This is a genomic window from Microbulbifer sp. CnH-101-G (genome assembly GCF_052466775.1).
This window is the reverse complement of record NZ_CP174292.1, coordinates 463,873-521,543: the sequence shown is the minus strand read 5'-3', so window position 1 is coordinate 521,543 and position 57,671 is coordinate 463,873. Positions and strand designations below refer to the sequence as shown.

The 57,671-nt window shown below is 45.9% G+C and carries 48 protein-coding genes (1 of these 48 running past the window's edge); 26 read left to right on the top strand and 22 right to left on the bottom strand.

The genetic code is table 11. The features are described from left to right. Positions 1 to 21 precede the first annotated feature (21 nt). From ACJJID_RS02450 to ACJJID_RS02415, 8 genes are all read left to right on the top strand, one after another. Entirely contained in the window at positions 22 to 1,734 is a 1,713-nt protein-coding gene (locus ACJJID_RS02450) for a hypothetical protein (protein ID WP_444921339.1), read from the top strand. Positions 1,735 to 1,835: 101 nt separating this feature from the next. Next, positions 1,836 to 2,531, top strand: a complete 696-nt coding sequence (locus tag ACJJID_RS02445; RefSeq protein WP_444921338.1) for a hypothetical protein — start codon at positions 1,836 to 1,838, stop codon at positions 2,529 to 2,531. 181 nt (positions 2,532 to 2,712) lie between these two features. After that, positions 2,713 to 6,255, top strand: a complete 3,543-nt coding sequence (locus ACJJID_RS02440; protein WP_444921337.1) for a hypothetical protein — start codon at positions 2,713 to 2,715, stop codon at positions 6,253 to 6,255. Between the two features lie 963 nt (positions 6,256 to 7,218). Beyond that, positions 7,219 to 7,464, top strand: coding sequence for a hypothetical protein (locus tag ACJJID_RS02435; RefSeq protein ID WP_444921336.1), 246 nt, complete (start codon positions 7,219 to 7,221; stop codon positions 7,462 to 7,464). A 281-nt stretch (positions 7,465 to 7,745) separates the two neighbouring features. Then, the gene (locus tag ACJJID_RS02430) at positions 7,746 to 8,567 is read left to right on the top strand and encodes a TIGR04255 family protein (RefSeq protein WP_444921335.1); all 822 of its coding nucleotides are present in this window, start codon (positions 7,746 to 7,748) and stop codon (positions 8,565 to 8,567) included. Next, positions 8,567 to 9,142, top strand: a complete 576-nt coding sequence (locus tag ACJJID_RS02425; RefSeq protein ID WP_444921334.1) for a hypothetical protein — start codon at positions 8,567 to 8,569, stop codon at positions 9,140 to 9,142. The genes ACJJID_RS02430 and ACJJID_RS02425 overlap by 1 nt, the downstream gene beginning before the upstream one ends. Positions 9,143 to 9,157: 15 nt before the next feature. Next, positions 9,158 to 10,000, top strand: coding sequence for a hypothetical protein (locus ACJJID_RS02420; protein ID WP_444921333.1), 843 nt, complete (start codon positions 9,158 to 9,160; stop codon positions 9,998 to 10,000). A gap of 2,212 nt (positions 10,001 to 12,212) precedes the next feature. Continuing rightward, positions 12,213 to 13,100 carry a hypothetical protein gene (locus ACJJID_RS02415; RefSeq protein ID WP_444921332.1) on the top strand — a complete coding sequence of 296 codons (888 nt, stop codon included), beginning with the start codon at positions 12,213 to 12,215 and terminating at the stop codon, positions 13,098 to 13,100. Positions 13,101 to 13,178: 78 nt separating this feature from the next. Here the strand turns inward: ACJJID_RS02415 and ACJJID_RS02410 are convergent, their stop codons facing one another. After that, entirely contained in the window at positions 13,179 to 13,403 is a 225-nt protein-coding gene (locus tag ACJJID_RS02410; protein ID WP_444921331.1) for a hypothetical protein, read from the bottom strand. Positions 13,404 to 13,703: 300 nt separating this feature from the next. Continuing rightward, entirely contained in the window at positions 13,704 to 13,979 is a 276-nt protein-coding gene (locus tag ACJJID_RS02405) for a hypothetical protein (RefSeq protein WP_444921330.1), read from the bottom strand. A 353-nt stretch (positions 13,980 to 14,332) separates the two neighbouring features. Here ACJJID_RS02405 and ACJJID_RS02400 point away from each other — a divergent pair, with 353 nt between their 5' ends. Continuing rightward, positions 14,333 to 14,764 (top strand): GFA family protein, encoded by a 432-nt coding sequence (locus ACJJID_RS02400; protein WP_444921329.1) that lies wholly within the window; start codon positions 14,333 to 14,335, stop codon positions 14,762 to 14,764. Positions 14,765 to 15,112: 348 nt separating this feature from the next. On the opposite strand, the gene ACJJID_RS02395 is transcribed toward ACJJID_RS02400, so the two are convergent. Together ACJJID_RS02395 and ACJJID_RS02390 are read right to left on the bottom strand one after the other, a co-directional pair. Then, positions 15,113 to 15,370: a hypothetical protein gene (locus tag ACJJID_RS02395; protein ID WP_444921328.1), complete on the bottom strand. Its 258-nt coding sequence runs from the start codon at positions 15,368 to 15,370 to the stop codon at positions 15,113 to 15,115. A 43-nt stretch (positions 15,371 to 15,413) separates the two neighbouring features. Then, positions 15,414 to 15,548, bottom strand: a complete 135-nt coding sequence (locus ACJJID_RS02390) for a hypothetical protein (RefSeq protein WP_444908956.1) — start codon at positions 15,546 to 15,548, stop codon at positions 15,414 to 15,416. Between the two features lie 759 nt (positions 15,549 to 16,307). Between ACJJID_RS02390 and ACJJID_RS02385 the strand changes: the two genes are divergently transcribed. Further along, positions 16,308 to 16,784: an NYN domain-containing protein gene (locus tag ACJJID_RS02385; protein ID WP_444921327.1), complete on the top strand. Its 477-nt coding sequence runs from the start codon at positions 16,308 to 16,310 to the stop codon at positions 16,782 to 16,784. A 198-nt stretch (positions 16,785 to 16,982) separates the two neighbouring features. On the opposite strand, the gene ACJJID_RS02380 is transcribed toward ACJJID_RS02385, so the two are convergent. Next, positions 16,983 to 17,702 (bottom strand): helix-turn-helix transcriptional regulator, encoded by a 720-nt coding sequence (locus tag ACJJID_RS02380; RefSeq protein WP_444921326.1) that lies wholly within the window; start codon positions 17,700 to 17,702, stop codon positions 16,983 to 16,985. Positions 17,703 to 17,877: 175 nt separating this feature from the next. On the opposite strand from ACJJID_RS02380, the gene ACJJID_RS02375 reads away from it, so the two are divergent. Beyond that, positions 17,878 to 18,822, top strand: coding sequence for an alpha/beta fold hydrolase (locus ACJJID_RS02375; protein ID WP_444921325.1), 945 nt, complete (start codon positions 17,878 to 17,880; stop codon positions 18,820 to 18,822). A gap of 71 nt (positions 18,823 to 18,893) precedes the next feature. Here the strand turns inward: ACJJID_RS02375 and ACJJID_RS02370 are convergent, their stop codons facing one another. Continuing rightward, positions 18,894 to 20,840, bottom strand: a complete 1,947-nt coding sequence (locus ACJJID_RS02370; protein ID WP_444921324.1) for an aconitate hydratase — start codon at positions 20,838 to 20,840, stop codon at positions 18,894 to 18,896. 638 nt (positions 20,841 to 21,478) lie between these two features. Between ACJJID_RS02370 and ACJJID_RS02365 the strand changes: the two genes are divergently transcribed. Beyond that, positions 21,479 to 22,501 (top strand): patatin-like phospholipase family protein, encoded by a 1,023-nt coding sequence (locus ACJJID_RS02365; RefSeq protein ID WP_444921323.1) that lies wholly within the window; start codon positions 21,479 to 21,481, stop codon positions 22,499 to 22,501. A 224-nt stretch (positions 22,502 to 22,725) separates the two neighbouring features. Here ACJJID_RS02365 and ACJJID_RS02360 read toward each other — a convergent pair whose 3' ends face one another. Then, entirely contained in the window at positions 22,726 to 23,376 is a 651-nt protein-coding gene (locus ACJJID_RS02360) for a class I SAM-dependent methyltransferase (protein WP_444921322.1), read from the bottom strand. A 517-nt stretch (positions 23,377 to 23,893) separates the two neighbouring features. On the opposite strand from ACJJID_RS02360, the gene ACJJID_RS02355 reads away from it, so the two are divergent. Beyond that, on the top strand, positions 23,894 to 24,778 hold the full coding sequence (locus tag ACJJID_RS02355; RefSeq protein WP_444921321.1) for a DUF4396 domain-containing protein: 885 nt from the start codon (positions 23,894 to 23,896) through the stop codon (positions 24,776 to 24,778). Between the two features lie 318 nt (positions 24,779 to 25,096). Beyond that, the gene (locus ACJJID_RS02350; protein WP_444921320.1) at positions 25,097 to 26,188 is read left to right on the top strand and encodes an acyltransferase family protein; all 1,092 of its coding nucleotides are present in this window, start codon (positions 25,097 to 25,099) and stop codon (positions 26,186 to 26,188) included. A 128-nt stretch (positions 26,189 to 26,316) separates the two neighbouring features. On the opposite strand, the gene ACJJID_RS02345 is transcribed toward ACJJID_RS02350, so the two are convergent. After that, complete coding sequence (locus tag ACJJID_RS02345; RefSeq protein ID WP_253868862.1) at positions 26,317 to 26,955, bottom strand: LysE/ArgO family amino acid transporter; 639 nt, start codon at positions 26,953 to 26,955, stop codon at positions 26,317 to 26,319. Positions 26,956 to 27,057: 102 nt separating this feature from the next. On the opposite strand from ACJJID_RS02345, the gene ACJJID_RS02340 reads away from it, so the two are divergent. Next, positions 27,058 to 27,960, top strand: a complete 903-nt coding sequence (locus ACJJID_RS02340; protein WP_152452101.1) for a LysR family transcriptional regulator ArgP — start codon at positions 27,058 to 27,060, stop codon at positions 27,958 to 27,960. Between the two features lie 40 nt (positions 27,961 to 28,000). On the opposite strand, the gene ACJJID_RS02335 is transcribed toward ACJJID_RS02340, so the two are convergent. Together ACJJID_RS02335 and ACJJID_RS02330 are read right to left on the bottom strand one after the other, a co-directional pair. Continuing rightward, the gene (locus ACJJID_RS02335; RefSeq protein ID WP_444921319.1) at positions 28,001 to 28,897 is read right to left on the bottom strand and encodes a fatty acid desaturase family protein; all 897 of its coding nucleotides are present in this window, start codon (positions 28,895 to 28,897) and stop codon (positions 28,001 to 28,003) included. Between the two features lie 20 nt (positions 28,898 to 28,917). Beyond that, positions 28,918 to 29,724, bottom strand: coding sequence for a hypothetical protein (locus tag ACJJID_RS02330; protein WP_444921318.1), 807 nt, complete (start codon positions 29,722 to 29,724; stop codon positions 28,918 to 28,920). A gap of 897 nt (positions 29,725 to 30,621) precedes the next feature. Between ACJJID_RS02330 and ACJJID_RS02325 the strand changes: the two genes are divergently transcribed. Beyond that, the gene (locus ACJJID_RS02325) at positions 30,622 to 31,953 is read left to right on the top strand and encodes a CAP domain-containing protein (RefSeq protein ID WP_444921317.1); all 1,332 of its coding nucleotides are present in this window, start codon (positions 30,622 to 30,624) and stop codon (positions 31,951 to 31,953) included. 549 nt (positions 31,954 to 32,502) lie between these two features. Here ACJJID_RS02325 and ACJJID_RS02320 read toward each other — a convergent pair. Both ACJJID_RS02320 and ACJJID_RS02315 read right to left on the bottom strand, forming a co-directional pair. Beyond that, positions 32,503 to 33,507 (bottom strand): hypothetical protein, encoded by a 1,005-nt coding sequence (locus ACJJID_RS02320; RefSeq protein ID WP_444921316.1) that lies wholly within the window; start codon positions 33,505 to 33,507, stop codon positions 32,503 to 32,505. 153 nt (positions 33,508 to 33,660) lie between these two features. After that, complete coding sequence (locus tag ACJJID_RS02315; protein ID WP_444921315.1) at positions 33,661 to 36,969, bottom strand: DUF5060 domain-containing protein; 3,309 nt, start codon at positions 36,967 to 36,969, stop codon at positions 33,661 to 33,663. An 860-nt stretch (positions 36,970 to 37,829) separates the two neighbouring features. Here ACJJID_RS02315 and ACJJID_RS02310 point away from each other — a divergent pair. Then, positions 37,830 to 38,831 (top strand): AraC family transcriptional regulator ligand-binding domain-containing protein, encoded by a 1,002-nt coding sequence (locus ACJJID_RS02310; RefSeq protein WP_444921314.1) that lies wholly within the window; start codon positions 37,830 to 37,832, stop codon positions 38,829 to 38,831. A gap of 419 nt (positions 38,832 to 39,250) precedes the next feature. On the opposite strand, the gene ACJJID_RS02305 is transcribed toward ACJJID_RS02310, so the two are convergent. Beyond that, positions 39,251 to 40,090 carry a nucleoside deaminase gene (locus tag ACJJID_RS02305; RefSeq protein ID WP_444921313.1) on the bottom strand — a complete coding sequence of 280 codons (840 nt, stop codon included), beginning with the start codon at positions 40,088 to 40,090 and terminating at the stop codon, positions 39,251 to 39,253. Between the two features lie 25 nt (positions 40,091 to 40,115). Continuing rightward, positions 40,116 to 40,985, bottom strand: a complete 870-nt coding sequence (locus ACJJID_RS02300) for a LysR family transcriptional regulator (protein ID WP_444921312.1) — start codon at positions 40,983 to 40,985, stop codon at positions 40,116 to 40,118. Between the two features lie 94 nt (positions 40,986 to 41,079). Here ACJJID_RS02300 and ACJJID_RS02295 point away from each other — a divergent pair, with 94 nt between their 5' ends. Next, on the top strand, positions 41,080 to 41,583 hold the full coding sequence (locus tag ACJJID_RS02295) for a lactoylglutathione lyase family protein (RefSeq protein ID WP_444921311.1): 504 nt from the start codon (positions 41,080 to 41,082) through the stop codon (positions 41,581 to 41,583). Between the two features lie 77 nt (positions 41,584 to 41,660). On the opposite strand, the gene ACJJID_RS02290 is transcribed toward ACJJID_RS02295, so the two are convergent. Together ACJJID_RS02290 and ACJJID_RS02285 are read right to left on the bottom strand one after the other, a co-directional pair. Next, positions 41,661 to 42,311: an SGNH/GDSL hydrolase family protein gene (locus ACJJID_RS02290; RefSeq protein ID WP_444921310.1), complete on the bottom strand. Its 651-nt coding sequence runs from the start codon at positions 42,309 to 42,311 to the stop codon at positions 41,661 to 41,663. Between the two features lie 113 nt (positions 42,312 to 42,424). Next, a complete protein-coding gene (locus ACJJID_RS02285; protein WP_444921309.1) occupies positions 42,425 to 43,624 on the bottom strand; it encodes a multidrug effflux MFS transporter in 1,200 nt (399 codons plus the stop codon). Positions 43,625 to 44,306: 682 nt separating this feature from the next. Here ACJJID_RS02285 and ACJJID_RS02280 point away from each other — a divergent pair. Next, positions 44,307 to 45,083 carry a glycosyltransferase family 25 protein gene (locus tag ACJJID_RS02280; RefSeq protein ID WP_444921308.1) on the top strand — a complete coding sequence of 259 codons (777 nt, stop codon included), beginning with the start codon at positions 44,307 to 44,309 and terminating at the stop codon, positions 45,081 to 45,083. A gap of 12 nt (positions 45,084 to 45,095) precedes the next feature. Here ACJJID_RS02280 and ACJJID_RS02275 read toward each other — a convergent pair whose 3' ends face one another. From ACJJID_RS02275 to ACJJID_RS02260, 4 genes are all read right to left on the bottom strand, one after another. Continuing rightward, a complete protein-coding gene (locus tag ACJJID_RS02275) occupies positions 45,096 to 45,533 on the bottom strand; it encodes a potassium channel family protein (protein WP_152452083.1) in 438 nt (145 codons plus the stop codon). Next, positions 45,520 to 45,975, bottom strand: a complete 456-nt coding sequence (gene tadA / locus ACJJID_RS02270) for a tRNA adenosine(34) deaminase TadA (protein WP_152452081.1) — start codon at positions 45,973 to 45,975, stop codon at positions 45,520 to 45,522. The genes ACJJID_RS02275 and tadA overlap by 14 nt, the downstream gene beginning before the upstream one ends. A gap of 73 nt (positions 45,976 to 46,048) precedes the next feature. Further along, complete coding sequence (locus ACJJID_RS02265) at positions 46,049 to 46,852, bottom strand: putative RNA methyltransferase (RefSeq protein WP_444921307.1); 804 nt, start codon at positions 46,850 to 46,852, stop codon at positions 46,049 to 46,051. Then, the gene (locus ACJJID_RS02260) at positions 46,849 to 48,483 is read right to left on the bottom strand and encodes a GMC family oxidoreductase (protein WP_444921306.1); all 1,635 of its coding nucleotides are present in this window, start codon (positions 48,481 to 48,483) and stop codon (positions 46,849 to 46,851) included. Before ACJJID_RS02260 ends, ACJJID_RS02265 begins: the two co-directional genes overlap by 4 nt. A gap of 83 nt (positions 48,484 to 48,566) precedes the next feature. Here ACJJID_RS02260 and ACJJID_RS02255 point away from each other — a divergent pair, with 83 nt between their 5' ends. The 3 genes from ACJJID_RS02255 (at position 48,567) to ACJJID_RS02245 (ending at position 50,767) form a co-directional block, all read left to right on the top strand. Continuing rightward, positions 48,567 to 49,262, top strand: a complete 696-nt coding sequence (locus ACJJID_RS02255) for a class I SAM-dependent methyltransferase (protein WP_444921305.1) — start codon at positions 48,567 to 48,569, stop codon at positions 49,260 to 49,262. A gap of 508 nt (positions 49,263 to 49,770) precedes the next feature. Beyond that, a complete protein-coding gene (locus tag ACJJID_RS02250; protein WP_444921304.1) occupies positions 49,771 to 50,193 on the top strand; it encodes a hypothetical protein in 423 nt (140 codons plus the stop codon). A 76-nt stretch (positions 50,194 to 50,269) separates the two neighbouring features. After that, entirely contained in the window at positions 50,270 to 50,767 is a 498-nt protein-coding gene (locus ACJJID_RS02245) for an RDD family protein (protein ID WP_152452071.1), read from the top strand. A 5-nt stretch (positions 50,768 to 50,772) separates the two neighbouring features. Here ACJJID_RS02245 and lptG read toward each other — a convergent pair whose 3' ends face one another. Both lptG and lptF read right to left on the bottom strand, forming a co-directional pair. Next, on the bottom strand, positions 50,773 to 51,834 hold the full coding sequence (gene lptG / locus ACJJID_RS02240; RefSeq protein ID WP_444921303.1) for an LPS export ABC transporter permease LptG: 1,062 nt from the start codon (positions 51,832 to 51,834) through the stop codon (positions 50,773 to 50,775). Beyond that, positions 51,827 to 52,957 (bottom strand): LPS export ABC transporter permease LptF, encoded by a 1,131-nt coding sequence (lptF, locus tag ACJJID_RS02235; RefSeq protein WP_152452067.1) that lies wholly within the window; start codon positions 52,955 to 52,957, stop codon positions 51,827 to 51,829. The genes lptG and lptF overlap by 8 nt, the downstream gene beginning before the upstream one ends. Positions 52,958 to 53,145: 188 nt before the next feature. Between lptF and ACJJID_RS02230 the strand changes: the two genes are divergently transcribed. From ACJJID_RS02230 to ACJJID_RS02215, 4 genes are all read left to right on the top strand, one after another. Then, positions 53,146 to 54,612: a leucyl aminopeptidase gene (locus tag ACJJID_RS02230; protein WP_444921302.1), complete on the top strand. Its 1,467-nt coding sequence runs from the start codon at positions 53,146 to 53,148 to the stop codon at positions 54,610 to 54,612. After that, on the top strand, positions 54,548 to 55,132 hold the full coding sequence (locus ACJJID_RS02225) for a DNA polymerase III subunit chi (RefSeq protein WP_444921301.1): 585 nt from the start codon (positions 54,548 to 54,550) through the stop codon (positions 55,130 to 55,132). Before ACJJID_RS02230 ends, ACJJID_RS02225 begins: the two co-directional genes overlap by 65 nt. 15 nt (positions 55,133 to 55,147) lie before the next feature. Beyond that, a complete protein-coding gene (locus ACJJID_RS02220) occupies positions 55,148 to 56,029 on the top strand; it encodes a hypothetical protein (RefSeq protein ID WP_444921300.1) in 882 nt (293 codons plus the stop codon). A gap of 147 nt (positions 56,030 to 56,176) precedes the next feature. Then, on the top strand, positions 56,177 to 57,671 hold the 5' portion of the coding sequence (locus ACJJID_RS02215) for a valine--tRNA ligase (protein ID WP_444921299.1). It continues 1,280 nt past the right edge of the window; the window shows 1,495 of its 2,775 coding nt (coding positions 1-1,495); it begins with the start codon at positions 56,177 to 56,179; its stop codon lies beyond the right edge, outside the window.

The window sequence follows — 57,671 nt, the reverse complement described above, 5'->3', positions numbered from 1 at the left end:
TAAGGACATAGCGAGAGTAATATGCCGAGCTTCGAACATAAAAAAATTGCAGAGAAACTGGTTAAGCTTGATGAGCTTCCTTCAGAAAAAGAAGCTATGATGGAGTGGGTTCAAGCCGAAGCACATCTTAGGTTTCTTGAAAATAATACAAAATCTCAAGAGATTGTGGTTTATGGATCACCTGAATACAGCTTTGTGTATAGCATGCTGGTTCCTGAAGAATTTATGGAGCCACTGGACAGAGATGATTTATTGGGATGGAGCGTGAATCCTTATGTTTCCGCCGCAAGCTATGTATGGGGTGGTGGAAGAGATGATGTATGGGTCGAACGTGGAGCAAGTGAAGTTGGTTCAAAAATTTTAGCTAAAGGTTCTCATCTCATTTATGGGAGAACTTTTGAAGGTTGGAGTGGTGAAGATCGAGATTACTTTGAGCTTTCTCAGGAGTATGCTCACCTCGAAGGTTTACACTGGCGACCTGAGCAGCGGAGTTATTGTAAGTTTGATGAGCAAGGAGACCTAAAGCCAGTTGTATCAATCACTAAACGAAATTCAATAAATGAAATTTCACTAGTTACATTTGATCGCTTGTCTCTTGATTCATATCTTGCTGCCTCAAGCCAAGTCTTGGTAAGGCTTTTTGATTTTACATTGCTTGATAGATCTAACTTTTCGAGCTGGGGGGGGGGTGGTGATGAAGCTGTTGTCGATATTAGTGATACGCTGTTTTACAAACAAAAAATACTTGGTTCTGCTGCCTATACTAGAGGGGTTCAAATTGTTAGGCCAAGAAGGTCTAAATCTCTCATCTTCTCAGACATGAAGGGCGGCTTTTATGGAGAGAAAGTCAAGAACCATCATGAGTTTATTGCTTATGACTGGAGAAATCATCGGGTAAGGAAAATATCAACAGATCGTAAAGAAACAGTGAGTTATTTTGAAGCAGAAAATAACAACCTTCCGTTTGAGCTGTCACCTGCATTTTTTAAGCCAGAAGTATTGCTTAAATATAAAGCTGATAAGGATAAATATACCGTAGGAGAGAGGGATATCCATTGCAGGACTGCATGGCATCTTAAAGCATTTGATGTGAATGAGGCAGGTCAAGTATTCGCATATATTTGTTATTTACGTAGGCTACCTGAGTCTGAGTTATTGCACTGGCTCTCATATAATGAGGAGCCAAAAGCTTCTATCTCAAGAAGAGCATTTATAAATGACTTCGAGGGGAGGTTTGTATCTTTTATAGACCCTCTAAAAAAAATTAAGAATATTTCTCGTGATTGGAATGAAAACAAACACTCTTGGTGGAAGCTTAAAGATGACCGCCTAATTGATAATGTTACAGTTCCGCTAACCTCAAGCAAAGATGAGTGGGCGGAATCATTTCTAGCACTTACACAACTTATTCATGAGGGCTTTGTAGTAAAGAATATACGTGGATGGTTAAGAGAAAAGGATATTACTTTTGAAAAGCAGGTAGGTAGCTTGTCTCTTCTTGAGAAAGTAATTAATTCGAATGAGAAAATAGAAGAGCCATTGAAGTTAGTTGGACTGCGCAAAGCTCAACTTATTCGAACTAAAGCGAAAGGACATAGCGCAAAAAGTGATGCCGAAAAATTGTCAATGGATGCATTGAGTGAGCATGAAACATATGCTTCTCACTTTCGACACATCTGCGAAATTATATGCGATGAATTAGAGATTATTCAGAGCCAGTTTGAGGGTTGCTAATGGATTGCTGGAACCCAGATACCTTTGACAATGAGCTTCGTGGTTTATTCGTTAGATGTTCTGATCTTATTGCTGACTATTTTTATGAAGGGAGGCGTTTGATGGATGAGCACTTAAATAGTGATCCATATGAAAGCCTAAAACCAAATAAATACAGCGCAGCCTACTACAGAGCGCTGGAAGATATGATAACCCCTATATTTTTGGATCGTTCGATACGTGTTTGGCACTATACAAGGCTTTTGGATGAAGAGGTATTGTCAATGAAAAAACGTATAACACCATCCACACTTACTAGCTTGCAACAGCGGCTAGAAGCCTTGAGGAATAAGCAGCTTTTGACACAAAATGAAACAGACATTATTTTTCAAGAAAGTCCTTTTCAGAACCAAAAAGATATAAGATCAAATCGATTTTGGGCAGTTACAATTCCAATATCATCTGAAGACTGTCGTGTTAAGCCTCTGTTAAAAAGCTGGGGTGGAGAGTCCGCATATTTTTGGTTGTCAGATGAGGCCATTGCAGGTAAATTGAAAAGTATTGGACAACCCCGTATCGTAGAGGTAGAAACTCAGCTTCGAGATTGCTTGGATGCTTATTCTGTGGCTAGTACCGCTTCCCAAGCATGGGCTGCAAGTATGGAATTGACAGTAAGTATTGAGGGCTCTGACTTAGCTATTACAAATTGCTTGGAAACGGCTAGTGTACTTAAAGTCCATTCTGTAGAGGAACCAATATTTAGGAAGGTAGGCAAAACCTATCCCGATGGATGCGATAATCTACAAAAAAATTCTTAAGGCTGAACGTCCGCTTTTGATCAGATATTGACATCGCGATGATGGTGCAGATTATGTATAACACGCACATGAATTTCGTTCTGCCCCTACGGAGTTCCACTGGACATGCTGCGCTGTACTTCGCATGCCAATTATATGGGCGTTAAGTATCCAAGTTAGTCACGAAGAGTCGCGGCCATTGATGGTGAAGAAGAAAAATTTAAGCAACCCCTTTTCTACAGGCGGTGGCGGTGTTCATTTTGAAGCGCATGTCCAGGCGTCTTTTGTTGCTCTGATGCTCACTGGCGGTCATGCCCCGTGTCTTCCCTGCTGGCCAATTGCTGAGGTCAAACTTCAGGGCAAGATCGACGGCTTTGATACAGACGACCTCATTATTGTTGTAGAAAACATGAGCAGCAATGAAAGGCGGAAACTTCTCGGGCAGATTAAGCATTCCATTACCATCACGCAAGGCAGTACCCTGTTTGGGGAGGTGATTCAAGCCGCCTGGAATGATTTCAACAATCCTGTGGTGTTCTCTAGGGATAAGGATGTTATTGCACTGATCACAGGCCCCCTCAGCGTGACCGATGCACACAATGTGCAATGGTTGCTGAACCAGGCGAGGCACACCAAAGACGTTGATGAGTTTTTCAGAAACGTCCAGCAGGCAAATTTCAGCCCACCCAAGAGTACCGAGAAACTGGAGGTCATTCAGCATCACCTGAAGGGAGCAAATGGCGGCAGCGATGTTTCAAGAGACGAACTCTATGACTTCCTGAACCACTTTCATCTACTCGGCTACGATCTTGGTAACGAGTTTGGTGTTGTCCTGTCTCTACTGCATTCCCACATTTCCCAATTCCAGCAGCAGTCTCCGCAGTGGGTTTGGTCAAGGGTTGTCGATATCGTACAAACATGGAATCAGGATGCCGGCACCATCACACCCAGCAAGATCCCGGACGATCTTTTGGACGCCTTTAAACAAAGGGTTGTGGCGGAGATGCCCGAGGAGTTTAAGGCGGCACAGGAGAAACCTAAAACCGATTGGACTCAACACCCGGACGCCACCTATTTGGCCCTAGCAGTCCTGCTTGGGAGTTGGGACGAAAAAAATGAATGTGACATTGAGGCGATAAATCAACTGCTTGGCCTCAGTTATGGCGAATGGTTAAAGAAGGCACGGGAAATATTACACTGCCCTGATAGCCCGTTGTCTCTCAGAAACGGAATCTGGAAAGTTGTTAATCGAGCCGAGCTTTGGAGTCTGCTGGGATCGCGTATCCTTGATCAGAACCTCGATACCTTCAAGTCTCTTGCTGTTTACGCACTAAAGGAGCCAGACCCGGCATTTGAACTGCCCGCTGAAAAGCGATACGCGGCCAGCATTCATGGCAAGGTGCTGAGATGTTCACACGTGTTGCGAAAAGGCATTGCCGAGGGTTTGGCTATTCTGGGCAGTCAGCAAGAGGCGTGCGCAAATTGCTCGCAAGGGCAAGCTGAAACAACCTGCGTATTGGTGATACGTGACCTTCTGATCGATGCTGACTGGGTTTTATGGGGCAGCCTAAACGGTTTACTGCCCACTCTGGCCGAAGCTGCCCCGAACGAATTTCTTGATGTGGTCGAGAAGGCGATGCGTCTGACGCCCTGTCCTTTTGATGAGCTTTTTTCCCAGGAAGGCAACGGCATCACCGGCGATAATTATTTAACCGGCCTACTCTGGGCGTTGGAAGGACTGGCCTGGGATGAACAATATCTGGTTCGCGCCTGTGTTGCGCTTGGTGAACTTGCCAGTCATGACCCCGGCGGCCAGTGGGCTAATCGCCCAGCCAATTCGCTGGTAACCATTTTGCTACCCTGGCTTCCGCAAACACTGGCATCTGTTGACAAGCGCAAAGTGGCGGTGCGTACGATCCTACAGGAATGGCCGGATATCGCCTGGAATCTCATCATTCAGCTTCTGCCCGGCCAGCACCAGACCTCTTCTGAATCTCACAAACCAACTTGGCGAAAGATCATCCCCGATGATTGGGCAAAAGGCGTTACGCGTAAAGAATACTGGCAACAGGCATCTTTTTATGCAGAACTTGCAGTGACTGCTGCTGGTCAAGATACCGCTCGGCTTTCCGCATTAATTGATCATTTTGATAACCTGCCTAAACCTGCTTTTGATCAACTTCTCCAAGTTCTTGTCTCCAAACCCATTTCAAATCTCCCCGAAGATCAACGACTTTCGATTTGGGACCATCTTACGAAATTTACAAACAAACACCGACGGTTCTCCGATGCGAAGTGGGCACTGCCAGACGAGCTGATTACCAGTATTGAACACGCTGCCGAGCAACTCGCCCCCACTAACCCGTCGAATTTACATCAGTACCTTTTTACAGATCGTGACTTTGATCTCTACGAAGAGAGCGGCGATTGGGAGGAGCAGCAAAAGAAACTCGACACCCGACGCGAAACGGCCATTTTAGAAATCTTCCATCAAGGTGGTGTCGATGGCGTTATCCGATTTGCTGAATCAGTTTACTCAGCCGGTAAGGTAGGACAAGCGCTAGGGGCTATTTCCGATTCAGTCATTGAGCACACTCTTTTGCCTCCCTTCCTGGATTCAGCAGACAATAACCACAAGGCCTTGGTGAGCGGCTTTATCTGGAGGCGTTACCATCTCGAAGACTGGGAGTGGTGCGACGACCTCGATAAATCTGATTGGACGCCCGAGCAAGTAGGACAATTTCTGGCTTATTTGCCATTTACCAAAGAAACATGGGATCGTGCTTCTGAATGGCTTCAGGCGCAAGAGTGTGAATACTGGGTCCGCACCGGCACGAATGCCTATCAGGCCGATGGTGATCTTGCTTATGGGGTTGAGAAACTGATTGAACATGGCAGACCACATGCGGCAATCCACTGTCTGGATAGGATGCTCCATGCCAAGCAGCCAATCGATATAAACCAATGTGTTCGAGCGTTACTTGCAGCGCCTTCCTCCAGTGAGCCCAGCTACGCCATGGACGAGTACCACATCGTCGAACTGATCAAGTTTCTCCAGGCGCAGCCTTCGGTGAACCAGGACGATCTCTTTAGGGTTGAGTGGGCATATATTCCTTTGCTCGACAGTGATAGAGATGCCGCGCCCCAACACCTTGAAAGCAGATTGGTCAATGACCCCGAGTTCTTTTGCGAGGTAATTCGACTTATATACCGCTCCAAGAATGAGGGCCAGCCGCCGCGAGAACCAACCGAGGAATCAAAGGCAATTGCAACAAATGCCTGGCAGCTCCTTCATGAATGGAGGACTCCGCCTGGAACAAAACAAGATGGAACGTTCAGCGAAGGGCGCTTTACTGAATGGCTCCAAAGGGTAAAGGAAGCCTGTACGGAATCCGGCCACCTGGAAGTTGCACTCATTCATATTGGCGAAGTATTGATTCATACCCCATCCGATCCAGACGACTTATGGATACGCCGTGCGGTCGCTGCCGCACTAAATGACCGTGAAGCAGATGACATGCGACGCGGTTACAGTATGGGGACATGCAACTCACGCGGTTTTCATTGGGTTGACCCAACCGGAAAACCGGAGCGAGAACTAGCTAACCAGTTCCGGAGCAAGGCCGAGGATGTAGAGAACGCAGGGTTTCAGCGATTTGCCGTTACCTTGAGAAATTTGGCGGACAGCTATGACCGAGACGCAGAGCGAATAATTGACGATCATACAGACCCGGAGGATGACTAATTGCAAAGCCTAACAAGGCCGTAAACCCGGACTTATTTTGCGTTCGCTGAGTTCACCAAAAATACGTCGGTTACGGCTGGCGTTAAGTTTACGGAAATACTATGGAATTAAGCTGGAACCCATTTCCTGAGTATCGAGACTTCTCTTTTAATGCGATCCATGACGACTCGGAAGGTTTTCGAATACTTTTAGAGGCTAACTGTGACAGGTTCTCTAATAAGCAAGCATTATGTATAAGGTTTCCGCTGGCTGGCCCTATGTACTACCACAGAGCAGATGATAGCTTTTATTATCACCTAAAAATACGATAGGTAATTCAAGCGCTACATCTCAGCAAACAAGAGCATCAGATTTAATTGAGCGATTTCACACGTTTAGTTCCAATATTTATCGAGAAGACTCTATTGTTCATTATTGTATTTATACTGTTAATGAGTGTATTGAGGTTCTATCAGTAGCTGAACCCATCTGTGAAAATTTGTGGCACCAGAAAACTTAACACCTAGGCGGTATCTGCTGGTAATTCAATTTTGATAATTGGCTCATTTTCCTGTTTGATGTCTCCCATTAGCCTTCCTGTACACATCTTCCTCTTAGTATTGAGTTAGGGTGATTCATTTTCCTGTAGAGAGCGCTTAAGTGGAAAGAGTAACCCTGGGAGGATGGCTTTTTCCTCTTCCGTGATAGCCTTGAGGGCTGCTTCACGGGGTCCTGGTTGGGGCCACTCCATGATTAACTCTCGGGCAAGGCAGAGTGCCTCCAACTCTTGTAATTGAGATAGAAAAACTTGAGTAGGTACTGTTGAATAATCCGCTAGAAGATTTCCCATAGCTCCCCCTGAATCCATCGAAAGTAATAATTTTTGTTAACTTTCTAACAGTATTGGTTGTTTATATTATAATGTCAACAAAAACTATTAACTTGTTAACTTTTATTGTTACCATCTTGGAATCATGAGACAGGATGAATAAACAAGTGATTACGGGAATACAGGTACGGATGGCTAGAAGTGGCCTGAAATGGAGCGCCCAAGATCTGGCAGAAAAAAGTGGAGTGGGCCTTTCGACAGTTAACAAGATTGATCGAGAGGATGGAATCCCTTCTGTGCGTATTCAGAATCTTGTAGCTATTGAGCAGGCTCTACTTGCAACTGGTCGTGTTCGCTTTGAAGGGGATACTGGCGTATTCGTGGACCCTATCACAAAGTGAATGCCTTCTATTTACTGGGAAAAGGCATTTACAGTTAAGTATTATCTTTTTATAAAGCCTTTAAAATCAATATGTTAGAGGGGGATTGGGACTTCGCTTTCTGCGCGCTGTTCACGTGAGACCCTTGTTACCTATTCCTTTTTAGTAATTAGACCTCCCTTGCTTATTACATTTTTTTATAGCTTTAGACTATCGAACCTGTGATCGCGAGTTAAGCTAAAAGAGGTGTAATATGATTACTTTACATGTAAAGTTAACCCTTATGAGAGGAGGGAAGAAAAGTGCAATATGAGTCACTAGGCTACATGCCACGCGCGCCATTGGTTTATTCTCTAGCGATGATCGAATATGGGTCCGCTCCGGGAATTGCTAATTATGCTGATGCGATTATGGAAGAGTTGAGAGGACCTTATCCAGATATAAAGGAATTAAAGTTAAACTCTCTAAAAGTTAATATTGATGCAGCAACGGGAGAAAGTAGAGCCCAACATGAAACGTTGCCTCATTGGAGAATGAATAACCCAGACTCAGATTTTGGATTTGTATTTGGTGCTAATAGGCTAGTAATTCATACTACGGCTTATAAGCATTTTAATGAATTTGCAGATAAGATTAGAGATATTGCGTCAGTCATATCTAATATTGCCAGGATTCAATACTCAAGCAATATTGGGGTCAGGCATATTGATAATATTTGTAATATTGATGGACTGGAGTTAAATCAGTTATTAAAAGGTAACTACCTTTGCCCTCAACTTGGTGAAGGATTAAATCCATTAAACTCAAGAGTGGAATTTGTATATAAATCAGATATTGGGCGTTTATTTACTAGGGCTTTTGAGTTATCGAATCACCCTAAAGTACCGCAGGACCTATTTCCAATGGCGAGTGAGTTATCTTCTGCGCCAAACCTAATGGTGCCAGTTACAGAAAAATTTGTTTTAGTTGATACAGATCACATATACTCACCAGGAAAACTTGAAGCTTTTGATTTAAATGAAATAATTTCAAAACTTGACTCACTACACGAGCAGTGTTCTGTAGGCTTCAGGAATATGGTAAGTGAGGATGCTCTTGGAGCATGGAAGAAAGGAATTGAGTGATGGATTCAGCGGCGAGACAAGCTAAACTTGGTCAGGCGGGTTATATTGCTGTAGCCTTCGCCACCCCATTTGCTGTAATGTGCGGAACAGGGAGCTATGCAAATGCGCAGCCTGTGGAGTCAACTGGAAATTCATTATTTGTAGAGCAATCACCTTATCCTGCAGTTGAAGAAATAGAAATAGCTAGGTTTGTTCGAGACTTAGATCGGCTTATTAATGAATATAAGTTAAGTAAAAACCAAGCTGCTAAATTTCTAGGTGTTACCAGACAAACCATTTATTCTTGGCTTGATAAAAAAACAGATAAGGTTCGTGCTTTACATAAGACTCGCCTATCTAATGTATTAAATTCCTTGGATAAAAGGATAGGTGAAAGATATCGTGTTTTGGTTGGAGGCTTCTTAAATAGAAAGCTTGATTCAACTGTTGCCGAACTTTTCTCTTTAATATCCGAGAATGAATTTCCCAAAGATAAATTTAATGTGGCTTTAAGAGCTTTAGAATTTAAATTATCTGGAATAGAGCGATCAAGTTCATTAAGTGATTCTCTTAAAAACAAAAAACCCTTGATCTAACAGGCTTGCACCGTAATGGGTAGTATTGATAGGGACGCTGTAAAAGCTAATGGATGGGGGTTGGGTAAATTTTTTACTACTGAATCAGCCTCAAATACGGTTAACTTAATTGCTGATGAGCACAAAGCAGGGAGCAATATATTTATTGCGGTGACACATGACTGTTCGGTTATTATGCCATCATTGGAGAAAGAGCCTTACCTCGAATATCTATCAGTCTCTCCAATTGACAAGGAGAATGGACAATTCACAAATGCTAGAAATATAAGACATTTGCATTTCGAGGTTGAGGTAGAAGGTGAATTAAGATGGTACGAAGCCACCATGGGAATGAGGGGCTTTGTCAGCCGTGCTTCACTTGATGAGTGTTCCATTGACGAGCGCTATAAGCTGACAGATGCCAGCATGATAATTTTGAAACGCTGGCTTGCAAACCGCTATATTTCTCAGACTTTTCCAGATAAATTTAATCATTTGACACGTAAGCTAGTTGAGGGTAGTAAGGCTCCCCTTATTAAGGCTTTTAATACTGAGATCGGTAAAGCCTGTAATTCAATTTTTATTTCTCTCACCCCTGATGATAGAGATATTCAGGATGGCGAGAGTTACGGAGTGATTATAGCCCTACTATTTAGGGAAGAGTTGGCCATAGAGATTGGTAGAGAATCCATGGATGAGTTTGGCGCGAGAGTACAATCAATTCTTGAGTCCGTTGATGGGCTAGACCCGGTGAAAGTTCATGCTCTAGCTGAGACTGATGCTACATACTCAGAGATTGTGAAAATGTCTAGGTGGCAATTGGATTACGTCAGCATCAAAGATGGGGCTGAAATTTTATCCGTTGATCATTCCTCCTAGGCTCCTCCTTTTCTATTTATACCCGATCGCTCTTCAGGGTAATTATTGTCTTTCTACTAAACGTCCTCCTCCCCTAGAAATTGATTTCCCTTAACTGGGGGGGGGATTGTATCAAGTCCAAAGGGTTATCCTCTCTTAGTCTGATCATTTTCTTTCGTGAAAGTCTTGGAAGTCCTGTTAGGTTTGAAATTGTTACACCTTTCATTCGTAACACACTAGGAGTAACAGAAAGGTGTGACACTGCAAAGTCAATAACCATGCGGCCTACAGCCATTCTGTTACACCTGTACACCTGTAACACCTTTATTTAAGAGGAGTAGAAGTTAACTGTCCCCTCACCCCTTTAGCTGGTCTGAGACTGCGAAGTAGGGGTAATCATCAACTTGCGAGATGTGGGGATGGTATTCCTCAGCAGGATATTGAGAGGGCATTACTAAATAGCTTCATGGGCCCAATTCGTAACGGAGTGGATAAGCTGTTTGGCTATGGTTACTTCTTACATAGGGTATGCAGATTTTACGTACCTCTGGCGGTAGAGGTGCGAATTTAATTTACCCTCAGATGTGGTAACTCTGGCTGTGAACATCTACCTGACGTAAGGAAGTAGCTCCAGTTTATGGATGAGTCTCTGGTGGGCTACGGCATCTAATACCTCTGCTGCTGGAGCAGGATGTAGATTAACTGCTCACTTGTCGGTTTGGTGGCTATGTCTGAACTCTAAGCCAAGCTTAGGGTTTAACGGGTCCTCCTGAGGGAGCAACACACGGGTAATTCGGACCCCGCTCTGTTAACAGATATCTGATTTTTCCGAGGGGGGTTATACCCTCCTTAGTGCCAGTTCAGGAGCGTAGAACCCAAACCCCTACTTCGGGGTTTGGTGTTCCGATCAGCTGAGCCCACGGGGGCTAGGTTGGATATCCGTCAGCCTTGTATCTGGCACCGCCGTCCTAACTTAGATTTCGCAATGGCTAAGGTGTAATAACTAGGTAAGCATTATGGGGCGTCTCAAACCAGTAAATTACCGGTTCTAGGCCTGGTTGTGAAAACCGCCAATCCTGAGGTTTTAGAGGAAGTGAAGTATAGGCCACTTAGATGTTGAGGTGACGTCGCGCTTCGCGACTCCATCTCGTATGCTCTACTAGACGTTCATGCTCAAGCCGGTCCCCTGTCGATTGCTGGCCAAACCGCCAGATTCGCGGTTTGAGGTATATGGGAACTGGCCAAAACTAAGGTCAGATAAGCTGATATGACAGGATGTGTATAGAGGCTCTTTTTAGTGGTATGCCCTATTGTTGAGTGCCTTTGATTCAGGAGCAGGAATTCAAAGTGGTGCTACATTTGGTGCTACTTTTTTCAGGAAAACACCCAGAGGCCTTGGAATCACTAGCTTTCCAGTCGTTTTTCGAGTCCGGCCTCTGTACCATCTCTCAAACCCGCGTCAGCCCTAGCTTTCGCGGGTTTTTTAATTCTGCGAGGACAACTTTGTAAAAGACTCGCTTGTTGGTTTCAGTGCCAAAGTGTCAACGCAAAATCACGTTGACACTTTGCTATCCCGTAAGCCTTCCGGCTGTGCAATATCCTTTCACTTCTCTTCGCAGCTCTTCAAAGTGTGAAATCCCGAGCATCTCCAAACCCCGCACCATCTCAAGCCTGGCCCGCCAGACTCATTTCATCAACTAAAAGAGCGCCCAAAATCGGCAGGCGTGGGGAGGAGTGACCGGCGGCCATTTTTGTTGCACAATTATTAATCACAAAAACTCAGAGGGAACTGGTTATGCAAGTTTTTAAGGGATTTTTGAAAGTTTGAGTCTACTTGGCAGCTTCATCTGGCTGCCAGGAGGCAATGAAAGGAAGTGAAATCTACGCAAGAACGCGGTGAATTTAACCAGTAGATTAACGCTAACCACTAGCTTTTCAATTTTATAAGCCAAGATCAACTGAAGAATTAAAGCTACTGCCTTTCTGGCACATGAAGTGCCAGAATAAAAAATAGAGTCAAAAACTTATTTCCTAATAAATTAGTATTTAATTCTTAGTGAAAAACGCAAGAAACCAGCCAACACTTGTAACCATTCAGCACCTTCACACAAAGATGTTAGCCATATTGTGGAGCAGTATTTAACAATAAAGCTAGTGAAGCTCACTATCATTCAAGAAATTCTATTGAGGCAAAAAATCTACATTAATCACCAGTAGATTCATGAGGAAACTAATGATGAAAAAAATAGGCTACATCACTACTTTTATTATCTTAGCGATTTCCAATAACGATGTTACCGCCAGCAACAATACCTTAACAGTTATTCAGGCAGGAGCTAATAACTCAGCAACTGCCGATCAAAATAATCCAACAGCTACAAATAATACCATTGAGATATTTCAGCTTGGTAACAACAACTCTAGCCACACCAAACAATCAACAAAGAGCGAGTCAGGAACCATTATTCATAGCCAGAGCGGCGAGATGAATACCGCAGTATCGCATCAGGACAACTCAATAAACTCCTCTGTCACGATTCAACAAGTCTTGAATAAGCAAAACATAGAAACAAAACAATCATTCACAAACAATAGTAGTGCATTAGTCCTTCAAACCGGAGTAAGCCATAGTGGAATGTTGGATCAATTTATTAGCGTCAACGACATAATTGTTGTCAGTCAATTCGGCCAAAATCATTCTTTAAATGCAGCCCAACATCTAACAGAAAATAGTGTAGTTGAAATACATCAACTCGGTGATTCCAACGACGCCATGCACACCCAACTGAATGGCGACTCAAACAGATCTTATTCACATCAGAGTGGTAGCGGTAATACTTTTAATGTTTTTCAAACCACTGATCATAATGAAAGCAGCCTCTGGCAGGACGGAGATGGGAATATAGCAATTCACAATCAAACCGGCTCTAACCACAAAGCCTTCACTGTACAGCTGGGTACTTCTAACATTGCAAATATATCCGCAATGGGTATCAGTAGTTCATTTCAAGCTTTTCAAAGTGGCGATGCTAATGCACTACTAGCCACCCAAAATGGTAACGATCAATCAGTACTTGTATCTCAAATTGGCAACAACAATATGGTCGATATAGCACAGTAACCAATGTGCCCCTAACTAACAGTAGGGGGCACAAAATTAACTATAGCTTATGACTGGCTGTACCTATTCTCACTTCATCTAACTGCCGGCCCTTTTTACTGAAAATTCATTGTAAACCCCGACCACAAAATCAAGCATTTGCGGGCATAAATAAAACTCTGCTTTCTTAGACTTCACAACTTCTTCCGCCAGCTTCATTGCCGCCTCTTCAGTAGGCGCAGAGTCTCTAAAGCTCTTAGGTCCGCCATTCATAAGATGGACTCTCTCAGCAAAAATGGCGTACCTGTTTACTCTATTTTTCATAACTTCTCTCCTTTTAAGTGTATAACCAGCTTAAGCCCGCACCGCACTAAGCTGAGATTTCAAACTATCCGCACTGCTCTTGTGCCCATTAATTGCCGCATCCTGATCTGGTTTATGCCATTACTGAGGCGCGCGTGTGCGGCGAGTATTCCAGCCAAGGCGACACTACGTCGATTAAATTTTATAATACCTTCAGTACATTTAAAGGTTCACTACCTAACCAGACCTTGCCGCTATCTTTTACTTTGATAGTTTGGCGGACCTTGGCTGCTGATTCGCGAATATTTCCGATCTGTTCTTTTAAGTCGCGCCCACCGAAATATTAATATCACTACCGCTTGTAATATTTAGATTGTCTAGGACTGACAAGTTCAGGCCACCAGCAGATAAGAAACGTAAAGCTCCAAGAGCTTCAATGATTTTTACGCCAGCCACCTCTTCCACAGAATGTTCATGGACTTGGCGGTGTTCGCTGTCACAGTTTGTCTTTATTTCCGCGGCCTCTGTAATCCTGCGTAATGATTTCTCACGTATATCCCCGTGGGTTTCCCGGCTCCAGTCTGTGCTGTCATCCACTTTTAGTCACACTGAGTCGCATTGCTGCCACATTAAACTCCACGGTCGAGTACTAGGTGCCCTACCCCGTGCGATAACACCGTACGAACAAATGGCTCATCAGCCATTGCCTGCATAGTGCCTCGATAGCGGTACAAAAAAACAGGCAAGCAATCAAATGAAAAAACTCTACCATCTCGTAATTTATATCGAAATAGGACGGATAAATAACTAGCCAAGCTACCAACATTTATGTTTACATCACGTTGCGTGATCTGCATTTACAATTCAAACAAATCATCTTGTCGATAAAAAAAGCATACTTAATTTAGATTCTTATTTTAAGTCAACTTTTACATCTACAGGCTCAATATATGAATAACAAGAATTCAATTACTTCCGGAGGTTGCTTGTGTGGAGCTGTGCGATATGAGGTTACAGGGCCACTACGGAATGTAGTTAACTGTCATTGTAGTATGTGTCAAAAACTACATGGAAGTTTCGGCCCTCACACAAAGGCTCGAAAAATAAATATCAAGATAACAAAAGATGACGGACTGGCGTGGTATAAAACATCAGAAGTAGCCCGCAGAGGCTTCTGCCAGCAATGTGGCTCAAGCCTCTTCTGGGAGCCATTTAATCTCGATGCCACTGGAATTATTGCAGGATCACTCGATGGTCCAACTGGATTGAAAACCATGGGGCATATTTTCACTGGCGAAAAATCTGATTTTTACGAAATTGATGATAAACACCCTCAATTTAAGGTATCATCAAATGGGCAGCTTGTCAATGACTACAAATAAATTATTATTTTTTTGACTGAGAGAAAACTCCAGATCTAAAAGACGAAAGGCAATTAATCCCTTGATCGTAGGCTCAACCTCTACCTGATCAAAAACAATCAATTTAGATAGCAATTGTAAGTGAGCTGACACTTAAGTGATAATATCGACTTTAGTGACAGCTCAAATTGAAACAGTGCAAACAACATAGCTAATAGCCTTTTGGCAGTAAAAAAACCTCTCGGGAAAGGGGTTTTCCTGGCCACTCTCGCAACGGTTAAGGCTCCCTTCTATGATGCCTTCTTCTATGATGCCCTCTTCACTTTTATCGAACCTGACTAAAACCAGAGGGCACCATTAATTAGCTATTCAGTTTTTACTATCCGGACACTCCCTTTCCTCCAACACCCCACCAGTCTTGATTGAATACTCGGTATAGTTACCAGTCATAATATCGAGAATTTGTAGCCAAGAATAAAATACCGCTTTTTCAGACTTAGCAATTTCTTCTGCCAGCTCCATGGCGGCTTCTTCTGTGGGTGCAGAATCCCTAAAACTTTTTGCGCCGCCATTCATCAAATGAATTCGTTCTGCAAAAATTGCGAATCGATTGATCTTTCTTCCCATGATCTATCTCCTTATCGATAAAACTGCTTAAGCCCTTACATCCTTATGCAGGGGCTGCCAGCCAATCCATACTGCGCTCGACCTCCCGCATCTGTGTCAATGTCAGATCCAACTCCTTACGCAGATTTACACCTACAGAAACTGAAAAGCTGCGCACGTACTTCGTATAATTCAGCATACAGATAGCATACATTGCTCGGTTGTCATAATCCGAGCGATACCGGCAAATCCGGACAGGCTCTCCGTCGAAAATGATGCTTCTGGTTCCCATGACTACCCTTACCAAAATACTGTACATACATACAGTATAAGATATGGTGATCCTGCTTTGTCAACCCACAATGGACTCAACACCCTTAATGAGCCCTGAATAGACTAAAAATCAATCTGTTATCAGAGGTGGGGTCTTGGAGATTTTTGAGGTCTGGATGAGTCGCGGAATATACTGGGATTTGTCGAAACGACGAAAAAACGCTTAATAACATCGCTAAAAATTGGTCGTTCAGAAAGGTAGCCCTGTTTCAATTAAAATTAGCCAAGGGAGACTAAACTTCATTCAACGCTACTCTACTTATTAAGAGAAACAGATTTTCTGAAATACGGCCCGAATACCGATTTAAGCGCTTATTAGCTTATCTTGATTTATATCGTTGAGTAGATAGCGCTAACTTGGTCGATCAGCACCATTATTCACTAAGGGTAGAAGGCATTCCAAGCGTTCAGTTTGCACAGCATTGAATTTATATACCATCACTTTGCCAATACATGCTGTCATTTTTAATATCCTATTTTTATAATCCAGAACATTCAAAATTTAGTATTGACTAACAATTGTCACTTGAAATTGAAAGGCGAGCAACATAAAGTGTCAACATTATTAATAACAGTCAATATCGCTATTTTTAGTGTTAGACTTTTAACATTATTGGATTATTAAATGGAAAAGGTTGCCATCCTTGTTGACGTGCAGAATGTGTATTACACATGCAGGCAAATCCATAAACGAAACTTTGATTATAATAAGTTTTGGTCTGAAGCAACTAATGGAAGGAAAGTCGTAAAAGCCGTGGCCTACGCCATCGATCGCGGCGATAGAAAACAGTATCAATTTCAAAATATCTTAAGATCTATCGGTTTTGAGGTGAAACTAAAACCCTTCACACAACGGTCCGATGGTTCCGCCAAAGGTGATTGGGATGTAGGGATAACGATAGATGCAATGGAATATTCAAACTTAGTAGATACTATAGTTTTAGTTTCAGGTGATGGTGACTTTGATATTCTTGTGCATAAGCTCAGATTAGATAGAGACAAAAAGGTTGAAGTATATGGCGTACCAGAGTTGACCGCTGCCACATTATTTAATGCGGCGAGTGAATTTATCCCAATTGACAATAATCTTTTACTCAAATAAACATGGGCGAAAAGTGAAATACTTTTGTTTTAGCCCCTATATTGAATCAGATTCCAAGCAGGTTGAACCAATACACTAATAGCATATCAACATCTCTTTTGGCTCTGAATAAGATAACCTAGCTAAAGCCACTATGTCGCACCCGCTAACAAAAATGTATCCAGATCCCAAAGATCAGTTTTTGTCACCTTGCAAAGATTAACGTGGTGAATGACGAACTGAAGAGACGCCATCTTCGAATAAAACATGTCGCCGCCGAAATGTTTTGCCCTTGAGATACTCCGGTTTACTGATCCTGTCCATTCGAAAATGACGAAAGTCTTTGCGTGCGGGATCCCAAGCCACCAGATACCATAGAGGTGGTAAAATCAGCATCGCCTGTGGTTCAACAACCCTACTGGTTACAGATCCCTTTGCATCACAGTATTGGAAGCTTAGTTGTAACCGCTGGAGAAAAGCTGTCTCGAAAGTGGGGAGCAGTGCGGGCTCCATTTCCTGAATATTTGATACGTCTACCTGCGGTGAAAGCTTACCGATATATAAGCAGTCTAAAAACCGACGCAAATCACGTACTTTGTCCTGTGGCAAAGCCTTCTCTATTTTGGCAAGCCCAGTATCTGCAAGCCCCGAAAAAGGTAAATTCCCGGCCGCACGCATTGATGCAACGCTGATAAGGAGTGCAAAGACCTCGGCAACCGAGAGGCGCGTTGTGGTTTGGACCGATTGCGGGTCTAATTGCAGGCCGCCCCCAGGACCAGGGTCAGAGTGAATAACAAAGCCTTCATCGCGCAGTGCGCTAATATCACGCAACACCGTACGCCTGGATACACCGACCTCTTCTGCTAGGTCAGCAATCGTAGAAGTACTATTTCGGCGAAGGCTGCGCACGATGGCGTCTTGTCGAAGGCGAACACTCATTTTGTAAGGATATTATTAAATGGTGACATTATTTGGCACCATTTGATTTTAGCCTATATCTGTTCTTTTCAGCAAAGGAGTTCTGAAATTGCAACGCACACCGTAGCCCCATGTCGAAGAAAAGGGGCTGTCCGGCACATAAGGCATTGTTGAGCCTCAAAAAAGGAGAAATACATTGTTTAATCTAACCGAATTCCCCAAGCCCACTCTTATTCCAGTCAACGGCGTTGAGTTAGAAGTCTTTGAGGCAGGCCAACCGAATATGGGGAAACCAATTGTGCTTTGTCACGGCTGGCCAGAGCATGCCTATTCTTGGCGCCACCAGCTGCCTGTACTTGCCGCAGCAGGATACCACGTTATCGTTCCAAACCAGCGTGGTTATGGCAATTCATCCCGTCCTGCCGATGTAACTGACTATGACATTGAAAACTTGTCGGGTGACATCGTCGCGCTTCTTGATCACTACGGATACAAAGATGCCACATTTGTCGGCCATGATTGGGGTGCAATGGTGGTATGGGGGCTTGCGCTATTACATCCAAACCGGGTCAATAAAATTATAAATATGGCCCTACCCTACCAGGCTCGAACAGAAAAGCCGTGGGTCGAGTTTATGGAGGAATTCCTAGGAAGCGACTATTACATTGTTCACTTTAACCGACAGCCAGGCATTGCGGACACTGTGTTAGATGCAAATACTTCACAATTCCTTCGCAATATATTCCGCAAGAACATACCTCCAGCACCACCTGAGCCTGGAATGATGATGATCGATCTCGCCAAAGCAGAAGCGCCACTTGGCGAGCCCTTAATGAGTGATAGCGAACTGGCTGTTTTTGTTTCCGCATTTGAGAAAACAGGTTTCATGAGCAGTATTAATTGGTATAGAAACCTTGACCGAAATTGGCAGATCTTGGCAGATGTGGAGCCAACCATCCAAAAGCCAGCACTTATGATTTACGGCGATCGAGACTTGATCCCTAAGGCTCCAAACTTAAAAGAGTTCGTTCCCAATGTTGATACAATCAGTCTCAACTGCGGCCACTGGATTCAACAGGAGAAACCGGAAGATACAAATCTGATCATTCTAAAGTGGTTAGAAAAAAAGGATAGCAATTAGCATAAAAGGCTATTCGATATAAAAAATACCTATGAAAGTATCTGAGTAATTTACAGATGTAGTAAAATCTACTATTTCTCGTTACTCAGATACTTTTCTCGCACTTGATTAATCATGCCACCAGCTTCTAGTACTTCGATTTCATCTGCTGACAAGTCACTGCGCAGATTAATACTCTCGCCGGATAACTTAATCAAAAGCTTTACAGAATTGTTTGACTTCAGTTGTGCTATTGGCTTTTCAATCTCAAGAATTGAATCCTGCTCCAGTCGATCGTAATCATCAAAGCTCTCAAAAAGTAGTGGCAGAACACCAAAGTTAATGAGATTACGGCGGTGGATACGAGCCATGCTTTTTGCAATTATGCACCTTACGCCAAGAAACCGTGAAGATACTGCTGCATGTTCACGGCTGGAGCCTTGCCCATAATTTTCACCACCAACAACAAAACAGTCACCATTCAATTTTATCGCCCGCTGGTAAAAGTTTTCATCAATACGGGAAAATGTATAGCGACTAATGGCGGGGATGTTTGAGCGCAAAGGTAAAATATCCGCTCCGGCAGGCAGTATTTCATCTGTCGAAACGTTGTCACCTGCTTTCAGTAATAGCGGGCCCGTTAAGGCGTTTGGAAGCTTTTCAAAGTTTGGCAACGGTTTGATATTCGGGCCTTTAATCAACTCAACGGCAACAGGGATTTCTTGGGGTGGCTGGAGTAAAGGTCTTATATCTGGCAGATATTCCGGCTCACTGAAGCTGGGATAGTCCATGTCCAGATCACGAGGATCGGTGATTACGCCCTTCAGTGCACTAGCAGTGGCAGTTTCAGGGCTGCATAAATAGACTTGGTCATCTGCTGTGCCGGATCGACCAGGGAAATTACGTGGCACAGTACGTAAGCTGATACGGCCAGTGGCCGGAGCTTGCCCCATACCAATACAACCGCCACAACCTGTTTGGTGCAAACGCGCACCCACTTCAAGTAGTTTTGTGAGATCGCCACTCCGGCTAAGCTCCTCGAGCAATTGGCGCGAGGTTGGGTTGATATCAAAAGAGACATCGTCGGCTAATCGACGACCTGCAACGATACGCGCTGGTATGGCGAAATCCCTCAGCCCAGGGTTAGCAGAAGAGCCTATATAGCTCTGGTAAATAGGGTGACCCGCCACTTCACCTACGGTTACCACTTTGTCTGGACTGGATGGGCAGGCGATCAGCGGCTCAAGATCAGATAAATTAATGGTGTCCTCTTCGTCATAGCTCGCACCCTCATCGGCTTTCATTTCTACATAATCGCTTTCTCGGTGCTGCTGTTTGAGAAAGGCTTTCACAGCTTCATCGGCAGGAAAGACACTGGCCGTGGTACCCATCTCCTGCCCCATATTGGCGATTACATGGCGATCCATCGCGGTCAGATTGGCGAGGCCTGGGCCGTGATACTCGACAATCTTATTCACACAGCCCTTAACTGTTTGCCGGCGCAACATTTCCAGGATGATGTCCTTGGCACTGACCCAGGGCGGCAGTTCACCCTCAAGCTTTACGCCGAGCACTTTCGGCATTTTCAGCGCGAAGGGAACGCCAGCTATAGCCATGGCCACCTGTAGACCACCAGCACCTATGGCCAGCATACCCATAGAGCCTGCTGCACAAGTATGGCTATCGGCGCCAAGTAACGTCTTTCCGGGTATATCAAAGCAAGCCATATGTACCGGGTGACTTACACCATTACCGGGACGTGAAAACCAAAGTCCAAACTTGCGACAAGCGCTTTGCAGGAACAGGTGATCATCCGCATTTTTGAAGTCCGTCTGTAGTAGGTTGTGATCTACATACTGGGCGGAAAGCTCCGTTTTGATTTGTGATAAACCAAGCGCCTCTAGCTCTAACATCACCAGAGTGCCGGTACCATCCTGTGCCAGCGTCTGGTCAATCTTTATCTCTATTGGGCTACCGGGCTCCAATGAACCACTCACGAGATGACTCTTGATCAGTTTCTGTGCGAGGTTCATAGCCATAATGGGTATCCTTGAGCAAGTTTTCTTAATCTGAGAAGCTCCACTTGCGACGCCTCTTGAACCTGATTCATTGTAGTCCGGGTCAAGATAGTTATTATGTGCGCCTAACTGATCTTATGTATTGGCAGGGTGAATTGAGCGTCTAGCCGATAACATTGAGCCTAATAGTCATAGGGAAATACGGTAATCTAAGGTTCATCCCATTCAATACTATCAAATTTTGTGGGCAAGAAAGTGGACCAAGCTTTCCGAGTGATCACATGAACCGAAAAACATTTTATATATAAACCACTAAATTACATGCATATATCTATGAATTAGCATTTCCTCAGTGTTTTTTATTTTTAGGTGTTATTTTCTTGAGAGTATTGAGGGTAATCGTATTTTTAATATCCGACAGCTCACCTGATCCTTTGATCCTTATCTGTAAACTTATAATTTCCGTTACAAACGCTAACTTTCCCTGAAGTCTTTCATGAAAATTTACACCAATAAGGCTTTTAAGCAGGTATTTTATTGAAAATAGCAATCTCTTTTGAGGTCTATTGATCAAACGAAATATTTAAAGTATTAATTGTTCATGCTAGTGCTATCTTTCTAGAATCACATATAATCAATAGATCTAAGGAGAAATAAAAGTGACGATCAGAATCCTATCTATTGATGGAGGGGGGATAAGGGGAATATTACCCGGTGAAATATTGGTCGCTCTTGAGAATAAACTAAAGGTGGAATCGGGCAACTCCGACGCCAGAATAGGAGACTTTTTTGACCTGATCGCAGGAACAAGCACCGGCGCAATATTAGGTGCAGCCTATATTTGCCCCAACAAAGAGGGAAGGCCAAAATTCACTGCACAGGAAGCTGTCGATATTTACCTCAAAGAAGGAGGTAAGGTATTTGATACTGGAATCTGGCCCTACCTGGATAAGTGGAGATTTCTCAGGGGGGAAAAATACTCCACACATGAATTAGAAAAGGTACTAAAAAAGCACTTTGGAAATACAAGGTTAAGCAAATTATTAAAACCTTCTTGCTTCATCTCCTACGACATCAGAAAGCGAGAGCAAATCATTTTTAGACAACATTGTGCCATAGTGAGAAATGAAGACTTCTTGGTAAGAGATTTATTACGAGGTAGCACCGCTGCGCCAACTTACTTTGAGCCCGCACGTATTTATTCTTTACCACCGCTTAATGAAAAACATATCCTGGTAGACGGCGGAATGGTAGCCAGCGATCCAGCCCTATGCGCCTATTCAGAGGCCATTAAGTTCAGCGGTGTGGGGGGAATCAAGGATATGATTATTGTATCTCTAGGTACAGGCAAACAACTAAGGAGCTATAAGTACAAAGAAGTAAAAGACTGGGGCATTTTTAATTGGGCGAGACCTTCTATCGATATAGCTCTGAGTGGCGGTGCTCAAATGACTCATTATTATCTGAAACAAATTTCAACTACTGTAGAAAACACAAAGTACTACCGGATTCAGCCAAATCTGTATGATGCCAACCCTACATTAGATGATGCGTCCCCTAAAAACTTGAAAAAACTAAAGAAATCTGGTGAAAAAAATGCAAAGCACTATGATAAATTATTAGATGAAATTGCTCGAACATTGGTAAATACACAAGGTAGCCATCAATATAAGCAAAGATAATAATACCTATCAATACAAAATTAACGTAACCAATAACTAATCCAACTAATCATTCAAGCACCCTAGTAAATAGAGGCCGTACCTTGAAAATCTTCTCATGGATTTTCCACAATAAAAATTCCAATTCTATACTTCAGCTTTAACAAGCTAGTTTTTTATCCAAATCCTACCAGATATACTCAGCAGCAAGACCAAATTTGTTCTAGCTGCATTTAATTCCATTTTTAAGCTTCGCATAAAACGATATTTATTAACTTCTCCACCAGATCGCCGGTATTACTCTCTCCATACTCAACATGCCTTTCACAACATAGAACCTTAAAGCCAGCTTCAACTAATTGAGCTCTAATATCGCTTTCATCAAAAAGCTGGAACCCAAACGGTGTAAATGATAAATTCTGCATAAAGGACTTATCACCAAAAGCTAAACAAAGTTTTCCTTCAGGTACCAGCACTCTGCGTATTTCAGACAAATGCGTTTTGATAGACTCCCAAAAGTAAATGGTGTGGACAGTAATCGCCTTCTCGAATTGACTGTCGGCAAACGGTAACCTCTCCGATGTTCCAACTTTAAAGTCCATCCGTCCCGACTCAATATCTTTAGAGTTAAGAATTTTCGCACTCGCGACCATATCACTAGACCAGTCGACCCCCGTATAGCGAATACTGGAACCTTGACGAAGTACATCGACTGCAAACTTACCATTACCGGGCCCAATCTCGAGAATACGATCATGATCCACCACATTAAGCAATTCTAGTGCGGCCAGGTTCGTTGCCTTATTGGCTTTATTCATCTGCAATGCAGTATCGGAGGCTAGAGCACCAGAGGGTTTCCTTAGCTGTTCGGCGATTAGTTGAGGATCTTTAGACATTTCTTCTCCATTTAAGACCAATTTTTGAGTACATAAATAGTCCTTATATACTTACAAACTGCAATTAATATAGAAATTAGCAGCGGTTTTTTCGGTTGATTTTCATATCATCGTTTAGTGCCTAAAGAAATTTTAGGCATTATCGTTGCGTTATTACTAAAACTCACCATAAATTTTCCTAAAAAAGATCAAAGGAACAATATACGAGCCTAGGTCAAATCAATATGTAAAAATTGCTAATCTTAGGTAACTTCAACAAATCAAGATTAAGCCAAACCATTTGGTGAATCAATCGGATAAATATAACTCAGTCTCAAATTGAGTACTTCAGGGATTACCCTTATATCTTCTAAGATTTTATTGCTGCACCATAGTCCAGAAAAAGTCAGTAAGATATATCAATATGTACCTGCATATAGCTACATGTCGCTGCGAACGAATAGGGCTAAGACTCTCAAAACTGGTACCTATCAATTAAACTACTAGATACCGGCCTATTCCTTAAAGAGCATCTGACATGCTAAATGGCGTAATGCTTGTCTGGTTTATTTTCGCGGCTATAAGTGTGGTCTTTGTTGTTTGGGATTCCATCACCAACGCGCCGACCAGCTGGATACAGCGTATGGCGTGGATATTGGTTGTTGTATATACAGGTGTTGTTGGGTTGATTCTGTACCTACTGACTTGCCGACGCCCCTTTCCCGGTGGTCACGATGCCTTTACAAGGGCCACCTGGAAACAAAGCGTTAACAGTGAGATGCACTGCCTAGCCGGAGATGCCACTGGCATTGTTATTGCTGCGTCCATCGTCCCTTTCTTTGGGCTCACCAATGGCTGGGATGCCACCATTGAGTATATTGCCGGCTTTATTTGTGGATTATTCATCTTTCAGGCACTGATGATGCTGGGTATGTACCAGGGAAAGTATCTAAGGGCAGTGCGCAAAACATTCTTCGCCGAAACCGTTTCTATGAATATAGTGATGGGAGGAATGATTCCAACCATGTTGATATTGGCCTCCCTGTGGCCAGAGTCGGAAGATCCTAGCAAGGCCACATTTTGGTTTCGTATGAGCCTTGCAAGCATCGTTGGTGGTGTCATTGCTTATCCAATCAACTATTGGCTTGTTAAAAACCATCTTAAGCATGGATGTATGACTTTACCGGGGAAGGATGGGCCTGCGCCCTGCCTGGGCTTCTGTTCACCGGAAGCGAATCATGATGCCAACATAAAGCCAACTGTGCCCATGTCCACTCCTTCTACTCAGCCGGGCCATGAGGGACATGGGATGATCATGCGCTCGCTGCCCATCGCTCTCTCTTGTATTTGGATAGTGGGAACCTTCTTGTTTCTTTTACTGGCGATACTGGTGGCTAATCACTTTGTACCCTTGAAGTTTTGATGGTCAGGCACATAAACAGGTCGATTGAATCGGCAAACAGTAACCAAGTCATCCTTTAATTCGTAGATTTATGGTAAAATCCGCGAATGGATCAGTGTTGGTTGAAGCTTCCTGAGAGTCTTACATTTATGATTGCGAAGCACTTTTTTTCGACCTGATTTCAAGCGCGACTCGCCTTGCAAAAGCGTACCTTTTATATACAAAAAATTGTGCTTCACCATTAGTGACAGCCATGATTTTTCACTCTGATCCCTAGTGATATAGAAAAATATGAACCCACGGGTTTCACACTGCTGATGAAAGGAATACAGCAAATCTATGAATAGCCGTTTACTGAATCTTGATGCACTGCGGGGGCTTGCAGCAATTCTTGTTGTTTGGCAACACAGTAGTGAAGTTTTTATACGAAACACCAACATAGCCCAGCACGGTACCGAACTAGCTGAATTTATCAGCCAGGTAGACTTTGGCAGAATTGGAGTAATTTGCTTCTTTTTAATTTCTGGCTTTGTTATCCCTTTTAGCCTCTCCGGAACGCAAAGTTCCCTGAAGAACTTTGCTATTCGCCGTTTCTTCCGTCTCTATCCAGCCTACTGGACATCACTAATTTTGGCCTTGGGGCTAACATGGATGGTCAGTGACTGGATGTATCCCACCACCACTATTATCGCAAACACGACCATGCTACAGGGATTGATGGGGTTTGATAATGTACAAGGGCTTTACTGGACGCTGACAGTTGAATTAATTTTTTACTGTCTCTGTGCTCTGATTTTTGCTAACCGACAATTGGCAAACCCTCTGGTTCTGCTACTCTTCTGCTGGGGCGCGCTATCATTATTTGTCAGTTGGCAGTTATTAGCCAAGTTAGCCTATCCCCTACTGGGATCAAATCCAACCATTACTTACATCCCTTACTGCATCGCCGTTATGTTCTGTGGAACCTTAATTCGGCATTGTTATGTGCGTAAGACTAACTACTGGTATGCCATTCTCGCAGTGGCAGGCACCTTCTCAATCCCTCTAATGGTTTTATTTCTTTACTTTGTAGGTAAACCCGTAACCGAAGACCCCTTGCGCTTTGCTCTGCCTCACTTAATTGCTTTGGCTATTTTCTTTGTGGTTCTGCTAGTACCCTTTAGGCCATGGCGCAGTTTGGTAGCGTTGGGAACCATCAGTTATTCGGTTTATCTGTTCCACCCCATTGTGATGCGTGGGCTGAATTGGAGCATACAGCAGTCGTGGGCACAGTCATTTTCTGCTTATTCTGTAGAGGTCTATATGTTGGCCACGACCCTCGTGAGTATTGCCCTGGGAACTCTGGTGTACAGGCTGATTGAGAAACCGGCTATCAATATGGGGCGCCACTTAAGCAGAAAGACTGAACATAAAGAGATGGCGATTGCCTAAAGGGTTTTCCACTTACCCACAATGGGAAGCTAATGATTATTCATACATGCCTGGCTTATCCAGGCATGTATGAATCGGAGCGGATAGCTTAAAAAAAAACCCAATGACCGCTCCGTTAATCTGATTGGTTACTGTGCCCACAGCAAGCTTGCTGCAATCGACCACATCATAATACCCACCAATACATCCAGTACTCGCCAGGTTTTTGGGTTCTTAAACAGCGGCTGCATCATACTGCCACCAACCGATAACAGCGCAAACCAAAGCACCGATGCACTGCAGGCGCCAATTACAAAGAATAAAGTACCTTCCCCTGCGTACTGGGCACCGACCGAGCCGATTAAAACAACGGTATCCACATAGGCATGGGGGTTTAGCAAGGTAAGTGCCACGGCGGTGATCAGAGCAGAACGCCTGGATTTAACCCACTCCTTCTTGTCCTCCAGCCCCTTATTGGTAAAGGCGGAGCGAAACGCCATAGCACCGTAGCCGACCAGGAAAGCCACGCCCAACCAGGTCAACCAGAGCATCCAGTTCCCTTCTGCCTGGGCCAAGTGTGATACCAGGTAGACACCACTGGTGATCAGGACAATATCCATCAGAACACACAGCGCAGCGATACTGTAGTGATACTGGCGGCGAATACTCTGCGTCAATAGATAAGCATTCTGCGCGCCAATTGCCATGATCAAGCTGATAGTCGTGATAAAGCCCTTTGTCAGAGGGGCTAGTAGCAAACCCGAAATCACGTTGCCTCCTGTGGTCATTGGGGTCTGCCCGCGGTGTGCGGGTCGGAAAAGTGGCGGGAGATTAAGAGGCGAGCTAGAATAAGTAAATTTAATTATATTGATACCTCATAAGAATATCTTATGTTAGATCTTAAACAGCTTCAGGCCTTTGCTTTCGTGGTAGAGGAGCAGAGTTTTGATAAGGCCGCCGCTTTACTTCACGTCAGTCAATCTGCTGTATCCCAGCGAATCAAAGCGCTTGAGGGACAAGTCGGGCAGGCTCTACTCATCCGATCAACACCACTGCGCCCTACTGAAGCCGGCCTTAAGGTGCTGGGTTATTTCCAACAGATGCACCTCCTGCAACACGAGTTGCTGGCAGACATAGACCCGGAGGGCAGCAAAACCCGCTATAGCAACCAAAATAAGGTGCGTATCGCCCTTAACTCGGACAGCCTGGATACTTGGTTCCTTAAAGCCGTAACCCCCATCATTCGTTCCCACCACCTACTTGTTGACTTGAAGGTCGATGACCAGGAAGCCACCTTGGAGCTGCTCAAGAACGGAGAAGTCATTGGCTGTATAAGCTCGGTAACCAGTAACCTGCAGGGCTGCCAGTCCATTCCTTTGGGACACATGGCCTACTACCCGGTATGCACTCCGGCTTTTAAAGCACACTACTTCTCGGACCCAGTCGATGTGGATGAATTTCGCTATGCTCCCGCAGTTGAATTCAACTATAAGGACCAGCTGCAAAGCCGCTACTTAAAGCAGTTTTGGGGCATAGAGGCCGGCCAGTACCCGTCTCACGAAATCCCCTCTTCTAAGGGATTCCTCAATTTTCTGACATTGGGCTTAGGCTGGGGAATGGCTCCAGATATACAAGTGGAGGATTTGTTAAGACAAGAGAAACTGATCAAGCTGACTCCAGATCAGCATCTGAAAATTCCCTTGTACTGGCATGTTTGGAATTTGAAATCCAAATTAATTAAAGAAATCACGCACACTTTGGCTGAGTATGCCCATAAAGCATTGCACCAGTAAGCGGCACTGGTGCGAGTAAATACTTGACCTTAGCTACGCCTCATCTCACTACCTGTTTCAAAACACCGAAGTAGTTACTGGCCAGCTCAACATCATCGTAATAACCACGATCCTTTAGCAACTTATGCAACGCCCTGAGGTTATATGTGGGCACTGCCATGAAGGCATGATGTTCACAGTGGTAACTCAAACCTTCAGTGGGACTGACAAACAGGAGCCCTAAAATACCCCTGGGAACCGAACGCGTATTGTATTTTGGTTCCAAGTGGTAAAGATCTTTGACCCCAGCGTGTTCGGCGATCTGCCGCATTCGAATAATAGCCATATACACGGTGAGATAAGCTACAATCCACAATAAATATAAGTGTGGGACACCAAAAGCCCACAGTATGGCAAACATGGCACTATTAACGAATAAACCTCGGGTTAACTGAAAATTCACTCGCTTTTTACGGCTTAGTAAGTCTCGTCCACTCAAAAATAAATATAAATTCGCTTTTAAACCAGTTAACCCCAAAAAATCTCTGGAAAACTTCCTAACCAAACTCTTTTTACTGACAGGATAATCCTTATAGTTTTGCAGATCTGGATCTTGATCTGTACCCGCTTTGCGGTGATGCATCATATGAATTTTTATATAGGTTTCTCCATCCATTAACAAAAACGGTGAAGACAACCACTTACAAACAAAATTGTTATAGGCTCGAGTTGCGAAAAGTGTTTTATGACCAGTTTCGTGCATAATGGCTGCCAGGGCCTGCTGCCGCCCAGCAAGTAAAAATACTGCAGCAATATAAGTTGCCCAGTGTGGCAATAACGCGGCTATGGTAAAAATTCCCATTATACCGAGCCAAGTGCTGGCCACTATCCACCAGGCCTTGGCATCACTACGCTGTAGGAACGGCTTAACCTCTTCTTTACTGAGGGGGATATTCATTGCAAGTCACCATTTTGTGATTATGTGTCAACGCCTAACTTCTGCAATTGTTCCAACCAAATATTGCGACCTGTACGGTCATACTTGCGTACAATACTTTTAAGTTCCTGGTATTTATTTTGTGGTCTGATTACTTTTGGTAGTAAAGGATCGGTCGCTAAACGATGAATAGCCTCGCCTCCCAAGCGGCATGTTTCAGATAAAGAGACTTTGACAGGCTTTGATGCCAGGTTTGTAAGACTGCTCTCAAGAGTATCTATCAAGGCATCATACTCACGATCTAAACGCTCAATATCCCACAAATGGTGTCCCCATTGATTAACCAATATGTCCGATACATCCTGCAAGACAAAGCAGTGCGCATTGGCTTCAAGACCTAGTGTAATCAGCATATCGGTTAATTCCGCATGACTCAGTGTGAGATTATTGGGTCGTACCAGCAGGTGATCCAAACCTTCGGCAAACCCATACCACTCAAGTACCATTAGTGATTTCTTACGAACTGCACGTGATGTTCTTTTAGGTAGGTGGCAGGCTATCCACCTGAAATCCCAGTTATCGTATTGGAAGGTATTGTTTTTCCAACGGTTTATAAAAGCGCGTTTGGACAGTGCTTTTTCTGTCAAACTGTAGATACCACGCCGATTTTGAGTGATCAGGCCGGTACCCACCAATCTATTTAGTGTCACCCGTAAATTATTTGTGGAAACATCAAATGCATCAGATATGAAACCCAGCTGACTGGTTGCCAGTTCATGTCGCTTATTAACGCCCATCAAATCCAATAGAATATTTTTTGGGGTAGGCTCATAGGTAAACTGATACATAGTGAATATTACGTCATTAGTCTTGAGAAATCTTTTATGTAATATTACAGAACCAGACCTAACACACAACACTTTGTAATTTTGAATTTAGAAAAAAGTCATTTAAATCAACATAAGCATTATCTGGATATCGCTACAGGTATTCAGTGTACATTCTCACTTATTGCCACCTAATAGCATTGCGATTAATAAAACACCCTAAACATACCCATAGGATGACACATTTCCCCACACCCTACTTAGATAAGTACTATACAAATCGCTTACCACTACTGAATACCTTCAATCGTTGATCCAATTTACACAAAAAGAGGCTACCCATATAAACCACCTACCAAATAAAATATATTAATCAAGAAGTTAGCACCTCCAAAAATGCCAAGATTAAAATTAATTAAGCTCAGTCGACTTTACGAAAACCTTTTTACAATAAGAGGACATCAATCAGACCTCTAATGACAAACAGGCATTTGACATATGACCATTGATTAAAATTAACCTACCGAAAATCTGGAGTAACCTTCATTGAAAACCGACTGAAACTTTTGCTGAGCGATCGCTATTAGTCCATATTTGTTTTAATCGCAGCTACAACTCACCTTGAGATTCCGGACCAATAGCTTCGGGAAAAATCCGGGCTACTTAAAGTAAATTTACTCTAGGGCGTCATTCAATAAATATCATGCTGTTTCACTTTCCACTATTACAAAAATCAAGCATCAAGATTAAAAAACGAAAAATAAAAAAATTTTTCGCTAATTAATTTACCTTCTCAACAGTCCATAAACCATCAATCATATTGCAATAAAATACATGTCACGCTTCACAGAATAACGGAAATACCTCCCTATAATTCGCTCGATTTTATAAAAGTACAACGTGTAAAGTGGGTCTGATATGAATGATTCCTTCAAGCTAATAACAGCTATCTGTTTATCCGCCCTCCTGGCTGCCTGTTCAGGTGGCGGGGGTGGTTCCGACAATGACAATAAAGGCATTCCTGAGGTTAGTGATGATGGAGGGATGAACCAAAATCCCAATCCTGATCCCGATCCTGATCCCGACCCTGTTCCCGATCCCGATCCCGCCCCTGTTCCCGATCCCGATCCCGATCCCGATCCCGATCCCGATCCCGATCCCGATCCCGATCCCGATCCCGATCCCGATCCCGATCCCGATCCCGGTGAAGATGGTTCCTTTGAACTCTCTTTGGAACAAAAACGTATCATGTTAGACACTCATAATGAGTACCGGGAGAGATGCGCGAAGGGTGAATCTGGAGAAGGTAATGGCCCAGAATCTGCCGGTAATATGCAGACCCTTTTTTGGGATGATGCTCTGGCAAAAATGGCCAAAGAAAGAGCATCAGCCTGCTATTTTGGTCACTTAAATGAGGCAACCGGTATTAGAGAGGCATTTGAAAAAGTTAAAGATGAAGTATCTTTTGTATTGCCCGCTGGTAGTATTGAAATCGGAGAAAATGTTTCAATTAATATTTTTAATCCACCGGCATCGCAGTATGCTGCCGAGACCTGGGCCGGCTCAATTAAATCTTGGTATGATGAAAGCTATGGGTATGACTGGGATAATGAATTCTGTCATGCGGAAACATGTGGCCATTGGGCCCAGGTATGCCATGGAGAAACCCGTTATGTTGGCTGTGCTGTAGCGGAATGCGATAGCATTATTGGTTCTAGTAACCCTGCCTATAACGATGGCGCACATGTGGTAGTATGTAATTACTTCCCCTCATTAGATAAGAGCCGACGTATTCCTTTCACCAACGGCTGGGGATATGAAACCTGTAGAACGTGCCAAAACTACGACCTTCCCTACTGTGTTGATAACATGTGTACAGGAGGGATAGCCAAAGATTGGAATGCCTCAGAAAAAAGAAACAAGAATGTAGATCAGTGTACCGATGGCTTGGGCAGAGATATAGTACCTTGTAGCTTTTACGATAATGAGGGTGCTCCCCCCCAGGTAACAGGGTTCAAATATAAATACTCTGAAGGAAAAGTAATATTAACATGGAATGAAGCTATTAAAAATGGTGGCACACATCACTATAAGATATTTCGCGATGAGGAGTTTATAGGTAAAACTCGTCACTTGACCTACAGCGACTCTGATTTAGGTCAGGAAAAAAAGTATAGATATAAAATAATTGCTGTGGATCATGCTGATCAAAGAAGTCAGCCAGCATTTCTGGATATAGTTGTTGATTAACTTTGCAAGGGCCTAATATAGCATTTGATGCCTCAAGGGGCCAAGAAGGTTATTAGGGCCTACCTACTTCAATTATCAAAGATAGAATAGTGAATGTAGGCAGGCCCTAGTAAGAGTCTCAAGTGTTGTTCTTCGTAAGAAAAATTGCAGCCAATATCAATTGGCTCAATGCGTACCTTGATGATCTAACTTATTAACTCACCGATCTCTAACTACTAATAACTATTTTATCTGTCATAGAGGACCATAGTTTTAGCTTTTCCATAGTCAGAATTCTTTATGGCGGCTCTAAAGGATCTCTGAAGAATAGGGTAGATTTTCCTTACCCGATGGGTAATAGGGAGCTATAGACGGTATCCTGCTTCGGCAAAGGTGACTTGATGTATGATCTATCATAGTCTTGACTGAAAACCGAATACAATTGGATTTGATTCAAATTATTGAGGCCCCTTAGATAAGAAGGTAGCCTCCATGATAACTACCTCAATGTAGTTATCATGGCAGGGGTTTAGTGCCTACTAACACTTTAAGATAAGAGAATAAAATAAACTAAAGCACATCATCTAAGTGTTGTAAGAAGGGTACTATTGTTTGATTCCTCACATCCTGACTCATATCTCGACCGATACTCGTATGATCCAAATTTACCCATCTCTGTGAATACCATCCCAGGTCAGTATCTTGAGCCGTATAAGCAAAAGAGTGAACCCCAGATAATTCAATGACCTCAGCCCCACCAGTCAACTGCCTAAGATATAAATTATCTTTGTAAGGAAATTGTGTATTGAGATCAGTGTAATAGCTTAAGTAACTAGAATTCATGGGGTTACGATGGAATGAAGAAGTTACTCCCAACTCATTTTGGGTCCATTTACAAACACCATCAAAACTGTGTACAACAGTTCGTATATTCCGAAAATCGGGATCAGCTCGCATTGCTTTCGCCAATCTCATCACGAGACAACCACCCCGAGAAGAACCCGCCAAGTAAATAGTCTCTAGATTGGAGGCATAAGCCTTTGACTTAAGCCAACTGAGGTATGCCTTTTCTATACGAGACTTCTCATTACCACTAATCATCTGGTTAAATTGCGTATCAAAAGCAATCGCCAAGAAGGTCTCATCTGTTGGAAAATGCTCTGAATCTAGCAACTGTCGAGCAAGTGAACGTCCATCTATACTGCGAGAGCAAGATCTCTTTAGTACTCCACAGTCTTTTTTATAGCCAGCCTTCTGGCCTGTCACAGAACTTTCTGCACCATTTCCTGGTGGCTGTTGTCCTGCAGCAATAAATACTAAGTTTTTTACTTTATCGCGTGCTGGGTTTTGCACTCTAGCAATCTGAGTATGAAGTTGACGGCTATTACTAACACCCTCTATCTCCCAGGCTCGATACTCAGATAGGGTGTCTTGTTTAAGGCACCAAAATTCCTGGCAATACCGAACCCGCTCCAAATTCACCGAAAAATCCGACTTTGACTCGAAAGCTTGAGTCTGGACAGAATTAAAAGCAATCGACAGCCAAAATAATTTTTTTATTATTTGAAATTTCATTATTCACCAATAGTGTACTTTAACAATCTAATGATCCATGGAGGCCCAAACCTCATATAGCCCTAATTACTGCCTTTAGTAATGAAGTAGACCGCAATTGAACAACTATACTACTCCAAGCGAAAGAGCCATCCATGGCTCTTGCTGTAGCAGTTACTTCTCAACGGTTTCTGGATTATTTATATTCTCGGCATCAGATTTAGAAACATCAGTATGCCGGAAAACTATTCTATCTACCTTAAATTTCTGTGAACGGCCTGACATCACTAGCTTATACGTTTCGCCTGCTCTTAGCTTATAAACGGCGACACGTTTATTATTATGGCCACCAGGATCAAATTTATTGCCAGATTCCCAGATAAATTTATTATGTTCTCCACCAAAGAATTTTGTATCTTTTTTTAATAGTTCCAGAGGAGCGTCTTTACCGTGACTATTCCCAGCATTAGGTCCCGCCTCATAATTTCCTTCAAGTCGAAAGTAAGCGTCATTTGCTAGGTCTGTACGAAACTCACCCTCATACACTAGGTTTTCTTTCGCAGCGTGCAGATGCAAATAGTACAAACCACTTCTTGTTATATTGAAAGTGTACTCCAAAGGAGATTTTGGTGGGCCGTTTAGTGGCGTATTACCATTAAACTCAAGATAACCGCTCCCTGTATGGCCGCCAATATCATTTTTCTTGATCCATTCACCTAGATTTGAGTAGGTATTTTCAGCCTCCATAATTACCAGGCCGTTTTGTTCCGTGTAGTCACCTTCAGGTTGATCTGGGTTTAACTTATCAAAATTCCACCTCGGGCCAATATGGCCACACCCTTCTTTACCTATATCCACACGACCTGGACAGTAATCCTCATCACCGGCATCATTTGCCGGGCCGTTGCCGCACTGAATATCATTGTATTTGGGACGGCCAGCCGATCCTGGGCCAGGGCCAATTAAGTCACAAGCTTTTTTAACCGTTATTGTTCCATAGTCGGTCGAAACCATAATATCGGCAATATTGTGGTCAAAAGTTGACTCACAAAAACATTGATCGCCAATAGAATAACTATCCATCCAATAAGTTTGAGGTTCGAGTAAAACATCATTAGGGTTAATTGGTAGAACTTTTACAATATCTGGGTGAACATTGCTATTTATACCTTCCGCTTTGATGACTACTGCCCAGTCCTGATTAGCTTCTGTTGGGGCAGTGCCAATACTATGAGTACCTATTCCGTCAAGTTGATTACCCGTTGTCAACTGGCCGCTTCTTGGATTGAACCAGTAAACCTTATAGGTATCCTCATTTGGAATCTCTATATTCGTTGTGCCACCTTCACGCAAGTAAACTAGATAAACATTACCGCTATCTGAAAGCACCCAATCGTTATTGGTTGAAGTTACTTCATTATCCACATTCAAACTGTGTAGATTAACTTCAAGTTGATTTTGCAAAATATCGTTAAAGAATTTAACAAAGTGGCCAGTTTGCTCCCAATGGTTGTCAAACTCCCTCAAGTTCTCTACCGCTAAGTCATACGCGTGGCCGGAATTAGGATTTTTTAAATACCACTCAAATCCTGCACCACCTCCCATAACACTGCCCCACATCCAGTTGACCCTCTGAACCTGGGTAACCTCAGAATGGGGCACAGGCGCTTGCCCGCCGGAAGCTTCAGTGAAAGTAACATACCAAAGATGGTTATTATTCTGGGATTCAGTCAGCCACTTTCTACTCATCTGATAAGGGGCATTGCGATGGTTCGCATCGCTAGGAATATTATCAATTTGAATACTCGGTCCATCAAAATTACTATTTCCCAACAATGGCCGATAGTGCTGATCCCATTGGCCACCATACGTATGGAGCAGGGTGGGATGATCGTAGGGGTCTACATCTTTTAAATATTTAGCGATTGCCTTGTGTTGCTCTTGGCTAAGAGTACTCTCCTCACCCATATTCCACTGCAGCGCCGGGTGATGTCCAAAGCGGGAAATCATCTCCCGATAATATAGTTTACGTTCAAGCCCTAAATTACCGTTATTCAGAACTTTATTATTCTCTGTTTCCTGCGTCATAAAGTGAATCAGCATGCCTTTACTGGTCATGTGATCCATCGCGACTTCCCACTGGTCTAATTTGCTGACATCAAAAGCCCGATGGTTACCATCATATACCGTCCAAGGATGGGCATCGCAACCATCACCACTCTCGGTGTTTGCCATGATATAAATTGCGTTGACATTTTTTTCAGCTATATAGTTCACCAAACCAATAAGACTTTTTCCTTTACCATCTTTCCAGGTGGGGTCTCCATTATTCCAATCACCAAAGTGGGGCTCAAAACTGTGTAATATGCCTTTGCAGGAATTTACGTTATAGTGTTTTTCTGTATTATCAAAGCCTGAATAACCAAAAATATTTTCAGGGCTATCCATTCCACCTTCTATATATACCGACTTATCCCCCAGATGCTGCAAGTAGCGGGTTCCTTTTTTATGTACCAGTAACCCCTTACTCCTCATATCAAGTTCAGGTGCTGTGGATTGTAATACTGGGAAATAACCACTTTCACCATCAAATGAAATAGCATTACCTGCATTTGTATCTAGATCAACCGCAACCTGGCTCCCTTGCCTCATAGATATATCGAAGAACCATTTACCTGAAGTTGGCGGTGAAAAGTAGGCACGCCACTTAGTTCCTTCAGTTGCACCTGTATTTGCTGAATTGCCATCAGCGGCGAAATGTCCAGGCACTGTGTAAGTCAAGTCACCTTGTGTAAATATTACGTTATATCGATAATCGGCAAACGTAGCATCATCACTTTCTGATGCATACAAATCATCACAAGTGATCGTTATACGGTGCCACTTTTCCAGCGTACCGGAAACAGTACAATGTTCACTATGGCCGATATCATCCGGGTCAACTGGACCCGGAGGATCTGTTGGATCTGGGTCTGGGTCTGTCGGATCGGTTCCATCATTCTGCTTTACAGTAAATGTAATTGAGGCACTGGTTCCGGCAGTGCCTGCCCCATCATCCAGAGAATAAGGTGTTGCGGTAAGGGTGTAAGTTCCAACTGCGGGGGTCCAATGATTAAAATCGCCCTGATCATCACCAAATAGAGCATAGGGCGAGACATTTTCAGTCATACTGTGCGTCTGAGCTCCTGCCAACTCAAATATTACACTCTCTGCCTGATCACTATTTGCCCTAATATTTAACTGACTTCCAACCTGGCTTAGATATATCTCTGCACCATCGGTGAGTGAAAAAATATCCGAGTTGCCCTGTGAATTGACCAGAGTGAAAGACGATATTACCAATCCATTCCCAGGGTCCGTTATATCAGAACCTATCGAAGGAGGCGGGCTCTCATTATCAGACTCCCCAGATGACGAATCGCCACCACAACCAGCTAATGTGGCAGTAATCAGAAGTGCCAAAGGCAAGCTACTGTTATTCATTTCCAGTTTTCTCTACTTTAGAAGTAAACAATTATTTACTAATCACAGGATTTAATGGGCATATAAAAATTGGCTACAGCATGCAGCACTGGCCAGATACTAAATCGCTCAGATACATACCTACCGTGAATTTAGTCACATGCAATCAGGACTAGTTCCACAGCTTATAGATTGGCGAAAAAAACTATTTTTTTTCATTTTTCTCAAACAAGAAGGTTTTGATCCACCTTCACTTTAATAGCATTAGAATCACCCTTATCAAATCTTTAAGCTAACCAACAAACCGCCAAAAGATTCTGAATAGAACCAACAGAACAATTAACCCCAATAAGATAAAATAGTGATAAATAAGATGAGCAATGCTAAGAAATTATTCGACAGAGCGGGAAACCTGGACGATGCTATACCTTACTCAAAATATACACCTGCGAGAAAGCTATCTATTACGATAGAAGAGATTACTTAACCCGATACTTTATAGATTCAGATCATATTAAAAGCTTTCGTGCGATATTACGATAGTGCTTTTATTTTCATGCCTGATATATATTAAAACCATCTTTAATTCATATCTCAGCGGACTAGACAGATTGGAACACCAACTTTTCCGTAATGATCCGCTAAAATTGGAAGTGTTACTGCCAACGCAGTAAAAAATTATACTTTGTAAGTGCTAGAGGAATTTCATTTCACCAAACTCAAATCATTAATCAAAAAACTGGCTTAAAGTCACACTTCAAGTGTTAAATTCATACTATAATGGCACTCTTTTATACATTGGCCTAAGAAATTCACTAAAATAATTTACTCGTCATTTGGCGACCAATTTCATAGATTATTAGCAGTACAAAAAAATCAGTATGACTACCAATAACCAGGAACTTTATGCTTCTGAGCCAACAGGCTTGGCAACTTCCACTTATCGTCACGTACTTTACTGGCAACATCTGGGGTTCCCTATAGATAAGTTAAAGAATATATATGGTGATCATTACTCTCAGTTTCAAAACCTACAACATCGTGTACCAGTAAGGCTAACTGGGCAAGCACTTCAAGAGGTATCCGACTATTTCAGTGATAACACCATAGCGTTTCGTACGGGTCTAGATGTATCAATTTCCAGCATTCAAGCATTTGCCCATGTCTTAATGGCTTGCCCTACTGTTAGAGATCTTGTTAGCCTCGGTACGCAATTCCAACAACTGGGCACGCAAGGCTATCAAGGGTTATTCAGTGAGGGGAAAGAACGCTCCAGCTTTGATATTTTAATTCCTAGCTTTTCACCTCTCACTACACAACAAGTTGAATTGAATATTGGAGTCATTTTTAAGCTAATTTCAGATATTGTTGTCGATTATGAAAGCTGCCTTCCAGTTATCCATTTCGCTCATCATAATTCCGAATTAATGAATGATGCTTCCTCCTTAATTAACATTCCCATTGAATTTGGATATCATAAAAGTTGTATTAGTTTTAATAACTCTATTCTTGATAAACAACTATGCAGCCCAGGAAAATCCTCCCTTGACTTTAATAAGCTAACTGCAAAGAAACAGCTCCAGAAAATGAAGTCAGATGAATCATTACCCAATCGATGTAAAGATATCATCAAAGATTATTTACCAGAGGGCGCGGCCAACCTGGACTTCTTGGCAGACATACTACAAATCAATAAGCGATCCTTACAGATTCGCCTAAATGCACAAAATACATCTTTTCGACGTTTGTTAGATATAGCCCGTAGAGAAAAACTGGATTCATTGGATATCCAGTCCATGGACAAGTTACAAGTCGCAAAAGAATTAGGGTTCTCAACAATTATAGCGTATGAAGAATCTTACAAGCGATGGAAAGATATTTGATCAAGCGTGTCAGACCAAAAAAATCAAATAACAGAAAAAACAACACATACTATTATAAGGCAATCTTATTTAAACTCTTAAGCCCCAACTATTAATACTATATTTCACTCAAATACTACTAGCGAGTATGTAAATAACATTTTATCTATATTACTCGCTCCTGGAAATTCAGCTATTTATTCTTCAGCAATTCCTATAAAACTTTTCAGACAATGCTTTCACAACTAAAACTTTAAGATTGGACCTAGGACTAATCTTCTATTTTGAAACTCAAGAGAACATCAATATCTTCATAAATTGAATCAAATATAAATAAGCTACCTTGGAGCAACCAAAATTAGGAGTTTTAAACCACTAATGATTGCCATCAATAAAGGAAATTAACCATCCCAAAATCTAAAGGCTCACATTTAATAACATTAGTGGCGATGCATCTCCCTCACTAAACACCGATCTATATCTCCTTTAACACTTTCTAATTGCGTCAATTGCTTTTGGCTCTCCAATAGCAGAATATTATTCGCTTGGTATTTAGGTTTAAAATCCATTAATTGCTGGTAGGCAGCCTGATAAACACCCTTCGCTTCAGCACTCATCAAAAAATCTGTAATCGTGCTGCTAAACAATAAGCGATGACTGTAAAATGCCCCTTCAAGCTGGGCCCTATGAAGCAAATCAGATGGCTCTGAATAAATATTTCTAGCGCGATAATTTGCAGGATCATCTATTTTGCATATATTTTCTACATACTGCTTCGACTCAAATTTATATTTGCAGTCAGACTTATAATTCCGTTTCAACCTCTCTATATTCTTTCCAAAATCCGGATCTGACTGACCATAAACAACTCTAGAGACCTCGAGAAAGATCATCATGCCACCACACATCATACAGGGCTCCAGAGTGCTGTAAATCGTCGTATCATTCAGGGAATTAGTCTCTTTCCCTCTACACCTACTGCCAATACATTGCTGCATTAATCGCACTTCAGCATGTTGGGTTTTATCTCGACATAAACCAACCGCATTGCGCTGTACACCTATAATTTTTTCCTGCGCATTGTCATACAGGACTGCCGCAATATTGTAACCGCGTTTCTTCTTTTCTTTTGGGGCTACCCAATCAAGGTAAGCAACCGAGTAAGCAAGCAGCATGAGTATCTCGTCTTTTTCCTGCTGAACAGCTGAACTGGGCTGCAACTCAGCCTGAGCACCCATGGCAATAATCCCAAAATATAACCAGCAAATAAAACGCAACATAAAATGTCCGAAGTATTCTAAAGGTTTAAAGCCACTCCCTAGCTAAAGCAACCACAGTTTTTACCCGCGCCGGTAACGCCTTGTGGCGACGTGTAATTAAAAATAAAGTCTCAGTGATAGAGTTCGCCAAGCGATGGGGCTTAACTTGCGTAAAATTATGAAAGGCATTGACTGCATGAGCGGGTAATACCGTAAAACCCAAGCCCATACTGACCGGCTCCAGGATCAGGCCAATTTGGTTGCAAAATCCCTTGAGTTTAAACATATCTACATGCTGGAATTCTGAGAAATTTGCCCCCAGTAATAAGCCCGCTTGATGAGCACCATCTGGGTGACCGATATATCCCAACTCTAGCAATACCCTCCAACTCAACTTCTTGACTGACGCTGGGGTCACAAGCAGTAATTCTTCACTACCTAGTGGGTGACTCGCTATTTCCGTCATTGTTGATGGACTAGTCACAAACCCAATGTCTGCCTTGTAACCAAGTATGGATTCTTCCACTGCATGATTAGGAGCAAAACGATAGTCTATGGTCAGTTTCGGGTGTTCTCTTTGCAGGTCCAGCAATTTTGGATAGAGCTTTAGACCCACGCTACCTGGGGATTGAACACTCACTTGTCCCTCATAAGCTGGATCTTCGCCAAGTCGTTGGCCAAGCGTGGTGAGGGATTCGACGATATCTTGAGCCTCTAGGTATAGCTTTTCGCCTGCCTCGGTCAGGGTGAATTGTTTCCCCTGCCGGTGGATCAGCGCCAAGCCAAGAAAGTCTTCTAGGCGGCGTAAGTGTTGACTAGCGCCAGATTGGGTCATATGCAGGTGCTTCGCCGTTTTGGTAAAGCTACCCAGCTCCACTAAAGTACAGAAACTACGCAGCCACACGGGATTAATCATTACAAAAAATACTCAAAAAAATCACAAATCATAATTATACGTAATGATCCAGGCACAGTAACTTATACCGAAAGTAATTTTTGGAGAGCGACTAATGAAGAATGTTTACCCGAGAAACTTTTCTCATATCGGTATTTCTGTGCCAGACCTGGAAGCTGCTGTTAAGTTCTACACAGAGGTTATGGGCTGGTACCTGATTATGCCACCAACGGAAATCAGTGAAGATCACAGCGCCATTGGTGATATGTGTACTGACGTTTTTGGCGAGGGATGGGGCAGCTTTCGTATCGCCCATATATCTACCGGCGATCGTATAGGCATTGAATTATTCCAATTTCCCAAGCAGGAAAACCCAGAGAATAATTTTGAGTACTGGAAAACCGGAGTATTCCATTTCTGTGTACAGGACCCCAATCTGGAAGAGCTGGCCGAGCGTATTGTTGCCGCAGGGGGTAGAAAGCGTATGCCCAAGCCGCGTTATTACTACCCCGGGGAAAAACCCTATCGCATGATCTATATGGAAGATCCGTTTGGCAATATTCTGGAGATTTACAGCCACAGCTATGAGCTGGTTTATAGCAGCGGCGCCTACAGCTGATCCTGGCGAGGACAGGCACCGGTACTTCCGGTGCCAATAGTATCAGCTATTGGATCAGTTACTTACCCAAACAGTTATTAAGGCGAATGCAATACTTTGTTTTCCGATAGAAAATCGGCAACCACCTTGCCCAGTAACAAGTGCTGATCCTCATCCAGGTGAATACCATCCCGCTCACTGACTTTCACCCATTTATTTGCATCCAAGAATAGAGTTTCCAAATCATGGGAAACTTTTTCTAATTCCTTGGCGTATCCGGCGCAACGTTTTTCAGCGCCCGTAAATTTATAACCAATAATCCCGCAGGGATTAATAATCGTTACAGGGGCAATAATAAGAATCTTAGGCACTGGCATATCAGCCTCAATTGGCGCATTCCGGATTACTGAGACCAGTTTGGCCACGCCCTGGGCGGACATAGAGGCCTTATTATCGTGAGTATCCTGAAAATCATTAGTACCCAACATCAAGATGACACACTGTAATGGAGAGTGCATTTCAATGACCTGGGCCAATCCATCGACACCCCGCCTGCCCTCTCTAAATGGGTCATCCCAAACCGTTTTACGCCCATTCAAACAATTTTCAATCACCCGCACATTATGGTGGTTTTCATTCAGGTGAAACTCCAAAACACCAGGCCAACGCTGGGCAAAAGTCATCCGCTGGCGAGTATCTGGAATGATGCCCCAAGAGACACTATCGGAATAAACCAGAATATTATCCATCTTGCCGACGTCCTTCTTTATATTACGGGAACCAGCCTCCACAGTGAGCCCTGGACATTATGGGCGAACGCATTAACCCCAGGCTAAATTCCAGTCCTCACCAAATCCAAGCTTTAGTATGGCACCGCCAAGTGGGCTATTCCCCTTAAGGTCAAGCGGGAGATGATCAAGGCGCCGGCACCACAAGCGGCAATCGCTGCTGTCAGCGGCAGAGGGGTACCATCGAAAACCAGGCTGGTTACAACAATAGCCAATGCCCCAAGTAACATTTGCATCGCACCTCCCAGAGCAGCAGCAGTGCCAGCAATGGGCCCATGCTCTTCCAGAGATAAAACCATAGAGGTGGGAATCACCAGCCCCAGGAATATATTGCAGGTCAACAACATAGCCACCAGCAACCAAAATTGATCGAAACCTGAAAAAACCACCATGCACATCGTCAAGGAGCCGATAGCAAACCCTGCGGTAGCCCACTTCACCACAGCTACAGAACCAAAACGCGCGCCGAGGTTTGCTGCGAACTGACTAGAGGTAAAGAAACCCAGCGCATTTAAGGCGAAGGCCAGGCTGAATTCTGTTGGCGTCAATCCGTAAAAATCAGTGTATAGAAAAGAGGCTGTAGCCAGGAAAGAGAAAAAGCTGGCGATACCCAAGCCGCCAATACAAGTCAGGCCTACATACACTGGATCGCGCAACAGCGTGGAAAAAGCCCCGAGCATGGCATTAAATCGAAATGGCACACGGTGCTGACTATGCAGTGTCTCCGGCAAGCTGGTTACCGCCAGGAATAAGCTGGCAAGGGTCAGCAAGGCAATCAGTAAAAACACACTGCGCCAACCAAAGGGGACTATCAAAGTGCTTCCGATCAACGGAGCGAGCATCGGTGATATGGAGATCACCAACATCACTGTGGTCATTAGTCGTGTGGCCTGAGTACCAGTGTAATAATCCCGAATCACTGCCCTGGGAATCGACATCACAGAAGCGGCGCCTACCCCTTGTAAGAACCGCAGGACAATCAGTGCCTCTATTGTGGGGGCCAAGGCACAGCCAACAGAAGCCAGAGTGAAAAGAGTCAAACCAAAATACAGCGGCGGCTTTCGGCCAAACATATCCGACGCTGGACCATAAAATAGCTGACACACCCCGAAAGCAATAAAATAGGACATCAGCGTGTACTGTGCAGCCTCCACAGGGGCGCCCAAATCCTGAGCAATGTCCGGCAGCGCCGGTAGATACATATCGATGGCAATGGGCCCCACACAGCTCAATAAACCCAGAATGAGCGCCATCTTAATAAAATCCAACTTCATAAAAGCTTCCAAATATCAGGCTCAGGAAATTTAGGAACATCTGGGAAAGAGCGATGAGTAAATATTTTTACTTTGACAGGGATAATTTCCGCTGACCCTTTCAAAACTGATCCACTAAGCGTAAAGAATACCTCTCTCTAGGTGTTAGATGCGAACACAGCTTTATACACTCAAAAACCACTCAGGTATCCGTAGGCCGTGTTGACCTTGAAGTCAGACATTAAGATTTAGTGGTGTAACGCTTCCTGTGGCAATGCTAGAGGAAGATAACGCTTAAACAGTGGAAAACCGGGCATATTTCGATGGCAGCTCTGTGACCAATACCCTGGGGCGCTCTATTGATAGGCCCACTCGATCAGCCTATTTGCGTGCAACCATGATTGGCTTAATGAGATAGAAACATGTGTAGGTACTGTATCTCAGCTTCCAAACCACTAGCTCCTAACAAGAGCAAGAGCTCAAACCGGTTACAGGCCATCTACAAGTAGTGGCACTAGAAAAACGCCGAAGAAGTCATTTGGGACCTAGCTGGACATTAGCCTCAGCAAGCGTAGAACGCTTGCCGCTTCGCTCCCGCCGCCGATTAGCCCCCCGACTCCCACTACGCAGCCGGCCTACGCTCAACCGCCGGCCACAAAAGATCCCTCTTTTTATTGCCCACACCCCCTGTTGGGTGATCACAATGTATCCAGAGGGGGAGCCAGTAAATCAACTATTAAGCGCACTCAAGTCCCAACGTCTGCGTGCCAGTCAAATCGCTGGCGTCGATGGCCGCAGCGGTGTCCCCAAGCTTGAGGCCGATGAAGTCATTTGTAATAGCATCACGCGCTGGCGCCACTTGTGTGAATTAAAGAATTCTGAAATCGGCTGCTACCTAGCTCACCTCCGTGCTGTTCGCCAAGCCTATCAGGCTGGCTTACAACGAGTCTGCATACTGGAAGACGACGTGCTGCTGGAAGACGACTTTGGCAGAGTATTGGCCGAGTTGGAGCGCTTGCCCCCGGAAGTAGAGATGGTCCGCTTAATGGGCTTAAAAGTGAGAAAGCGCAAGATCATCCGGTGCCTAAATGACGGTGTGCACAAGCTAGTTCGACCGGAGCGGGGCTGGTGCGGTGCCCAGGGTTATCTGATCAATCGCAGAGGGATGGAAAAAATCCTGGGTTATGCCAATCGGATTTTCGAACCTATCGATAAAGTCTTTGACCATTTCTGGCAATTTGACCTGAAACTTTATGGTGTCGAACCCCATCTACTGTGGGAAACCGAGCACACTTCCAGCATCGAAAAATCCAACGTTCACAAAGCCAAAGTTTCCCAATGGCTTTACTGGCTGCACCCCTTTGGCAAACTATGGCGCAGCATTGAGCGCCATATCTACTTATACCGCTATAAAAAACAGTTTTATCCCGCAGAGAAACCAAAGCAGCGCCTTGGGCGCACAGCCCGAATAAAGCTTTAAATATACTAGTCGCTAAATATCCCAATAGCGCTGCATTTTCAGGAACATAAACGAGGCAGTCCAGGTAATCATTACCAGCCCCGTCAGGGCCTCAAGGCCGGCGGTGAAGCGTAAATGCCCCAAGGGCTCAATATCACCAAAGCCCAGTGAGGTGTAGGTGGTAAATGAGAAGTAGGCGCAGTCGAGCAAACTACCATTGAAATTCCCTTCCAGGGTGCCGAAGTAAGGCGAGTTCACCATAAAGTAATAGCCATAGGCGAAGAGCCAGATTTCTGCCACATGGGCCAAAAGGGCACCAAACACCCCCAGCACTATGGCAAAGTTGTGCCGTACCGGTAGCCAGCGCCCGAGGTGCACCAGAGCGTTGAGCACTTCGTGATGAATCAACACCACAATCGCAACGATTATGGAGTTCACCGCAAATGCGAAAGCCATTTCAGCGTCGATCATGGAAAAACTCGCGAACCAGTCTCCCCGCCTCTTCAGCCATCACCCCAGACTCCACAGAGATTTTATGATTAAAAAAGCCGGCCTCTGCCAACTTCAGCTGACTTTCAACCACACCCGCACGAGGCTCTTGGGCACCAAAAACCAGGCGACTGATACGGGCATGCATCAAGGTTCCAAAACACATGGTGCAGGGCTCGATTGTGACGTAGAGCGTCGTATTGGGCAGGCGGTAGTTTTGCTCTGCCTCCGCCGCGCGACGCAATGCGACAATTTCTGCGTGAGCACTGGGATCGCAGTTGCCAATAGGGCGGTTACTCCCTTCGCCAATGATCTTGCCTTCCCGCACCAGTACGGCCCCAACCGGCACTTCTCCACGTTCTGCGGCGAGTTCTGCTAATTCCAGGGCTCTACGCATAAATGCATAGTCTTTGGGTGTCGCCATAATTCTTTCTTAGACCTCTACTACACCGAGTGCCAGCTCACACACAAAATACAGTTTTATCATCTTTACCGGATTACTTTCTCTTGATAAAGCGGCGTAGGATGAAATCCGCTTCAAGCACCAGGCTCTCCTGCCGCTCTAACTCCGCACGTGCCTCTCTATTCCCCTTCCAGGCAAAGGGCGTCATCGCAAGGAAATCCGCAATCGCTTCATGCCCACGCAACTCAAAAGGAAAGCAGCAGCGCATATCGACCTCGGGGTACAAACCCTCAACCAGTTTTGGCGCTGGATGTTTACGCGGCTCCCGGTAGAGGTGTCCTTTTAAAGTCCAGAGGTGATCCGGGCCGGGTGAGACATCCAGCAAGTGCCCCCCCTCTTTTATTACCCGCAGCATCTCAGCATCTGGTGCCGGCGCGAAAATGCGTAAAAGGTGATCCACGCTATTCGAGGCTACCGGCAGGTTGGCATTACTGGATACAACAAACTGAGCACCGCTATCCGCTTTGGCCGCCATGCGCACACCGGACTTTGAGATATCCACCCCAGCCAACGCATGGCCGTGCCACCCGGCAGACTCCAACTGGCGTAAATAGTAGCCCTCCCCGCAGCCAATATCCAAAAGCCGGCGCCCAGATTGGTAGGGTAACAACGCGGTAATCGCATCCACCAATGGGCGGTAATAGCCCGCCTTGAGAAAACGACGCCGCGCATGCAGCATCTCTGTGGAATCGCCCGGATCTTTGCGCCGCTTGCGATAGACGGGTAACAAATTAACGTAACCCTCCCGCGCGCGATCAAATGTGTGCCGGTTACTGCAGTGCCAGGTATCTTTACCTAACGTCAATGGCTTTGCGCAGAGAGGACATTGCCAGATCATTCAACTTCCTGAGCTTGTGTATTCTTCATCATCGATGGAGAAGTGCGCTGCAAAATCAGATCCGCCGCCTTCTCCGCAATAGCAATCACCGGCGCATTAGTATTGCCGCTGATCAGGGCCGGCATTATGGAGGCGTCCACAACCCTCAGTCCATCCACTCCATGTACTTTTAACTCCGCATCGACTACAGCAAGATCATCATTGCCCATCTTACAAGTGCCCACCGGGTGATAGATTGTCTCAGCATGCTGACGAATATAGTGTTTGATAGAAGCCTTGCTACTGAGCTTCTGTTCCGGCAGCCAGAGGCGCTTCTGGTAGCGTTGCAAATCTTCCTGGTGGATGATGTCCCGAGCCATTTCGAATGACTCCAGCATCACCTGCATATCTTCAGGCTCACTGAGATAATTGGGCTGGATACTCGGCAAAGCTTTGGGATCCTCTGTATTGAGAGTTATTTCACCACGGCTTTTGGGGCGCAATGCACAGGCATGCAAGGTGTAACCATACCCCGGCTGTTTATTGAAACCGTGATCAAAGGATGGCACTGCCGTGAAGTGGAATTGTATGTCTGGGCGGCCGTTGGCCAAGGTTGAACTCGCAAATCCACCCGCTTCGGCAACATTACTGGTCAGTGGGCCCCGATTCAGGAAGAACCATTCTGGCGTACGCACGGCATGCTTCACTCTCGCCCACAAGTCATTCGAAAAAGTGACTGGATCTGAGGTCTCCACCACCTGAGAGATATCGAGGTGGTCCTGGAGGTTTTTACCCACCCCAGGCAGGTGGTTCTGCGGAAGAATATCAAACTTACGCAGCTCCTCTTGTGGGCCAATGCCTGAGAGCAATAGTAAGTGCGGGGTCTGTATTGCGCCTGCGCAGAGTAATACCTCTTTATTGGCCAATATTTTTTTGCCACTGAGCAGTTCCACACCCACAGCCCTGTCACCTCTCAATATCAACCGGGCGACAGGGCTACGCGTGAGCACACGTAAATTGGGGCGCTTTTTTATCGGATGCAAATAGGCTGCAGCAGCAGAGCAGCGCCGACCTCTGCGCTGTGTTACTTGGTAAAAGCCCACTCCACTCTGTTGGCTGCCATTAAAATCATTGTTTGCCCTGTGCCCAGCAGACTGAGCTGCGCGCAGGAAAGCTTGCCCAGACTCAGTTTTCCACTTCAGATCACTTACAGTGAGAGGACCATAGCCACTATGCTGGGCATCACTGCCACGCTCATTGCCCTCCGACAGAAGAAAGTAAGGCAAAATATCCCGCCATCCCCAGCCTGTATTACCTGCGTTTTCCCAGGCATCATAGTCTTCACCTTGACCACGGATATAAACCATCGCATTAATCGCGCTGCTGCCTCCGAGGGTACGGCCTCTCGGCCAAAACAATCGGCGTTTGTTCAGGCCTTTCTGTGGTTCAGTGTAATGGTGGAGGTTATAGTCAGTGCCTGACAGCAACATCCCGATACCCAGGGGCATGGATATCAACGGACTACGATCCGGGGGCCCTGCCTCGAGCAGGCAAACCCGATGCTGCTCATCAGCACTCAGCCGGTTGGCCAATACACAGCCGGCAGAGCCGGCACCTACGATCACATAATCAAACACCATATGAGTGGACATGGGACCTCAGCACCTTTGCAGCTGGATTTCCCTCGACGGTACACTCAACCCCAACAAAATTACAGGGATGAGGGAGTGCAAAGATGAGGGATTGCGAATTCAGCGACAATAAAGTCCTACGCAGCTGGCACAACAATGCCGATGAGTGGGTCAGGGTGATAGATCGAGCGGCAATACCCAGTCGCAAGCTGATTACCGACCGGGCAATTGTTGAGGCTACCCTGGCGCATAATCCCGCCAGCGTACTGGATATTGGCTGTGGAGAGGGATGGCTCGCCCGCCGCTTGTCAGCAGAGGGCATAGAGGTCTGGGGTATCGACGGCGTAGCCGACTTAGTTTGTGAGGCCCAGCGTCGGGGGCAAGAACGGCAGCACTTCCGCACTCTCAGCTATGAAGCGCTGGGGCCGCAGGCGTTCGAGAGTAAATTCGATTTAATAGTGTGCAACTTTTCGCTGATTGGAGAGAGATCAACCAACGCCGTTTTCAGAAATGCTTGCTCCCTTCTCAATCCACAGGGATATCTGCTGGTGCAAACTCTGCACCCCCTACTCTCTTGTGGGGATGAAAATTACCAGGATGGCTGGCGCCCAGGTTCCTGGGAGGGCATAGAGGGTGATTTTCAGGAGGCGGCCCCCTGGTATTTCCGCACGGTATCCAGCTGGGTTCACTTGTTCATTGAACATGGGTTAGAGCTCACCACCCTGCGTGAACCGATTAATCCCACCAGCGGCAAGCCGGCCTCGCTAATCCTAGCTGGGCAGTTTCGTTTCCAACCCTAGTTTCGTCATCCCTAAGAGAGGGATAGAGGCACCCGCAGGGAAGGATAGGGGCACCCGCTTTTCAGTGCCAGATTATCAGCATAGACGCTTTCAGCGACAACATTTCACGCGTGTCATCAAGCCCCTTATTTAGTCCGGTAAAATACAGCCCTCCAGGCAAGATCAATTTTTCATCAGCTGTGGCGTATCAATATCAAAACAATAATAAAAAAACATTGGCGCTCTCCTACTCACACCCACGACTGCTTGGACAAAAATGGAAAAGGGTCCAATCCATGCGGCTTTCAGGGAAGTTTCCGTCAATTTGAGACTGTCCAGTAAGTGAAGTAGCAGAAGCCGCCTAATTTCCATGGGAAAACGCTTTGAGGTGAATATCCCATAATAAATTCAACGACCGTTTGCGGCCTTCCGAAATGAGATGCAACACTCTGGGGTAGAAAAAATGGCACTCTGCAGTTTCAGAATCAGACCGGGCAAATCCTTACCCAAGGCAGTTGGAATATTTCTATTGCCCACCTGTTGTATCTGCTCTGCCGACGAACTTTTTATCCCCGATTCTCAACAAACCCTAAATATTCAATCGGAAAATTTGTTTTTCTCTGACAGCGCCTTCGCCATGGACAATGCCGCGCTACTCCAGGCTGCGGATTATCTCCGCAACAACTCCATGAATAGCACCCAGCGACGCCTCAACTACCAATGGCTGCAAATGCATACCAATCCCAGTGAATTCCGACCAACCACTGGCGGTAAGGCACTATTCAAAATCTTTAAGATCGGACTGGATACCTACAAACAGCGCAACAAGCGCACGGTGCAGAAAAGTATTCTGCGTTACACCACCAACCGGGGAAAGATAGGCAACTCGGTAGATTATGGCATCAACCTTTCTGACGACAAATTCAAGATCTCTTTCGAGTACGAATTTTAAACCTGGCAGACGACTTGCCCTTGCCCTCCCCTAGTTTTGTTAGAATCTCCGCCAATCGATTTTGGCGGAGATAGCCGTGAGCAGCTCAAGTACCCCTTCCTCATTTCCCGAACTTCCAATCGCCAGCGTCGGCCGACGCTTGGCAGCCCTGATGTACGACTTGCTGATCCTGATGGGATTGATGATGGTGTACGGCTTTATTGCGCTTCCAGTAGCTTCAGTATTCGGTGGGCTGAACTGCCAACCTCAAGCTATGGACTACAGCCCCTGTGTCGGCGGCCCGATTTATCAGTTGGGCGCCCTAGCGGTTATTGCCGGATACTTTTTCTGGTCCTGGCGGGTCGCCGGTCAAACTGTGGGCATGCGTGCGTGGCGTCTGATCGTAGCCAACCCGGACGGAGTGCAGCTCACCTGGCGCCAATGTATCCTGCGCGCCATTGTGGCCCCCCTCTCTATCGCCTGCCTGGGTCTCGGTTTCTTTTCCGCCTGGGCCCGCTCCGACAAGGCCAGCTGGCATGACCTGATTTCAGAGTCTCAGGTGCGCCTGCTGCCCAAGCGGGAAAAGAAAAAGTAATCTACCTAGCGGGCCCGCTTGAGTAATAGCCAGCCCGCACCAAAGCACAGAAGGATGGGCACCAGTACGGCCAACAGCGGCGGGAAGCCAAATACCAATGAAGAGGGGCCGAGAATTCCCTGCACGGTTTGGAAGATAATCCCCACCATAATCCCGGTAAAAACTCTCAACCCGGTGGTCACCTCGCGCAGGGGGCCAAAGATGAAAGAAATTGCCACCATAACCAAGCTGGCGATGGTCAGCGGTTGCAGTATTTTCTTCCAGAACTCCAACCAGTAGCGGCCGGAATCTTCGCCTTTGCGATCCAAGTAAGTGCCGTAATCCCAGAGATTGCGTGGGGAAAGATCCGAGGGCAGCGGCACGATGAGGGCAAACAACTCCGGCGAGACCTCCGCTTTCCATACACTGGTTGGCAGGTCCTTACTCTGCGTGTCCTCTTGCAGGAACTGTGTGCTGCGGCTGTTCTTAAGCAGCCACTGCTCATCCTGGAACTGCCCTCGCTCAGAGAACTCCACCCACTTCAGCTCCCGGTTATCCGCAAACTGGTAACGGGTTACCCCATAGAGTTCGCCATCCGGCAGGGCAGCATTAAAATGCACAAACTCGCCGCTATCTTTTAGCCACAAACCGCTTTCAAGACCGCTCGCTTCAAGCTCACCCAGGGCCCGTGCCTTGTTGTTCTCTGCGATCACATTGGTCTTGGGTATTACAAATTCCGCCAGCGCCAAGCCGATAAAAATCAGCAGAATGATCGGTTTCATCACCGCCCAAGCGATACGACCTATAGATACACCGGCGGCGCGCATAACCGTCAGTTCACTGGTACCAGCCAGTGTCCCCAGCCCCACCATACAGCCAACGAGCGCGGAGAAACCCAACTGCTCATAAATACGCCCTGGCAATCTCCACAGGACATATTGTATTGCCTGGCTAAAGCCGTAATCGTGCTTGAGGTCTCCCAACTGGTCGATAATGGCGGAGATAATATCCAGGCCAAGAATGATCAGTAGCACCACGAAAACCGCTAGGGCAATGGTGCGGCCAATATACATATCCAACTTATACATCGGCCGACTCCTTAACACCTTCCGGCAATGGTTTGGGTTTAGGGCGCCAATTCCTGGCCGCTAGAAGCAATAACCCAATCAGTAGGAAGGGGGGATGTACCAACCAGATCACCGCGGGGTTGGCAAACTTGCCATCCTCTACAGCTCCGCGAACCCCCTGCAGAACCACCAGGTAAATGAGGTATAAGAGTATCGCGGGGAACATCTTGATAAAGCGTCCCTGGCGGGGATTAGTTCGCGATAGCGGTACTGCCAGCACCGCAACCACCAGCACCAATACCGGCAAACTCAAGCGCCAGTAGAGGTAGGCCGTCTCCCTGGGATTGTCACTGCCAATTAGCTGCGTAGTGGGGGCCGACTCAATCTGGTCGCGCCAACGGCTGCGCAGCCGTGGTGGTTCCATGAGTACCTCGTAGCTGGAAAACGACATCTGCCGGTATTCACGCTGTCCCGGCACGCCCTCGTAACGATAGCCATCGCGCAGTACCAGGTAGCGCAGCCCCGTTTCGGGATCGATTTGTTGGACCCCCTCCTTGGCACGAATAACCACCTGATGGTTCGCTTCTGTTTCTTCTTCTGTGGCCCTCAATTCGGCGAGGAACACCCCCAGCATGGTGGACTTATCCTCACTCAGGGCCTCGGCGTAATACACCGCCTGGCCACCGCTGGTGGAAATAAATTTCTTCGGAATCAGGTGATCAAATTCATTGCGGGACTTTTCCGCATTGAGCATCAGGTTGGAACGCTCTGCACCGGCGGGTGTCAGGTACAAACTCATTGAAGCCACAAACAGGGCCACTGCCATAGCCGGTGCCAGTGTGTAAAACAGCAGGCGCCATTCGCTGAAACCACAGGCGTGCAGCACTGTCATTTCACTCTCTACATAGAGACGCCCATAGGCCAAAAGAATCCCGACAAACAACCCCAACGGCAATATCAATTCAAGGAATCCCGGCAGGCGGTAGGCCATCAGGGAAAAAAGAATATTAGCCGAAAGGTCCCCTGCGGCGGCTTCCGCAAGGTATTTCACAAATCGGCCACTCATCACCATTAATAGCAAAACAGCGCTGACTGCCAGCGTGGCAAACAGCAGCTCGCGGCAGAGATAGCGGAAAATAATCACAGGGCGAACGAATTCCTTGGTGACTGCGGTGTGATGAAATTGGACTCCAATCGAACAAGTTTCCTACCGGGTACAGCAATCCATAGACGGGCAGGTTACACTTGTGCGACGCATTATCACTAAAAATTCTTGCTATGTCTCGGTTCAGAGCCATGCAATCTATTGTCAGATTTTAAGGAAAGCGAAAAATGCAGTTCTCCGCAAAGGTCTCGGATATCTCCAAGCAGCGCGCAGCCTGTTCCATTATTTCGGTAGATGCCAAAAATGGCTTAAGCCCCAGTGGAAAAAACCTCGATCAACTCACAGGGGGAGTCATCGGCAAAATTCTCAAGCGCGGCGACCTGGGCGCAAAGCTTGGCAGCACTCAGTTAATCGATCTGCTGGACGGCCCCAGTGAGCGAGTGCTGGTGGTGCGCACCGGCAAGGGAGATATCAGCCAGGCGGAATTCCGCAAACTGGCCAGCGCCAGTGCCGCAGTAGCGAAAAAGTTCAAGGACGCCACCAGCTACCTATGCGAGATAGAGGTAAAAGGTGCGGACAAAACCTGGCAGGCCCAGCAAGTTGCCTTAGCCACTGGACTGGCCTGCTACCGTTTCACCGAGTTTCTCACCGACGCCAAACCCTACCCCCTGGCCAAATTCACCCTGCATGCCATTGATCGCAAACAGCTGAAAGCCATCCAGAAAGGGATGGACATCGGTGCCGGCCAGGCACTGGGTAGCAATGTAGCGCGGAAATTGGGCGACCTGCCCGGCAATATCTGTACCCCCAGCTATCTGGCGTCAGAGGCTCGCGCACTGGCCAAAAAACATACAAAACTCACCACCACTGTACTCGACGAGAAAAAAATGCAGGCGCTTGGCATGGGCGCCCTACTCAGCGTAGCTAAGGGCAGTGACCAGCCCCCAGCCCTGATCGCCATGAACTACAAGGGCGGTAAAACCAGTGAGAAGCCCATTGTTCTGGTGGGCAAAGGCATCACCTTCGACAGCGGCGGTATCAGCATCAAGCCCGGCCAAGCCATGGATGAGATGAAGTACGACATGGGCGGCGCCGCTAGCGTATTCGGTGTGATGAATGCCCTGGTCGAACTGCAGCCATCCATCAATGTGATCGGCCTGGTTGCCGCCGCAGAAAATATGCCCAGCGGCCGCGCCAGCAAGCCCGGTGATATCGTCACCTCTATGTCTGGCAAGACTATCGAAATTCTAAACACCGATGCCGAGGGCCGACTGGTACTGTGCGACGCACTCACCTATGCCGGCAAGTACAAGCCCCGCGCAGTAATTGATATCGCCACCCTCACTGGTGCCTGCGTTATCGCCCTCGGCCATCACGCCAGCGGCCTCTACGCCAATAACGAAGAACTCGCTCAGGACTTACTCAAGGCCGGCGAAACCAGTGGCGACCGCGCCTGGCAGATGCCGCTCTGGGATGAATACCAGCCCGCCCTGGACTCCAACTTTGCCGATATGCAGAACATCGGCGGCCGCGATGCCGGCTCTGTCACCGCCGCCTGCTTCCTGTCCCGCTTTGCCGAGGAGTACACCTGGGCGCACATGGATATCGCCGGTAGCGCATGGAAATCCGGTGCCTGCAAAGGTGCCACCGGCCGCCCAGTACCGCTTCTGGTGGAATACCTGCTGGGAAAATAACTGCCAAAAGCGCACAATAGCCGCCCCGAGCGGCTGTCGAAACGGCCCCTCGCGGGCCGTTGTCGTCTCTGTACAAATAAAAGCCAGCATGACCCGAATCGACTTTTACATTCTCTCCTCTGACCAGCCCCAGCAAGCGGATATTTTCGCCTGTCGCCTGGCGGAAAAGGCCTATCGCAACGGCCTGCGGGTTCTGCTTGCGGTCGACAACCAAGCGCGTGCCGAACATCTCGATCAATTGCTGTGGACCTTTCGCGAGGACAGTTTCCTGCCCCATGCCAACCAGGCGAATGGCGAACAGGCGGCCATTGAAATCAACTGCGGCGAAGATCCACAGGCGCACCACGGCTTACTGATCAACCTGTGCAGTAAGGTGCCCAACTGGTTCAGTCGCTTCGAGCGACTCGCCGAAATCGTTGTTCAGGAAACTTCAGCCCTGCAGCGCTCACGATCGCGATTTGGTCACTTCCGCGACCGCGGATATCCGTTACAATCCCACAAGATCAACCAGAGCATGTAATCACTGGCAACCACCATGTCCGGTCGAAAGAACAAGCACAAGCAGCGCGGACAACCACGCAAACAGTCCAGCGAGCTTCTCGACGAGCTGAACTCACTGCACGACCTCCTTAACAGTGACGATCTCGATGAAATTCCCCTGCTCAATCAGGTAGCGGGCTCGGCCAAGCCGCAAATGCAAAAAGCCACTCCCCCCGCAGATATTCCATTGTTATCCGCCGAACCGGAATTCCCGGCTCCCCACAGTGTGGTGGACGCCAAAGAGGAGGAGCTTCTGGAGCAAGAGGAACTCCTAGAGCAGGAAGACCTGCCGATATTATTTTCCCCGGTCGATGAAACTCTTACCGAAGAGCATAAAGTGCAACTGGCGGAATCAGATCTTGCCCTGTTACGCCCCCTACAGAACCTCCCAGGTAAGACCCCCGAGCCACAGGTAAAAGCCCCGATGGCAGAGCCCCTCATGGAAGAGCACCTAGATGAGAGCGATGATCAGCCAGGCAATCACACCCAGTCGGACAGTGGACACACTGAGCCAGATACCACTGTTGCCGCTGAAACCTCAGAGGAGCGTCTTGCCCCTGCCCCCGAAAACCCGTTCCTGCCCGCCCATATCCGCTCGCGGTTGACCGGTGGACGTATCCCCGCAATTGCGGAGCCGGCCCAACCCCAGCCCAAAGCGATCGAAACCGCCAGTGCGGGTACCCGCACCCAGGCACTGGTAATGGCCCAGGCGATCGCTGAGCGGGAGGGCCCCTCAGAAAAATTGGAGCCCTCAGAGAAAGAGCGCCAGCGCAGCGACCTGATTGAAGAATTGGTAGCCCAACAGCTTCCTCAACTGGAAAAACAGCTGCGTGCCCAGATAGAAAAAGTGGTCGACGAACTAGAGATCTGGGACTGAGTGCGATTTAGCCCCAAAGCTGCCTTTTGCCCACCCTACCCCCGGCGGTATAATTGCCGCCTTTTCCGCGCAGACAGAGCAATCGCCAGACTATCCTGAGCCAAAATGCTGCGCCCGCAGTCAGTTAACACAAGGTTTCCCACCCGCATGGACAAAACATACCAGCCCAACGCCATCGAACAGCAGTGGTACAAAACCTGGGAGGAGAACGGCTACTTCAAGCCTTCCGGCGATACAGAAGCCAAGCCCTACTCCATTATGATCCCGCCGCCGAACGTCACCGGCAGCCTGCATATGGGCCATGGTTTCCAGGAGTCCATCATGGACGCCCTGATTCGCTACCACCGCATGCAGGGAGACAACACCCTGTGGCAAGTGGGCACCGACCATGCCGGTATCGCCACCCAGATGGTGGTAGAGCGCCTGCTGGGCGCCGAAGGCGTATCCCGCCACGACCTGGGCCGCGACAAGTTTATTGAGAAAGTCTGGGAGTGGAAGGAAGAGTCCGGCGGCACCATTACCCGCCAGCTGCGCCGCCTGGGCGCCAGCCCCGACTGGTCCCGCGAACGCTTCACCATGGACGACGGCTTCTACAAAGCGGTGCAGGAAGTCTTTATCAAACTCTATGAAGACGGCCTGATTTATCGCGGCAAGCGCCTGGTGAACTGGGACCCGAAATTCCACACTGCGATCTCAGACCTGGAAGTATTAAACGAAGAGAAGCAGGGGCACCTGTGGCACTTCCGCTACCCGCTCTCCGACGGCTCCGGCCACTTGGTCGTTGCCACTACCCGCCCGGAAACCATGCTCGGCGATACCGCCGTAGCCGTACACCCGGAAGACGAGCGCTACCAGCACCTGATTGGCAAGACCATCAAATTGCCCCTGGCGGATCGCGAAATTCCGATTATTGCCGACGAATACGTCGATCGTGAATTCGGCACCGGCTGTGTAAAAATCACCCCGGCCCACGACTTTAACGACTACGAAATGGGCCAGCGCCACAACCTCGAGATGATTAACATCCTCGATGCCGACGCCCACCTGAACGACGCAGTGCCGGAAAAATACCGGGGCATGGAGCGCTTTGCCGCGCGCACCCAGATTGTCGACGACCTGGACGCCCTCGGCCTGCTGGAAAAAGTAGAGCCTCACACCCTCAAGGTGCCCCATGGCGACCGCTCCGGCGCCGTGATCGAGCCCTGGCTCACCGATCAATGGTACGTAAAAACCCAGCCCCTGGCCGATGAGGCCATCGCCGCCGTTGAAGATGGCCGCGTTGAGTTCGTACCGAAAAACTACGAAAACATGTATTTCTCCTGGATGCGCGATATCCAGGACTGGTGTATTTCCCGCCAGCTTTGGTGGGGTCACCGCATCCCCGCCTGGTACGACAACGAAGGCAAAGTCTACGTTGGCCGCAGCGAAGAAGAAGTGCGCGAGAAGCACAACCTGGGCGCCGACATCAGCCTGCGCCAGGACGACGACGTACTCGACACCTGGTTCTCCTCCGGCCTGTGGACCTTCGGCACCCTGGGCTGGCCAGAAGATACCGAAGAACTGAAAGCCTTCCACCCCAGCTCCGTACTGGTCACCGGCTTCGATATTATTTTCTTCTGGGTCGCACGCATGATGATGCTGA

Bases quoted from the DNA above. Each gene is read 5' to 3' on its own strand.
- ACJJID_RS02360 (WP_444921322.1), bottom strand. From the start codon at position 23,376: ATGTCTAAAGATCCTCAACTAATCGCCGAACAGCTAAGGAAACCCTCT.
- ACJJID_RS02230 (WP_444921302.1), top strand. From the start codon at position 53,146: ATGCAGTTCTCCGCAAAGGTCTCGGATATCTCCAAGCAGCGCGCAGCC.
- ACJJID_RS02390 (WP_444908956.1), bottom strand. From the start codon at position 15,548: ATGCTGAATTATACGAAGTACGTGCGCAGCTTTTCAGTTTCTGTAGGT.
- ACJJID_RS02385 (WP_444921327.1), top strand. From the start codon at position 16,308: ATGGAAAAGGTTGCCATCCTTGTTGACGTGCAGAATGTGTATTACACA.
- ACJJID_RS02290 (WP_444921310.1), bottom strand. From the start codon at position 42,311: ATGGATAATATTCTGGTTTATTCCGATAGTGTCTCTTGGGGCATCATT.
- ACJJID_RS02355 (WP_444921321.1), top strand. From the start codon at position 23,894: ATGCTAAATGGCGTAATGCTTGTCTGGTTTATTTTCGCGGCTATAAGT.
- ACJJID_RS02395 (WP_444921328.1), bottom strand. From the start codon at position 15,370: ATGGGAAGAAAGATCAATCGATTCGCAATTTTTGCAGAACGAATTCAT.
- tadA (WP_152452081.1), bottom strand. From the start codon at position 45,975: ATGGCGACACCCAAAGACTATGCATTTATGCGTAGAGCCCTGGAATTA.
- ACJJID_RS02350 (WP_444921320.1), top strand. From the start codon at position 25,097: ATGAATAGCCGTTTACTGAATCTTGATGCACTGCGGGGGCTTGCAGCA.
- ACJJID_RS02345 (WP_253868862.1), bottom strand. From the start codon at position 26,955: ATGACCACAGGAGGCAACGTGATTTCGGGTTTGCTACTAGCCCCTCTG.
- ACJJID_RS02330 (WP_444921318.1), bottom strand. From the start codon at position 29,724: ATGTATCAGTTTACCTATGAGCCTACCCCAAAAAATATTCTATTGGAT.
- ACJJID_RS02440 (WP_444921337.1), top strand. From the start codon at position 2,713: ATGGTGAAGAAGAAAAATTTAAGCAACCCCTTTTCTACAGGCGGTGGC.
- ACJJID_RS02420 (WP_444921333.1), top strand. From the start codon at position 9,158: ATGGGTAGTATTGATAGGGACGCTGTAAAAGCTAATGGATGGGGGTTG.
- ACJJID_RS02410 (WP_444921331.1), bottom strand. From the start codon at position 13,403: ATGAAAAATAGAGTAAACAGGTACGCCATTTTTGCTGAGAGAGTCCAT.
- ACJJID_RS02425 (WP_444921334.1), top strand. From the start codon at position 8,567: ATGGATTCAGCGGCGAGACAAGCTAAACTTGGTCAGGCGGGTTATATT.
- ACJJID_RS02370 (WP_444921324.1), bottom strand. From the start codon at position 20,840: ATGGCTATGAACCTCGCACAGAAACTGATCAAGAGTCATCTCGTGAGT.
- ACJJID_RS02280 (WP_444921308.1), top strand. From the start codon at position 44,307: ATGTATCCAGAGGGGGAGCCAGTAAATCAACTATTAAGCGCACTCAAG.
- ACJJID_RS02220 (WP_444921300.1), top strand. From the start codon at position 55,148: ATGTCCGGTCGAAAGAACAAGCACAAGCAGCGCGGACAACCACGCAAA.
- ACJJID_RS02445 (WP_444921338.1), top strand. From the start codon at position 1,836: ATGGATGAGCACTTAAATAGTGATCCATATGAAAGCCTAAAACCAAAT.
- ACJJID_RS02340 (WP_152452101.1), top strand. From the start codon at position 27,058: ATGTTAGATCTTAAACAGCTTCAGGCCTTTGCTTTCGTGGTAGAGGAG.
- lptG (WP_444921303.1), bottom strand. From the start codon at position 51,834: ATGTATAAGTTGGATATGTATATTGGCCGCACCATTGCCCTAGCGGTT.
- ACJJID_RS02285 (WP_444921309.1), bottom strand. From the start codon at position 43,624: ATGAAGTTGGATTTTATTAAGATGGCGCTCATTCTGGGTTTATTGAGC.
- ACJJID_RS02435 (WP_444921336.1), top strand. From the start codon at position 7,219: ATGAATAAACAAGTGATTACGGGAATACAGGTACGGATGGCTAGAAGT.
- ACJJID_RS02310 (WP_444921314.1), top strand. From the start codon at position 37,830: ATGACTACCAATAACCAGGAACTTTATGCTTCTGAGCCAACAGGCTTG.
- ACJJID_RS02450 (WP_444921339.1), top strand. From the start codon at position 22: ATGCCGAGCTTCGAACATAAAAAAATTGCAGAGAAACTGGTTAAGCTT.
- ACJJID_RS02320 (WP_444921316.1), bottom strand. From the start codon at position 33,507: ATGAAATTTCAAATAATAAAAAAATTATTTTGGCTGTCGATTGCTTTT.
- ACJJID_RS02305 (WP_444921313.1), bottom strand. From the start codon at position 40,090: ATGTTGCGTTTTATTTGCTGGTTATATTTTGGGATTATTGCCATGGGT.
- ACJJID_RS02335 (WP_444921319.1), bottom strand. From the start codon at position 28,897: ATGAATATCCCCCTCAGTAAAGAAGAGGTTAAGCCGTTCCTACAGCGT.
- ACJJID_RS02400 (WP_444921329.1), top strand. From the start codon at position 14,333: ATGAATAACAAGAATTCAATTACTTCCGGAGGTTGCTTGTGTGGAGCT.
- ACJJID_RS02295 (WP_444921311.1), top strand. From the start codon at position 41,080: ATGAAGAATGTTTACCCGAGAAACTTTTCTCATATCGGTATTTCTGTG.
- ACJJID_RS02300 (WP_444921312.1), bottom strand. From the start codon at position 40,985: ATGATTAATCCCGTGTGGCTGCGTAGTTTCTGTACTTTAGTGGAGCTG.
- ACJJID_RS02255 (WP_444921305.1), top strand. From the start codon at position 48,567: ATGAGGGATTGCGAATTCAGCGACAATAAAGTCCTACGCAGCTGGCAC.
- ACJJID_RS02260 (WP_444921306.1), bottom strand. From the start codon at position 48,483: ATGTCCACTCATATGGTGTTTGATTATGTGATCGTAGGTGCCGGCTCT.
- ACJJID_RS02325 (WP_444921317.1), top strand. From the start codon at position 30,622: ATGAATGATTCCTTCAAGCTAATAACAGCTATCTGTTTATCCGCCCTC.
- ACJJID_RS02380 (WP_444921326.1), bottom strand. From the start codon at position 17,702: ATGAGTGTTCGCCTTCGACAAGACGCCATCGTGCGCAGCCTTCGCCGA.
- ACJJID_RS02265 (WP_444921307.1), bottom strand. From the start codon at position 46,852: ATGATCTGGCAATGTCCTCTCTGCGCAAAGCCATTGACGTTAGGTAAA.
- ACJJID_RS02315 (WP_444921315.1), bottom strand. From the start codon at position 36,969: ATGAATAACAGTAGCTTGCCTTTGGCACTTCTGATTACTGCCACATTA.
- ACJJID_RS02415 (WP_444921332.1), top strand. From the start codon at position 12,213: ATGATGAAAAAAATAGGCTACATCACTACTTTTATTATCTTAGCGATT.
- ACJJID_RS02275 (WP_152452083.1), bottom strand. From the start codon at position 45,533: ATGATCGACGCTGAAATGGCTTTCGCATTTGCGGTGAACTCCATAATC.